49 protein-coding genes (1 of these 49 cut by a window edge) are annotated in these 56887 nt (G+C 74.6%); 25 read left to right on the top strand and 24 right to left on the bottom strand.

Annotation, left to right across the window (positions count from 1 at the left end):
• Positions 1 to 475 carry the 5' end (the start) of a nucleotide disphospho-sugar-binding domain-containing protein gene (locus tag ACZ5FU_RS19540; protein WP_451530235.1) on the bottom strand. Its footprint begins 881 nt before the window's first position, so 475 of the gene's 1356 nt are visible here — the first part of the coding sequence; its start codon is at positions 473 to 475; the stop codon falls past the left edge of the window.
• 243 nt (positions 476 to 718) lie between these two features.
• On the opposite strand from ACZ5FU_RS19540, the gene ACZ5FU_RS19535 reads away from it, so the two are divergent.
• On the top strand, positions 719 to 2776 hold the full coding sequence (locus tag ACZ5FU_RS19535; RefSeq protein WP_451530236.1) for a glycosyltransferase: 2058 nt from the start codon (positions 719 to 721) through the stop codon (positions 2774 to 2776).
• Between the two features lie 257 nt (positions 2777 to 3033).
• Here the strand turns inward: ACZ5FU_RS19535 and ACZ5FU_RS19530 are convergent, their stop codons facing one another.
• Together ACZ5FU_RS19530 and ACZ5FU_RS19525 are read right to left on the bottom strand one after the other, a co-directional pair.
• The gene (locus ACZ5FU_RS19530) at positions 3034 to 3213 is read right to left on the bottom strand and encodes a DUF6480 family protein (protein ID WP_451530237.1); all 180 of its coding nucleotides are present in this window, start codon (positions 3211 to 3213) and stop codon (positions 3034 to 3036) included.
• A gap of 2 nt (positions 3214 to 3215) precedes the next feature.
• Positions 3216 to 3476: a hypothetical protein gene (locus ACZ5FU_RS19525; protein WP_469045786.1), complete on the bottom strand. Its 261-nt coding sequence runs from the start codon at positions 3474 to 3476 to the stop codon at positions 3216 to 3218.
• Positions 3477 to 4036: 560 nt separating this feature from the next.
• Between ACZ5FU_RS19525 and ACZ5FU_RS19520 the strand changes: the two genes are divergently transcribed.
• Positions 4037 to 4582, top strand: coding sequence for a DUF1360 domain-containing protein (locus tag ACZ5FU_RS19520; RefSeq protein ID WP_451530239.1), 546 nt, complete (start codon positions 4037 to 4039; stop codon positions 4580 to 4582).
• Between the two features lie 179 nt (positions 4583 to 4761).
• On the opposite strand, the gene ACZ5FU_RS19515 is transcribed toward ACZ5FU_RS19520, so the two are convergent.
• Positions 4762 to 5643 (bottom strand): LysR family transcriptional regulator, encoded by an 882-nt coding sequence (locus tag ACZ5FU_RS19515; RefSeq protein WP_451530240.1) that lies wholly within the window; start codon positions 5641 to 5643, stop codon positions 4762 to 4764.
• Between the two features lie 84 nt (positions 5644 to 5727).
• Here ACZ5FU_RS19515 and ACZ5FU_RS19510 point away from each other — a divergent pair, with 84 nt between their 5' ends.
• From ACZ5FU_RS19510 to ACZ5FU_RS19470, 9 genes are all read left to right on the top strand, one after another.
• Entirely contained in the window at positions 5728 to 6627 is a 900-nt protein-coding gene (locus tag ACZ5FU_RS19510) for a PhzF family phenazine biosynthesis isomerase (protein ID WP_451530241.1), read from the top strand.
• A gap of 367 nt (positions 6628 to 6994) precedes the next feature.
• On the top strand, positions 6995 to 8188 hold the full coding sequence (locus ACZ5FU_RS19505) for a carboxylate-amine ligase (RefSeq protein WP_451530242.1): 1194 nt from the start codon (positions 6995 to 6997) through the stop codon (positions 8186 to 8188).
• Between the two features lie 330 nt (positions 8189 to 8518).
• A complete protein-coding gene (locus ACZ5FU_RS19500; RefSeq protein WP_469045720.1) occupies positions 8519 to 10303 on the top strand; it encodes an N-acetylglutaminylglutamine amidotransferase in 1785 nt (594 codons plus the stop codon).
• Complete coding sequence (locus ACZ5FU_RS19495; protein ID WP_469045718.1) at positions 10276 to 12855, top strand: alpha/beta fold hydrolase; 2580 nt, start codon at positions 10276 to 10278, stop codon at positions 12853 to 12855. The genes ACZ5FU_RS19500 and ACZ5FU_RS19495 overlap by 28 nt, the downstream gene beginning before the upstream one ends.
• Before the next feature lie 240 nt (positions 12856 to 13095).
• Positions 13096 to 13959: an MBL fold metallo-hydrolase gene (locus tag ACZ5FU_RS19490; protein WP_468646674.1), complete on the top strand. Its 864-nt coding sequence runs from the start codon at positions 13096 to 13098 to the stop codon at positions 13957 to 13959.
• Between the two features lie 287 nt (positions 13960 to 14246).
• A complete protein-coding gene (locus ACZ5FU_RS19485; RefSeq protein WP_468646675.1) occupies positions 14247 to 15344 on the top strand; it encodes a carboxylate-amine ligase in 1098 nt (365 codons plus the stop codon).
• 422 nt (positions 15345 to 15766) lie between these two features.
• The gene (locus ACZ5FU_RS19480; RefSeq protein ID WP_469045716.1) at positions 15767 to 17581 is read left to right on the top strand and encodes a hypothetical protein; all 1815 of its coding nucleotides are present in this window, start codon (positions 15767 to 15769) and stop codon (positions 17579 to 17581) included.
• 106 nt (positions 17582 to 17687) lie between these two features.
• Positions 17688 to 18098, top strand: a complete 411-nt coding sequence (locus ACZ5FU_RS19475; RefSeq protein WP_469045714.1) for a hypothetical protein — start codon at positions 17688 to 17690, stop codon at positions 18096 to 18098.
• Positions 18099 to 18153: 55 nt separating this feature from the next.
• On the top strand, positions 18154 to 18933 hold the full coding sequence (locus ACZ5FU_RS19470; RefSeq protein ID WP_451778702.1) for a hypothetical protein: 780 nt from the start codon (positions 18154 to 18156) through the stop codon (positions 18931 to 18933).
• A gap of 60 nt (positions 18934 to 18993) precedes the next feature.
• Here ACZ5FU_RS19470 and ACZ5FU_RS19465 read toward each other — a convergent pair whose 3' ends face one another.
• Positions 18994 to 19545 carry a GNAT family N-acetyltransferase gene (locus ACZ5FU_RS19465; protein ID WP_469045711.1) on the bottom strand — a complete coding sequence of 184 codons (552 nt, stop codon included), beginning with the start codon at positions 19543 to 19545 and terminating at the stop codon, positions 18994 to 18996.
• 399 nt (positions 19546 to 19944) lie between these two features.
• Here ACZ5FU_RS19465 and ACZ5FU_RS19460 point away from each other — a divergent pair, with 399 nt between their 5' ends.
• Positions 19945 to 20376 (top strand): NfeD family protein, encoded by a 432-nt coding sequence (locus tag ACZ5FU_RS19460; RefSeq protein WP_468837902.1) that lies wholly within the window; start codon positions 19945 to 19947, stop codon positions 20374 to 20376.
• Between the two features lie 3 nt (positions 20377 to 20379).
• The gene (locus ACZ5FU_RS19455; RefSeq protein ID WP_451530252.1) at positions 20380 to 21432 is read left to right on the top strand and encodes an SPFH domain-containing protein; all 1053 of its coding nucleotides are present in this window, start codon (positions 20380 to 20382) and stop codon (positions 21430 to 21432) included.
• A gap of 99 nt (positions 21433 to 21531) precedes the next feature.
• Here the strand turns inward: ACZ5FU_RS19455 and ACZ5FU_RS19450 are convergent, their stop codons facing one another.
• Complete coding sequence (locus tag ACZ5FU_RS19450) at positions 21532 to 22122, bottom strand: TetR/AcrR family transcriptional regulator (RefSeq protein ID WP_451530253.1); 591 nt, start codon at positions 22120 to 22122, stop codon at positions 21532 to 21534.
• A 167-nt stretch (positions 22123 to 22289) separates the two neighbouring features.
• On the opposite strand from ACZ5FU_RS19450, the gene ACZ5FU_RS19445 reads away from it, so the two are divergent.
• Positions 22290 to 23309, top strand: a complete 1020-nt coding sequence (locus tag ACZ5FU_RS19445) for an aldo/keto reductase (protein ID WP_468646677.1) — start codon at positions 22290 to 22292, stop codon at positions 23307 to 23309.
• Between the two features lie 42 nt (positions 23310 to 23351).
• Here ACZ5FU_RS19445 and ACZ5FU_RS19440 read toward each other — a convergent pair whose 3' ends face one another.
• A complete protein-coding gene (locus ACZ5FU_RS19440; protein ID WP_451530255.1) occupies positions 23352 to 23768 on the bottom strand; it encodes an SseB family protein in 417 nt (138 codons plus the stop codon).
• Between the two features lie 531 nt (positions 23769 to 24299).
• Here ACZ5FU_RS19440 and ACZ5FU_RS19435 point away from each other — a divergent pair.
• The 3 genes from ACZ5FU_RS19435 to ACZ5FU_RS19425 all read left to right on the top strand — a co-directional run bounded on the left by ACZ5FU_RS19435 (position 24300) and on the right by ACZ5FU_RS19425 (position 27210).
• Positions 24300 to 24917 (top strand): TOPRIM nucleotidyl transferase/hydrolase domain-containing protein, encoded by a 618-nt coding sequence (locus ACZ5FU_RS19435; RefSeq protein WP_468646678.1) that lies wholly within the window; start codon positions 24300 to 24302, stop codon positions 24915 to 24917.
• 201 nt (positions 24918 to 25118) lie between these two features.
• Entirely contained in the window at positions 25119 to 25841 is a 723-nt protein-coding gene (locus ACZ5FU_RS19430) for a VOC family protein (RefSeq protein ID WP_469045616.1), read from the top strand.
• A gap of 142 nt (positions 25842 to 25983) precedes the next feature.
• Complete coding sequence (locus ACZ5FU_RS19425; protein WP_469045614.1) at positions 25984 to 27210, top strand: MFS transporter; 1227 nt, start codon at positions 25984 to 25986, stop codon at positions 27208 to 27210.
• Between the two features lie 229 nt (positions 27211 to 27439).
• On the opposite strand, the gene ACZ5FU_RS19420 is transcribed toward ACZ5FU_RS19425, so the two are convergent.
• The 4 genes from ACZ5FU_RS19420 to ACZ5FU_RS19405 all read right to left on the bottom strand — a co-directional run bounded on the left by ACZ5FU_RS19420 (position 27440) and on the right by ACZ5FU_RS19405 (position 31129).
• Positions 27440 to 28321 carry an SDR family oxidoreductase gene (locus tag ACZ5FU_RS19420; protein ID WP_468646680.1) on the bottom strand — a complete coding sequence of 294 codons (882 nt, stop codon included), beginning with the start codon at positions 28319 to 28321 and terminating at the stop codon, positions 27440 to 27442.
• 433 nt (positions 28322 to 28754) lie between these two features.
• Positions 28755 to 29516: a ZIP family metal transporter gene (locus tag ACZ5FU_RS19415; RefSeq protein ID WP_451530260.1), complete on the bottom strand. Its 762-nt coding sequence runs from the start codon at positions 29514 to 29516 to the stop codon at positions 28755 to 28757.
• 111 nt (positions 29517 to 29627) lie between these two features.
• Positions 29628 to 30140, bottom strand: coding sequence for a peptide-methionine (S)-S-oxide reductase MsrA (msrA, locus tag ACZ5FU_RS19410; RefSeq protein ID WP_451530261.1), 513 nt, complete (start codon positions 30138 to 30140; stop codon positions 29628 to 29630).
• A gap of 617 nt (positions 30141 to 30757) precedes the next feature.
• Positions 30758 to 31129 carry an STAS domain-containing protein gene (locus ACZ5FU_RS19405; protein ID WP_451778689.1) on the bottom strand — a complete coding sequence of 124 codons (372 nt, stop codon included), beginning with the start codon at positions 31127 to 31129 and terminating at the stop codon, positions 30758 to 30760.
• Positions 31130 to 31296: 167 nt separating this feature from the next.
• Here ACZ5FU_RS19405 and ACZ5FU_RS19400 point away from each other — a divergent pair, with 167 nt between their 5' ends.
• A complete protein-coding gene (locus ACZ5FU_RS19400) occupies positions 31297 to 31782 on the top strand; it encodes an ATP-binding protein (RefSeq protein WP_469045613.1) in 486 nt (161 codons plus the stop codon).
• Between the two features lie 100 nt (positions 31783 to 31882).
• Here ACZ5FU_RS19400 and ACZ5FU_RS19395 read toward each other — a convergent pair whose 3' ends face one another.
• Together ACZ5FU_RS19395 and ACZ5FU_RS19390 are read right to left on the bottom strand one after the other, a co-directional pair.
• Entirely contained in the window at positions 31883 to 32053 is a 171-nt protein-coding gene (locus tag ACZ5FU_RS19395; protein ID WP_020131495.1) for a DUF5670 family protein, read from the bottom strand.
• A gap of 180 nt (positions 32054 to 32233) precedes the next feature.
• Positions 32234 to 33247, bottom strand: a complete 1014-nt coding sequence (locus ACZ5FU_RS19390; RefSeq protein WP_451530264.1) for a LacI family DNA-binding transcriptional regulator — start codon at positions 33245 to 33247, stop codon at positions 32234 to 32236.
• 298 nt (positions 33248 to 33545) lie between these two features.
• Between ACZ5FU_RS19390 and ACZ5FU_RS19385 the strand changes: the two genes are divergently transcribed.
• The 4 genes from ACZ5FU_RS19385 to ACZ5FU_RS19370 all read left to right on the top strand — a co-directional run bounded on the left by ACZ5FU_RS19385 (position 33546) and on the right by ACZ5FU_RS19370 (position 38424).
• The gene (locus ACZ5FU_RS19385) at positions 33546 to 34856 is read left to right on the top strand and encodes an ABC transporter substrate-binding protein (RefSeq protein ID WP_451530265.1); all 1311 of its coding nucleotides are present in this window, start codon (positions 33546 to 33548) and stop codon (positions 34854 to 34856) included.
• A 90-nt stretch (positions 34857 to 34946) separates the two neighbouring features.
• Positions 34947 to 35939 carry a carbohydrate ABC transporter permease gene (locus ACZ5FU_RS19380; RefSeq protein WP_451530266.1) on the top strand — a complete coding sequence of 331 codons (993 nt, stop codon included), beginning with the start codon at positions 34947 to 34949 and terminating at the stop codon, positions 35937 to 35939.
• Positions 35940 to 35951: 12 nt separating this feature from the next.
• Positions 35952 to 36875, top strand: a complete 924-nt coding sequence (locus tag ACZ5FU_RS19375) for a carbohydrate ABC transporter permease (protein WP_451530267.1) — start codon at positions 35952 to 35954, stop codon at positions 36873 to 36875.
• 106 nt (positions 36876 to 36981) lie between these two features.
• Positions 36982 to 38424 carry a GH1 family beta-glucosidase gene (locus ACZ5FU_RS19370; RefSeq protein WP_451530268.1) on the top strand — a complete coding sequence of 481 codons (1443 nt, stop codon included), beginning with the start codon at positions 36982 to 36984 and terminating at the stop codon, positions 38422 to 38424.
• A 332-nt stretch (positions 38425 to 38756) separates the two neighbouring features.
• On the opposite strand, the gene ACZ5FU_RS19365 is transcribed toward ACZ5FU_RS19370, so the two are convergent.
• The 6 genes from ACZ5FU_RS19365 to ACZ5FU_RS19340 form a co-directional block, all read right to left on the bottom strand.
• Positions 38757 to 39203: a hypothetical protein gene (locus tag ACZ5FU_RS19365; RefSeq protein WP_451531287.1), complete on the bottom strand. Its 447-nt coding sequence runs from the start codon at positions 39201 to 39203 to the stop codon at positions 38757 to 38759.
• Between the two features lie 49 nt (positions 39204 to 39252).
• Positions 39253 to 40485, bottom strand: a complete 1233-nt coding sequence (locus tag ACZ5FU_RS19360) for an ABC transporter substrate-binding protein (protein ID WP_451778678.1) — start codon at positions 40483 to 40485, stop codon at positions 39253 to 39255.
• Positions 40482 to 41387, bottom strand: coding sequence for a hypothetical protein (locus ACZ5FU_RS19355; protein ID WP_469045611.1), 906 nt, complete (start codon positions 41385 to 41387; stop codon positions 40482 to 40484). Before ACZ5FU_RS19355 ends, ACZ5FU_RS19360 begins: the two co-directional genes overlap by 4 nt.
• Entirely contained in the window at positions 41384 to 42916 is a 1533-nt protein-coding gene (locus tag ACZ5FU_RS19350; RefSeq protein ID WP_469045609.1) for a VWA domain-containing protein, read from the bottom strand. Before ACZ5FU_RS19350 ends, ACZ5FU_RS19355 begins: the two co-directional genes overlap by 4 nt.
• A 163-nt stretch (positions 42917 to 43079) precedes the next feature.
• A complete protein-coding gene (locus ACZ5FU_RS19345; RefSeq protein WP_469045608.1) occupies positions 43080 to 45362 on the bottom strand; it encodes a tetratricopeptide repeat protein in 2283 nt (760 codons plus the stop codon).
• On the bottom strand, positions 45359 to 47083 hold the full coding sequence (locus ACZ5FU_RS19340; RefSeq protein WP_451778666.1) for a trypsin-like serine peptidase: 1725 nt from the start codon (positions 47081 to 47083) through the stop codon (positions 45359 to 45361). Before ACZ5FU_RS19340 ends, ACZ5FU_RS19345 begins: the two co-directional genes overlap by 4 nt.
• Positions 47084 to 47159: 76 nt before the next feature.
• Between ACZ5FU_RS19340 and ACZ5FU_RS19335 the strand changes: the two genes are divergently transcribed.
• Entirely contained in the window at positions 47160 to 47519 is a 360-nt protein-coding gene (locus tag ACZ5FU_RS19335) for a trypco2 family protein (protein ID WP_451778663.1), read from the top strand.
• 336 nt (positions 47520 to 47855) lie between these two features.
• Here ACZ5FU_RS19335 and ACZ5FU_RS19330 read toward each other — a convergent pair whose 3' ends face one another.
• Together ACZ5FU_RS19330 and pdxR are read right to left on the bottom strand one after the other, a co-directional pair.
• Entirely contained in the window at positions 47856 to 49088 is a 1233-nt protein-coding gene (locus ACZ5FU_RS19330; RefSeq protein ID WP_469045606.1) for an aminotransferase class V-fold PLP-dependent enzyme, read from the bottom strand.
• A 48-nt stretch (positions 49089 to 49136) separates the two neighbouring features.
• Complete coding sequence (gene pdxR / locus ACZ5FU_RS19325; protein ID WP_451531295.1) at positions 49137 to 50648, bottom strand: MocR-like pyridoxine biosynthesis transcription factor PdxR; 1512 nt, start codon at positions 50646 to 50648, stop codon at positions 49137 to 49139.
• A 46-nt stretch (positions 50649 to 50694) separates the two neighbouring features.
• Here pdxR and ACZ5FU_RS19320 point away from each other — a divergent pair, with 46 nt between their 5' ends.
• Both ACZ5FU_RS19320 and ACZ5FU_RS19315 read left to right on the top strand, forming a co-directional pair.
• Positions 50695 to 51636, top strand: a complete 942-nt coding sequence (locus tag ACZ5FU_RS19320) for an aldo/keto reductase (protein WP_451531296.1) — start codon at positions 50695 to 50697, stop codon at positions 51634 to 51636.
• A gap of 495 nt (positions 51637 to 52131) precedes the next feature.
• The gene (locus tag ACZ5FU_RS19315; protein ID WP_451531297.1) at positions 52132 to 52887 is read left to right on the top strand and encodes an esterase/lipase family protein; all 756 of its coding nucleotides are present in this window, start codon (positions 52132 to 52134) and stop codon (positions 52885 to 52887) included.
• Between the two features lie 117 nt (positions 52888 to 53004).
• Here the strand turns inward: ACZ5FU_RS19315 and ACZ5FU_RS19310 are convergent, their stop codons facing one another.
• From ACZ5FU_RS19310 to ACZ5FU_RS19300, 3 genes are all read right to left on the bottom strand, one after another.
• A complete protein-coding gene (locus ACZ5FU_RS19310) occupies positions 53005 to 54393 on the bottom strand; it encodes a glycoside hydrolase family 43 protein (RefSeq protein WP_469045605.1) in 1389 nt (462 codons plus the stop codon).
• Positions 54394 to 54676: 283 nt separating this feature from the next.
• Positions 54677 to 55792 carry a PP2C family protein-serine/threonine phosphatase gene (locus tag ACZ5FU_RS19305; RefSeq protein ID WP_451531299.1) on the bottom strand — a complete coding sequence of 372 codons (1116 nt, stop codon included), beginning with the start codon at positions 55790 to 55792 and terminating at the stop codon, positions 54677 to 54679.
• Positions 55793 to 55999: 207 nt separating this feature from the next.
• Positions 56000 to 56539 carry an MOSC domain-containing protein gene (locus tag ACZ5FU_RS19300; protein WP_451531300.1) on the bottom strand — a complete coding sequence of 180 codons (540 nt, stop codon included), beginning with the start codon at positions 56537 to 56539 and terminating at the stop codon, positions 56000 to 56002.
• Between the last annotated feature and the right edge of the window lie 348 nt (positions 56540 to 56887).

Genomic DNA, 56887 nt, shown 5'->3' with positions numbered 1-56887 from the left:
GGACGTAGGTCGGATGCCCCGGGCAGAACGTCGCGTACCGCACCCCCAGACAGTGCAGTCCGAGCGTCACCGCGTAACCGAGCTGGTCCACCACGTACCAGTCGGGGCGCAACCGCTCGTCGAGGGCGCGCAGCCGTGCGAGCACGGCCTCCGGGTCGGCCAGCAGGTCGGCCCGGCGGTGGCGGGCCTGCGTCATCAGGGCCGGAACCGCGCCGCGCCGGGTGGCCTCGAGGAACTCGTCCAGCCGGGCCGTCTCCGCCGCCTCCTGCTCCGTGGCCTCCGCCACCCCCGTGTTCGCGTTGCGCGTCACGGTCAGCGGCACGAAACGCGCACCGGCGCGGACCGCGAGGTCCTCGAACGCCTCCGAGCACGCGAAGTGGACGTCCGCCCCCCGCGCCCGCAGAGCGGCCGCCAGGACGGACAGGGGACGTGCGTGGGAGAAGAACGGCGGACTGATGATCACTATGCGCGGCATACCCCTCTTTCGTCACGGTGCGCCGCCACGGATGCGGCGGGCCCCCGGCCGGGCCGGACGGGACGGGCAGGGGCAGGGGGCCGGAGCGGGGCGCGGCGGAACACGGCGGTCGGGGCGCTGCGGGACACGGCGGTCGAGGCGCTGCGGCGCACGGCCGCCGAGGCGCGCCAGGAGCGGGTGCATCCGGGTGAAGCCCCCCGGAAGAACTCGCAGCGTCGTCCGTTCCGCACGAAGGAGCCCCCAGTGCCCGCCTCCTCAGCGCCGTCGTGGGACACCCCGGCGGCAACGCCGTCCTCCGGGGAACCGGACCTGCTCGCCGCCGCGCGGGCCGCCTTCTTCCGCGGTGCGCGCGCGGACGGTCCGGGCACCGTCACCGGACGGCACCCCGACGGCGAGCCGGCGATGCTGCTGGAGGCCGAGTACGGGCTCGGTCCGCGCCCCCTCCCGCACGGCCCGGCCCCCGCGCTCAGCCGTGAGGACACGGCCGTCGCCTCCCTGCGACGGGCCTGCCGCCTCGCGGTTCCGCTCACTCCCGAGGCCCTGCTCGCCCACGCCCACGGCGGACCGAGGCTCGGCGCGGTCCTGGCGGAGATGTGGCCCGACACCGTGCGCCGCCACGGTGCGCGGTACGCCGAGGAGACGCTGCGCCACACGCTGCTGCGCGGCACGCCCGTCGCCGCGCGCACCGCGTTCCTGCTGGACTGCGCCGAGACGGCGGACCTGCGCCCCCTGTCCGCGGCCGAAGCCGCGGCACTGGCCGCGCCCGCCGGCCGGGACGCCCGCCACGCCCTGTGGCGCTACCTGCACCGGCTCCCCGACGGCGCCGCCCACCTGCCCGCCGCCGACACCGCGCGGGACGCCTACGAGCGGCTGCTCCTCGCCCCTCCCGCCACCCTCACCGAGGACACCTGGCAGGCCCCCGGCATCGTCGTCGCGCAGACCATGCTCCAGGGCGACCTGGACACGCCGGGAGAGGGCCCGAGCGGCGGCATGTCCGTCCTGCTGGGCGCACTCGGCGCCCGGCTCGCCCTCGACGACGGCATCGCCGGCGTGGTGACGGTGGTGACCGCGGGCCTCGACGGCCTGGCCCGCGACCCCCGTCTCCTGCGGGAGCGGGACCCCGGCCACTGGGTGCTGCGCCTGCCCGTCGACGCGCCCGGCCCGCCCCAGCCGGACGCCTGGCCCGGACACCGCGCCGCGCTCGCCTGGTGGGCCACCCGCCTCCTGAGCGCCCTGCCCCGCACCGCCGACGTCGTGCATGTGCGGTACGCCGACGACGGCAGCCTGGCCCTCGCGCAGGCGGCCGCCCGCACGGGAGCACGCCTGTTCTTCACCGCGACCCCCGATCCCCACCGCAACCTGGTCCGCAGGTACGCCCGGGCCGACCCGCGGGACCCGGAGCGCGCGGAACTGCTGCGCGGCGACCTGCACCGCGTCTTCTGCGCCGACCGCCTGGTGGAGCGGGCCGACACCGTCATCGGCATCCCCGGCCGCCCCGGCACCGGCGACCTGCTCCGTCACTTCCCCGTCCTCGGCGACCGCTACGGCCCCACCGGACCTCCCGCACCGCCGGAGGGGATCGCCCCGTACGTACCGGCGGCCGACGAGGCGTCGCGGCGGCGGCGGATGCTGGACGACCTGTTCGCCGACGGCGGCCGGCCCGACGCGCTCGCGCCGGCCGACCGGGGCCTGCCGCTGCTGCTGTGCGTGGGACGGCTCCACCCGGTCAAACAGCAGGACCTGCTGGTGCGCACCTGGCTCGCGACGGAGCTGTGGCGCACGACGACGCTGGTCCTCGTCGGCGGGGGCACGGACCGCCCCACCCCGGCCGAACGGCGCATGCGCGACACGCTCGGCGCGCTGTCGGCCGGCCGGACGGCGGCGGCACGGCGCCTCGCCGTGCTCCCCGCCATGCCGAACGACGAGGTGAGGCGCCTGGAGCGGGCCCTGGCCGACGGCGCCGACGGCGTGCCGGCCTGGTACGTGTGCCCGAGCGTCAAGGAGGAGTTCGGGATCGCCGTACTGGAGGCGATGGAGGCGGGACTGCCGGCCGCGGGCCCGCTCCGCGGGGGAGTGGCCCACTACCTGCGCGACGGCGTCAACGGCATCCTGCTCGACACCTCGTCCGCCTCCGGCCTGGCCCGCGGCCTGCGCCGGCTGGCGTCCCTGCCCGAGGACCGGCGCGTCCGCCTGGCGCGCGCCGCCCGCGAGACGGTGACGGCCCGCTACTCGGTGGCGGACATGGCGGGGGCCCTGGCCGCCGAGTACCGGGCCGCACCGCGAGGCGCCGCCGACGCGTGAGGGCCGTCGGCGTCCGACGGCCGCCGACGGGCCGGGGCGTGTTCCCGAAGTGGTCGCGCCTCCCGAGGGCGGCGGGCCTCTGGTGACACGCCCCGGTGGGCCGGGACCGGCGGACTGCCCCGCATCGGGTGGGGCGGGCGGTGGGCCGGGCGGGGCGACGGGGGAGTGCGCCGCCGCTCGGGCAGGTGCCGCGGGGGCCGGACGGGACGGCCCGCCCGTCCGTCGGCATGGGCGGGCCGCGGGGTGGCGGGGCCGGCTCACAGGCTGATGACGCGCACCAGGAAGAAGGCGGCGATCAGCAGGCAGCCGGCCGTGATCAGGAACAGCCAGATGCGCGGGTGCTCCCAGATGCCGCCGTCCGGCCGTTCGGGGTGCGCCTCGGCGGTCGATCCCTCCACGGGAGGCGTCTCGCCGGGAGGAAGCAGGGGATCGGTCATGGTCACACCTCGTGGAGGGAACCGGAGAGGGCCCCGTCGGCGTGGGCCGGCTCCCGTTCCTCGTAGTTCGCCAGGGCGAGCCCCAGACCGAAGAACGTGGGGGCCCACTCGCCGACGAAGATGCCCCAGCGGTCGGCGCGCTCCAGGCCCTCGCTCCTGCTGGAGGTGAGCCAGGAGACCAGGGACAGGCCGATCGAGGCGGTGGCCGCCAGATAGGCGTGCTCACTCCTGACGCCGGCCTCGTGCAGCTTCTTGACGATCATGAATTCTCCTCGGGGCGGTGGGAAGGGTCTCATCCTGTCCGGCTGGGACGAAAGCCGCACAGCGGGATGTACCGCACGATCAGTTCCGTCCGGGGGCGGCACGCGGATGCGTCCGTCCGCAGAGCCCCGGGGACGCGGCGGCCGGGCGGGGCGGGACGGCCGCCCGGGCCCCGGTCCGCCCCGTTCTCCCGGCGCCGTCGTACCGCCGACCGCGTGAATCCGGACCGGGTGCATCCGTTCCCGCTCCTCGTGGCGAAGTGGTTTGTGCAGGGGACAAGGGCCCTCGTTCCGCACCCCGAGCCGGAACGAGGGCCCGTCTCCGCCGCCCCTCGACCCCGGGCACCCCCGGAAGCCCCCTCCCGCCTCCGTTTGGCGCGAGCCGTGGCGGGGACCCGGACGCCGGCGGTCGTACGGCGACCGCCCCGCCTCCGCGTCCCCGGGCGCGGCCCCTACCGGACGCACCGGAACCGGAACGGCGGGCACACGCGGACGAGGTGGCACGACCGACCCGCGGGAGCCGCGGGCCCGCGGAAGCAGTGGGACAGGAACGGGCGCGAACCATGGGCACGACAGCCGGCAGCCGCTTCACGGGACGCCTGGAGGAGATCCTCCGGAGCGCGCGGCGCGACTACTCGGCCGGGCACGAACGGCCGCTGGGCGGTTATCTCGCGGCCATGACCGGATTCGGGGCGTACACGGCGGCCTGGGCGACGGCGGTACGGCTGCGCCGCCGCCCCCTGCCCGACCGGCCGGAGCCCTGGGACGTGGTCCTGACCGCGGTGGCCACCTTCCGGCTCAGCCGGCTGCTGAGCAAGGCGTCGGTGACCAGCCCGCTCCGCGCCCCCTTCACGCGGTACGTCGGTCCGCAGGGCCCGGCCGAACTGCACGAGGAAGCGCGCTCCGCCGACGGCAGGGAGACCGTCGGCGAGCTGGTGACCTGCCCGTTCTGCATGAGCGTCTGGGTGGCCTCGACCCTGACGGCGGGCCAGCTCCTCTGGCCGCGTGCCACGCGGACCGCCATGGGGGCGCTCACCGCGCTGGCCGGGGCGGACGCGCTGCAACTGGCCTACGGCGCCCTGACGGACAAGGCCACCGACGGCGGGTGACGGACCCCGGCCGAACCTTTCGGCCGGCTCCGCCCCCCGACCCCGCCTCCGCTTTCGCCTCGGCGGCCCCGGCCCCGGCCGTGGCGGCGACCCCGCTCCCGCCTCCGCCCGCGGCCCGGCCCGCGCTCGCGGTGACCGGGGTCGCGGACGGGCACGGGCACGGCTCGCGGTGGGCCGCGTCAGCCGGGCAGGTGCCGTACCAACTCCCGGACGAACGTCTCGGCCGCCGGTGACGTCCACCGTCTGCGGTGGCGGGCCAGCCGCACCGGGACGTCGGCGAACCGCGGTCCGTCGAGGCGCAGCAGCCGTCCGTCGCGCAGGTGCTCCCGCACGGTCGTCAGGGGCAGCAGCGTCACTCCCAGCCCGGCGGCCACGCAGGAACGCGCCGCGTCCACGCTCCCGAAGCGGGTCAGGCGCGGGCGGGCACCGGGGACCGCGAGCAGCCGGCGCTCCAGTACGTCGCTGTAGGAACAGCCCTGCTCCAGCAGGAAGACGTCCTCGCCGGAGAGGTCCGCCCACGTCGGCGCGTCGGCCCGCGCGGCGAGCGGATGGCCGGGGGCGCAGACGAGGGCGAGGGGCTCGCGGGCGATCGGTTCGCTGGTCACCTCGGGGAAGTCGGCCTCCTCCTCCAGCAGCAGGGCCAGGTCCAGCCGCCCGGACCGCAGCCCTTCGACACACCGGTCGGTGCCGCCCGCGTACAACTGGACGTCCACTTCGGGGTGGCTCGTGCGCAGGGCGGCGACCACACCCGGAAGCCGGGTCGTGCACAGAGACTCGGGGGTGCCGACCACCACCCGTCCCCCCGCGGCCCCGGCGCCGTCCGCCCGCAGCCGCGCCACCGCGTCGAGCACGTCCTCGGCCCGCTCCAGCAGCCGTCGGCCGGTCTCGGTGAGCAGCGCACCCGTGGGCAGACGGTCGAACAGCCGGACGCCGAGTTCCCGCTCCAGGGTGCGGACGTGCACAGTGACCGTCGACTGCGCGAGGTGCAGCTCGGCGGCGGCGGCCGTGAAGCTGCCCGTCCGGGCGAGCGCGGCGAAGGTGTGCAGCAAACGGGTGTCCACACCGCCAGGATATGCGGCATCCCGATGGGGAACATCGGAATCCATCGTTGGACTCGATCGACGCCGGATGGCAGCGTGGACGTCATGACCAGCCGAACCCGGGGAACCAGCCCCGTCGACCACGTCCAGCCGCCCGCGGAGGTCCTGCGGTACGCGGCCTTCACCAGCGACCCGGCGGGAGGCAACCCCGCCGGTGTCGTCCTCGACGCCGACGGGCTCGACGACGCGGCGATGCTCGCCGTCGCCGCCCGCGTCGGCTACTCGGAGACGGCCTTCGTCACCGGCCGGACCGGCCGGGACGAGGCCTCCCGCCGGTTCGGCGTCCGCTACTTCAGCCCGCTCGCCGAGGTGGCCTTCTGCGGGCACGCGACCCTCGCCCTGGCCGTCGCCCTCGCCGAGCGGACCGGACCCGGCGAGATCCTCCTCGACACGGCGGCGGGCGAGATCCCCGTCACCGTGGAAGCGGACGACGGCGCCCTGCGGGCCACCCTCACCAGCGTCGCGACCCGCTCCCGTCCCGCCGGGAACGGCGAACTGGCCGAGACGCTCGAGGCCCTGGGCTGGGCGGCCGGCGACCTGGACCCCGCCCTGCCACCCCACGTGGCGTTCGGCGGCAACGACCACCTGGTGCTGGCGGCCGCCTCCCGCGAGCGCCTGGCGTCCCTCGCCTACGACTTCGACGGCCTCGCCGACGTGATGCGGCGGTACGGCTGGACCACCGTGACGCTGGTGTGGCGCGAGACGCCGGAGCGCTTCCACGTCCGCAACCCGTTCCCGGTCGGTGGCGTAGTGGAGGACCCGGCCACCGGTGCGGCCGCCGCGGCGTTCGGCGGGTACCTCCGCACGCTCGGCCTCGTCACCGCTCCCACCAGGATCGCCCTCCGGCAGGGGGAGGACATGGGCCGCCCCGGCGACCTGCTGGTCGACGTCGACCCCCGGACCACCCGCACCCGCGTCACGGGACAGGCCGTTCGGATGGCATAGGAATCCCCGGGCGGGGCGCCCGGGCGGAGCGCCCGTGTCGGGTCCTGCCGGGCCCGCCGCGCCACGGAAGTGTTCTCGGCAGGCCCTTCTCGGGCCCGCGCCCGAGCTTGTCACCAGGCGTTTCGCCGCCGCCGGGGCGGCCCCCGGGCACGACGGCACGCGAGCACGACGGCACGCGGGGCGACGGTGCGGCGGGGCGGCACCGCACCCGCGGGAGACGGCCCCGCCACCGCCCGTCCGCCGGGCGACCGTCGCACCGGCGCACGGATGAGGACTAAGCGGCCCCCGAGTCGGGAACTCGGCGAGGGCAGTGATCGCCGCGGGTCTCCGACCGGGCGGCCGATCGTCCGGCGGAAGAAGGGGAACCGTGGCCGTTCGCATAGGGGTAGAGGAAGAATTCCACGTCGTGGACGTCGAGAGCGGGCTGCTCGTACCGCGCGCGGACGCGGTCCTGAACCGGCTGCGCCACAGACCCGACGTCACCGCGGAGCTGCAGCGGTCCGCCGTGGAGTGGAACAGCGGGGTGCACTCCTCCCTGGACTCCCTGCACGCCGACATCGTCGAGGCGCGGCTGCGGCTCGACGCGGCGGCCTCCCCCCTGGGGCTGGCCGTCGTGGCGGCCGGGACCGTGCCGCTCGCGCGGGTGGCCTCCGGCGACACGACCGCCGATCCCCGCTACCGGCACATGGCCGACGAGTACCGGCAGGTCTCCGACGAGCACCTCGTCTGCAGCGCCCAGGTCCACGTCGACGTGCCCGACCGCGACACGGCCGTACGCGTCATGTGCGCCGTCTCGCCCTGGCTGCCCCCGCTGCTGGCCCTGTCCGCCAGCTCGCCCTTCTGGCTGGGGGCGGACACCGGATACGCCGGCTGGCGCACGATGCTGTGGCAGCGGTGGCCCACCGCGGGGCCGGCCGGCTGCTTCACCCGGGCCGAGGACTACGACGCCGCCGTCTCGGACCTCGTCCGCTCCGGGGTGATCAGCGATCCGGGGATGGTCTACTACGACGTACGGCCGTCCGACCACCAGCGGACACTGGAGCTGCGCATCTGCGACGCCTGCCCGCGCGCCGAGACGGTCGTCCTCGTGGCGGGCCTCTTCCGCGCCCTGGTGGAGGACGCGCGCGCCCGGCTGGAGCAGCCCGGCGCCCAGGACTGCGACGGGCGCCACGAAGGGCTGCGGGCCGCGAACTGGCGGGCGGCGCGGACGGCCCTGGAGGGCCACCTGGTCCATCCCGCCACCGGCCTCCCCGCGCCCGCGCCCGCCGTCCTGCGCGACATGCTCCGGCGACTGCGCCCGGCCCTGGAGGCGGCGGGCGACTGGGACACCGTACGCGTCCTCATGGAAGAGGCCCTGGCCCGCGGAAGCGCCGCGCACCGGCTGCGCGGGATCGTCGAGGAGGAAGGCCTCCTCGCCGGCGTCGGGACGCTGGTCGAGGAGACCCGCGGCGGGCGCGGGCCGCGGACCACGCCGGCGGCCGCACGCCGGCCCGTCGCCACCACCGGTGCCGCCCGGGCGGCCGGCCCGGCGCCGGCCCGGCGGGCGACCCTGCGCGGCTGATGCCCCCGCGGCCGTGCTGACGGGACGAGCCGTGCCCACGGGACGAGCCGGCCGTGCCGGCGGAGAGAAACGGAGAAAGCGAAGAAAACGGATCAGACCTGCCACAGCAGATGCCGGTCGTCGCTCCGCGACGGGGCGGCGGCCGGGCGGCGGTGCCGCCGCCCGCGGCCGCCGCGAGGCCGGCGCCCACCGATCGAGGAGAGTGCAGCGCACCATGTCCAGCAGCAGTACCGCCCCGCACCGAACCGGCCCGTCCACGTGCTCGCCCGGGGATCCGCCGGCGACCACGTCGCGCCGGGCCGACGGCGCCCCGCGAGGGGGTGGGATCTGATGTGCGGCCTCAGCGGAGAGATCCGCTTCGACGGCGGACGGCCCGACCTGGCGGCGGTCGAGCGCATGACCGACCGGCTCGCCGCCAGAGGACCGGACGGCAGGGGGCTGTGGTCGCAGGGCGCCGTCGCACTGGGCCACCGCCGGCTGAAGATCATCGACCTGTCGGAGCGCGGCGCGCAGCCGATGACCGACCCCGCGGCGCGGCTCACCGGTGTCTTCAACGGCTGCATCTACAACTACCGGGAACTGCGTGAGGAACTGCGCGGTCTCGGCCACCGTTTCTTCTCCGGCTCCGACACCGAGGTGGTGCTCAAGGCGTACCAGCAGTGGGGGACCGCCTGCGTCGACCGCCTGTACGGCATGTTCGCCTTCGTCGTCGTCGAGCAGGACACCGGACGGGTCGTCCTGGTGCGCGACCGGCTGGGCATCAAGCCGCTCTACCTCACCGAGAGCCCGGGACAGCTGCGCTTCGCGTCCTCGCTGCCGGCGCTCCTCGCCGGGGGCGGCGTCGACACCTCGCTCGATCCCGTCGCGCTGCACCAGTACATGAGCTGGCACGCCACGGTGGCCGCACCGCGCACCGTCCTCGAGGGCGTGCGCAAACTGCCCCCGGCCACCGTGCGCGTCGTGGAGCCCGACGGCCGCCACCGCGACATCCGCTACTGGCAGCCGTCGTACACCCGCCGGGACGAGTACGCGCACCTGGGCCCGGACGACTGGCGGGACGCGGTGCTCGACGCGCTGCGCACCGCCGTACGGCGCCGGATGGTCGCCGACGTGCCCGTGGGCGTCCTGCTGTCGGGCGGCCTCGACTCCAGCCTGATCGTGGCGCTGCTGGCCGACGAGGGACAGCGCGACCTCGCGACGTTCAGCGTGGGCTTCGAGTCGGAGGGGGGCGAGGAGGGCGACGAGTTCCCGTACTCCGACCTGGTCGCCCGGCACTTCGGGACGGAGCACCACCAGCTGCTGGTGCCCTCGGACCGCGTGTCGACCGCCCTGGACGCGGCGGTCGAGGCGATGAGCGAGCCCATGACCAGTCACGACGTGGTCGCCTTCCACCTGCTGTCGGAGCAGGTGGCGAAGGAGGTGAAGGTCGTCCAGAGCGGTCAGGGCGCGGACGAGGTCTTCGCCGGCTACCACTGGTACCCGGACCTGGCGGCGGTCCCGCGGCAGCACGAACCCGAGAGGTACGCCGACACCTACTTCGACCGGTCGCACGCCGACCTCTCCGTCGTCCTCCAGCCCCATCTGCTGCCCGGCCACGACGTCTCCCACCGCTTCGTGGCCGAGCACATGGCGGAGCCGGGCGCGGAGACCGCCCTCGACGCGGCGCTGCGGCTCGACACCCATGTGATGCTGGTGGACGACCCGGTCAAGCGGGTCGACAACATGACCATGGCCTGGGGGCTGGAGGCCAGGGTCCCCTTCCTCGACCACGAGCTGGTGGAACTCGCCGCCGCCTGCCCGCCGGAGCTGAAACTCGCCGACGGCGGCAAGGGGGTCCTCAAGGCCGCCGGCCGCCAGGTCCTGCCCGCGCGGGTCGTCGACCGGCCCAAGGGCTACTTCCCGGTCCCGGCCGTCAAGCACATGGCGGGCCCCGTCCTGGAGCGGGTCCGCGAGGCGCTGGCCGCCCCCGAGGCCAGGGCCCGGGGTGTCTTCCGGGACGCGTATCTGAACAGGCTCCTGTCGGCCCCCGACGACCACCGGACCAGGCGCGGGGCGAACGCGCTGTGGCAGGTGGCGCTGCTGGAGATATGGCTGCAGACGCACGGAATCACATGACCGGCACCCCGGGGACGCGCCCCCCGACCCCGATGACGGAGACCCCGCCGCACCCGCACGGGAGTCCGCCCGCCGGCACGGCCCCCTCCGGCACGCCCCCCGCCGGAGGGACGCCGCGGCCGCCCCGCGACGCCGGCCCGGCGTCCCGGACCGGCACCACGACGGCCGCAGGCCACGCCGGCCCGGTGCCGGTCACCGCCGGCCCGGCACCGGCCTTCACGGGTCCGGCACCGGCCGGCCTCGGGCCGGCCGCGGTCACCACCGGCCTGGCACCGGCCTCCACGGGCCCGGTGCCCGTGTCCCTGCCCGACAACGCCGCGCCGAAGGACACCCCGCAGCGGCTGACGTCCCACGGCTGCTGGTACCCCTCGGTCGACCCCAGCGGCAGGCTCGTCGCGTTCATCTGCGACCGCGGCGGCGTGCCGCAGCTGTGGACGGGTCCGGTCGACGGACACGAGGTGCACCTGCTCGACTCCGACCCCCACCCGGTCAAGGAGGTGGCCTGGTCGCCGGACGGCCGCTGGATCGCCTACACCACGGCCCCCGGAGGCGGCGAGCACACCCGCGTGCTGTGCGTGCGCCCCGACGGAACCGGACGGCGCGTCCTCGCCGGCGCCGAGCCCGGCAGCTCGGCGCACCTCGGCTGCTGGCAGCACGACGGCTCCGCACTGGCCGTCACCGTCGCCGAGCCGGTCACCGCGCGGGGCACGGGCGACCTCGAGGAGGGGCCCGCCCACGAGGGACTCGCCGACCCCGGCACGTACACCGCCCCGCGCGCCGCCGGCTGGGCCTCCCGGGACGGCCGGGCCGTCCTGCTGGGCAGCCCGCACCACGGGGACGCCGGCCCCGCCGCCCACTCCGGCGAGCGGGACGAGGGCGGCGGAGCCCGGGGGCCGCTGCGGCGGGCCGTGCCCCTCGGACCGCCGCGGCCCGGCATCGCCCGGACCGGCCCCTCCCGCGTCCCGGACGTCGTCCTCCCCGCTCCGGTGCGCGCGGACGCCGGGCCCGGCGGTGTCGCCACGGGCCGTACGGGCCGTGACGCGGGAGCCCCCGACCCGCACGGCGCGGCCGGCCCGGACGGGACGGCCGGCGGGGGACTGGCCGCCTACCTCGTCGACCCCGAGGGGGTGGCGGCCCCCGCGCTGCTGGCGGTCGAACGCGGCGCCGCGACGCTGCGCGTCTGCGACATCAGCCAGGACGGGCGGCTGGCACTGGTGCGGCGCGGCCCCCGCGGCCGGCGCGAGGCCCTCGTGGTCCGCACCGCCGACCTGCGGACCACGTACGCGCTGCCGGTCGCCGACGGCGATCCGTGGATCGGCCGTTTCTCACCGGACGGCAGGACGCTGTGGCTGCGCAGCGACGCGGCACGCGAGTTCGCCGCCCTGCTCGCCGTCCGCCTCTCTCCCGAGGGGGAGAAGCGGGAACTGGTCGTCGCCGCCGAGCGCGCCGACCGCGGACTGGAGCTGCTGGCCCTCGGCCGGGACGGGCACACCGCGATCCTGGCCTGGAACGCGCGCGGCGCGAGCGAGCTGGAGGTCCTCGCCGTCGCACCGGCCGCGGGCACCGGGGACACCCTGGTGGGCCCGCCGCGGACGGTGCCGCTGCCGCACGAGGTGGTGACGCGCATCGCGCCGGCCGGGAACCGGTCGGGACCGGTGCTGGCACTGTCCGGGTCGCAGCGCCGCCCCGGCGTGTGGTGGCTCGCCGACGGCGCCGGGCTGCGCACCCCGTGGTCGTCCCGGGACGAGGACGCCGTCCCGCCCGGCCGTCCCCCCGTACGCCCCGTACCGGTACGGCTGACGGCCCGCGACGGACTGCCGCTGAGCGGCTGGTACTACCGCGCGCCGGGCCGGGGGACCGGAGAACCGGCGCCCTGCGTGATCCATCTCCACGGCGGACCGGAGGAGCAGGAGAGGCCGGTGTTCAACCCGCTCTACCACGAGCTGCTGGGCCGGGGCCTGGACGTCTTCGCCCCCGACGTGCGCGGCTCCTCGGGCCACGGCCGCTCGTTCGTCGACGCCGACCTCGGCACGGGACGCTTCGCCGCGATCCAGGACGTGGCCGACTGCGCCGCCCACGCCGTGGTGACCCGTCTCGCCGACCCCCGGCGCCTGGCCGTGATGGGCCGCTCGTACGGCGGCTACCTGGTGATGGCCTCGCTGGTCCGGCACCCGGACCTCTTCCGCACCGGCGTCGCGGCCTGCGGGATGTCCGACTTCGCGACCTTCTACGCCGGCACCGAGCCGTGGATCGCGGAATCGGCGGCGCACAAGTACGGCCACCCGGAACGCGACCGCGAGCTGCTCCACGCGCTGTCCCCGATGACCGGCGTCGACGCGCTCCGGGTGCCCGTCCTCACCGTGCACGGCGAACACGACACCAACGTGCCGCCCGGCGAGTCCGAACAGTTCGTGCGCGCGGCCCGCGAACGCGGTGTGACGGCCGAACTGCTGACGCTGCGCAACGAGGGCCACGACTTCCTGCGCGCGGACAGCCGGCGCCTCTACCGCCGGGCCGCCGCCGACTGGATCGAGCGCCACCTCGCGACGTGACCCGCCGGCGGGCGTCCCGGCGGGCCGCCGCCCGTGCACCGGCGGCCCGCCTCCGTACCGGCCCGCCCGTGCACGGGCGGGGACCGCGCCCGCCCCCGCCCCCGGGCCGCTCCGGGCGGCGCCCGCCGGGACACCGGACGCGGGCGGGGTACCCGAGCCCTTCGGAAGCGGCTCACCGTGCCTCCCGGACAGGTGCGGACGGCGGGCGCGTCCTGCCGCACGGGCCGGAGGGAGAGCCTCATGACCCCACGCGCCGACGACTCGCTGCACCTCCACTTCATCGGCAACGCGACGCTGCTGCTGCGGTACGGCGACCTCACCGTCCTGACGGACCCGAACTTCCTGCACCGCGGCCAGTACGCGTATCTCGGTCACGGCCTCGTGACCCGCCGTCTGACCGAACCGGCCCTCGACGTGCGGGCCCTGCCGGATCTGGACGCCGTGATCCTGTCGCACCTGCACGGGGACCACTGGGACCGCGTCGCCCGCCGTTCCCTGAGCCGCGCCCTGCCCGTCGTCACGACTCCGCACGCCTCACGCCGGCTGCAGGGACTTCACGGCTTCCACCGCGCCCTCGGACTGCAGACCTGGCAGGACCACGTGCTGCAGGGGGAAACCTCCCAGGTCAGGGTCACCGCGTTGCCCGGCCGCCACGCCGGCAGCCGGCTGCTGCGCCGCATGCTGCCGCCGGTGATGGGCAGCATGCTGGAGTTCGGACCGGTCCGGGGAACGGTCCGGACCCGCCTGTACCTGTCGGGTGACACCTTGTTGTTCGACGGCCTGGACGACATCGTGCGGCGCTGGACGGACGTGGACGTGGCCGTCCTGCACCTCGGCGGCACCTCCCTCCCGGGCGGCATCCTGCTGACCATGGACGGCGCGCAGGGAGCGGAACTGGCCGACCGCCTCCGTCCCGGCCGGATCCTCCCCGTGCACTACGGCGACTACACGGTGATGCGTTCGCCGCTGGAGGCGTTCCTCCGCGAGGCCGAACGGCGGGGACTGGCCGACCGGATCGTCCACTGCCGCCACGGACAATACGCGACCGTCAGGGCGGACGGCAGCCCGCCCACGGTCACCTGGGGCCCGGTTGCGGCCGGCTGAAGCCCGCCCACGGCCGTTCGAAGCCCGCCCCCGGCGCCCGCACCGCCCCGGAAGGGACCGGCCGCGGGAAGCGCCGGCGAGCCCGCCGCGGGGCGGGGCGGCCCCCTCCGTCCGAGCTCTCGCCGCCACGGGCGCCGGGTTAATGTGGAAGCGGTCGCGGCACGCGGAGACGGCCCGGCCCCATGTCCCGTTCCCCGGCGACCGGCACCGCCGGACAAGTGCGGGCGTGTCGCGAGCTTGGCCACGGCAGCGACCCCAGGGAACCCCCAGGGAACAGAGGGCGGTCGATGACGACGATCGGCGTGGAAGAGGAATACCTGCTGGTTGACCCCATGGTGGGCCTCCCGGTGCCGTACTCGGAGAAGGTGCGTCTGGCGGCGGACCTGGCTGCCGTCGCGGGCGGCAGGGAGGTGCAGTCCGAGCTGCTCCAGGTCCAGGTCGAGGTGGGGACCCCGGTGTGCGGCACGCTGGAGGAGGTCGGCGGACACCTGCTGCGTCTGCGGCACGCGGTCGGCGCGGCGGCCGAGGAGCACGGCTGCCGGATGGTGGCCGCGGCGACACCGCCGCTGCGCGACGGCCGGCCCGTCGGCGTGACCGACGAGGCGCGTTACCGCGCCATGCTGGCGCAGGCGCCGCAGCTGGTGGCGGAGCAGCTGGTCAACGGCATGCACGTGCACGTCGCCGTGCCCGGCCGGGAGGCGGGCGTACAGGTGCTGAACCGGATCCGGGTGTGGCTGCCGGTGCTGACGGCGATGGCGGCGAACTCCCCGCTGTGGGACGGCCACGACACCGGGTTCGCCAGCTGGCGCACCGTGATCTTCAGCCGCTGGCCGGTCGCCGGCGTCACCCCCTCGTTCCGCGACGCGGCGGACTACGACCGCCGGCTGCAGCGCCTGCTGGAGAGCGGGCTGATCTCGGACACCGGGCAGGTGTACTGGCAGGCCCGGCTCTCGGAGCGCTACCCCACGGTCGAGGTCCGCTGTCCGGACGTCCAGCTCCACGCGGACGACGCCGTCATGCTCGCCGGAATCGTCCGGGCCCTGGTGGAGACGGCCCTGGCCGAGGCGACCGCCGACCGGGTGCCGCCCCCGGACCGGGCGCCGGAACTGCTGCGGGCCGCCATGTGGCACGCGGCCCGCCACGGGCTCGACGACACCCTGATCGACCCGGACGGCGACCGGCGCCGCGCCGGTGACGTGCTGTGCGGGCTGCTGGCGCACATCGGCCCCGCCCTCGACGCGGCCGGCGACACCCGGCAGGTCACGGCCCTCGTCCACCGCCTCCTGCAGGGCGGGACCGGCGCCGACCGGCAACGGGTCGCCCTCGCGCGGGGCGGTATGCGCGCGCTCGTCGACCTGCTCGTCGGCGAGAGCACCGCGCCGTGAGCGGTGGGGCGGCCCCCTCGCCCCGCCGACGGCACGGCCGCCCCCGCCGGCCCGGCCCGCCGCCCCGCTCACCCGAGCCGGCCGCGCCCCCGGCTGCCGCTTACCGATGTGAGGGCGCTCCGTCCAGTCGGTTCACGGTCTTTCACTCCATCGAGCAGCCGCGGACGAAACCTGCCCGGCCGCCCCGCGACGACAGTACTTTTGCCGTCGTCACCCCCGACGCGGAAGTGACCGGCGGCCGTGCCCGGCACCCCGTCGGACGCCGTCCGCGGGGGTTCGGCCGCGTGCCGAGGCGGCCGGAGCGACCGGCGGGACCGATGCGGACCGCCGTGTCCCGCCTCGCCCGACGACGTGCCGCGAAAGCCGATCGACGGAACACCAGAGCCAGTTGACGGGCCATCAGAGGGAGTGACGTGTCCGGCGTGAGCCTTCCGGAACACCGCTACAGCCGTACGGAGGCCACCCGCCTGCTGTGCGCCGGTGTCTATCAGGACGCGGGCTTCCGACGACGCGTCGTCGAGGAACTGCTCGACCACCGCGAGCGGCCGGTCGCCGCACCCAACGGGGTCGACGTCCTGCCCGTGCTCTCCCACGCCCTGCGCGTGACCCGGCAGGAGGCCCGCGCCGCCCTGCTGATGCTCGGAGTCTGGGTGGGCTTCCTCCTGTCCGACCTGATCATGTTCTGGGACAGCCTCTCCGACCGTTGGCACGGGGCCGACGTCGACCTCGACGACGCGGTCGCCGCGGCCTTCGAGGGCGACGAACGGCTCACCGGCGGGATGCCGCTGCCCTGGTCCGTGTGCTACGCGGTGGTCTGCCTGGCACTGTGGTTCGCCCGGACCGCCCGGGGCGGCGGCGGTGCCGCCCGTTCCGCGGGGCTGCCCGACCCGGTCGCCAAGGCCGCCGACGGCGCCGGTTCCCTGGTCTCCCTGGGAGCCGGGGCCCTCGCCCTCCTCTACTGGTGCTGGTACGCGGTCGGGGTCCTCGGCGGCGACGTCCAGACGCCGTACCCGCTCCTGTTCCCCCTCGCGATGGCGCTCGTCGTCTGGTGGTACCAGACCTGGCAGCGCAAGGCCCTGTGCCTCCGGCTGGCCCGCTGGACCTTCCCCACCGCCACCCAGCCGGAGCTGCCCGCCGGGCACCTGTACGAGATGGTGCGCGACGACGTCCGGCGGGAGCAGGAGGCCGCGCTCACGCTGTACGGCGACGACAGCCCGTTCGTCGGCCTCGGGGTGCAGGGAACCCCCTGGTCGTTCGCGATGGAACTGCGCAAGCGGGCCCCGGGTGCCGGCGGGACCGACACCGCGGACGCCGCCCCCGACGACACGTCGGTGCCCCGCCAGATCAGCGGCCCCCTGACCGCCGATTCCGCGCTCTCCATGATCGAACCGCAGCTGACGCGGCTGCGCGAGTCCGCCGCCCTGAGCGGCCGGGACCGGCTGCGCGACCTGGAGGTCGAGCGGTTCGTGTATCTCCCGGCGGGCGTGGTGCGCGACGAGGAACTCGAGATCGGCGGCGTCCCCGACCCGGCCGCCCTCCCGCACGGCACCGGCCGGGGCCTGTCCGTCTACGACCCCGTCCAGGTCGCCGCCCACCTCCGCGAAGCCGTCGACGAGGGAGGCGAGGGGCGGCGCGTGTTCCTGCGCGTCCGTGTCGGTGCCTGGCACGAACAGGTCGTCGTCACCGTCCTCGTCCGCGTGCACACCCAGGGCCGCATGCTGATGCTCGAAGTGGTCCCCTTCGTCCTCGGCCCCGTCCGCAAGGACTTCCGCTCCGTGGACACCTTCGTGGACAGGCTCCCCGAGACCTGGGTCCGCGCCGCCCTGCGCGCCCTGCGGCAGGCGCCGGCGATCGGGGTCGGCACCGGCATCGGGGGACTCGCCACCCTGGCCAACGCCCTCACTGCCGGCTGGAAGGACGCCGAGGGGCTCCCGGACGTGCCGCGGGTCTCCCTCCGCGAACTGGCGGGCACCGACCAGCTGTCGGCCTTCCAGCGGATGGACGGCACCCGCTACGTGAAGACGATCCAGGAACGCATCGTCAACGGGGTCCGCGAGGCGCTCAAGGCCCACGGCTACCGCACCGAGGAGTTCGAGCAGCACGTCTACCAGCTCAGCGGCGGCAGCGTCTTCATCAAGGACATGTCCGGCGGCGCGGTGGCCACGGGCAGCCACGGCAGCGCCGCCCACCACGCCGCCCCACCGCCGGCGGCGCCCCGCGCCGACCCCGCGCCTTAGGACACCACCACAGCCCCACCGGGCCGCCTCCCCCTCCCGCAGACGGAAAGAAGGCCGGCCCCGCCCCGAGAAGCGAACCACACGCCCTGAGGAAGGGGACATCCCCATGTCGACCAGCGGACACAGCGGTCCGGAGCAGCAGCCGGGCAGCGGCGGCAGCGTGAGCATCGGCTCCATGACCGGAGGATCGGTCGCCGCCGGCAGCCACGGCACGGCGACGTCGTACAACACCACCGGCGCGGGAGCCGATCCCCGGCACGCCGAACTCCTCGCCGCCATCCGCGAACTGCGCGGCGCACTGCCGCCGGTGGCGGACCGCAGCGCCGAGGACGCGACGCTCGACGGCGAACTCGCCGAGGCCGAGGCCGAGATCGCCGGGGCCGGTACCGCCGGCACCGGCCGGCTCACCCGGCTGCTGGGCGACGTGAGGAACTGGCTCGGATCCCAGGGCGCCGCCGTCGGCGCGGTCGCCTCGGCCGCCGCCGTCGTCCAGGGTGCGGCCCAACTGCTCGGCTGATGCGCCGGACCCACCCGATGACGGACCCGCCACCGTGGCACGGAGGACAGCAGCGATGAGAGTGTTCGACATCGAGCGGCAGGAGTGGGGCGGATCACGACGTGAACGCCTCTTCCACGTCGAGCAGTATCTCGACCTGCCGCGCCAGCGGAGCGTCCTGCAACGCACCGCGGTCGTCCTCGCGGTGTGCGGGGTCGCCTTCGGCACGTGGGCCCTGGCCTGGAAGGACGAGCCGGAACCCTACCGTCCGCCGGCCCAGGAGGCACCCGTGGAACCGGGCGCCACCGACGACGGCGCCGCGGAGGAGGGGACGACGGCCGACCCGGGCGTCACCGCGTCGCCGCCGTCCGGCTACGAGATCCTGGACGACTCCGAGGGCTTCCGCATCGCCCTGCCCGAAGGCTGGACCCGCGAGAGCGACCCGTCCCGGTACGGCATCGAGATCGTCGAGTACCGCGCCCCCGACGGCGTCCGCAGGATCCAGATCTTCCAGCTCATGGAGGACTCCCCGCACGCCTCCGTGGTCGAGGCGCAGACGACGGCGAGCGGACTCGACGGGTACCGGGAGATCCAGGTGCGGTACGTGCCGGACCCGTCCGGGAACGAGGCGGCCGAGCACGAGTACACCGCGGACGAACTGAGCGGCGAACCCGCCACCGGCTCCGCCTACCACGTCATCGACCACCGCTTCGAGGCCGTCGACGGGGAGCGCTACGCCCTCATCGCCTACGGCGCGCAGGACGACGGGACCGAGGACGAACGCGAACTGCTCGACACGGCGCGCGCGTGGTTCTGCCCGCCCTCCGTGCAGTGCCCGGCGCCGCAGTCGTCCTGAGCCGGGGCCAGGGGTGCCACGGTCCGGTCCGAACGCGGTCCGGCCCGCGGCACCCCTGCCTCAGGCGGTGCGGGCGTCGCTCCCCGCGGCCGCTGCCGCTCCCGCGGCCGCGGGAGCGGCGGGCCGCGCGGGCGGGAGGAGGAAGTCGAACTCGGGGCGTTCCCATCCCACGGCGGGCGGGTTCGCGGGCGCGGTCCCGGTGCGCACCGCGCCCACGCTCCGGTAGAAGCCCTCGGCCGGCGGATGCGACACCACCCGGACCCGGTCGAGCCCGGCGGCGCGCGCCTCGGCCCGCATGTGGGCGACGAGCAGCCGTCCGATGCCGCGGCCCTGCGCCTCGTCGGCGACGAACAGCAGGTCGAGTTCCCGCGGGGCGAGGAGCAGCGAGTAGAAACCGAGCACACGGCTCCCGTGCCCGTCGTCGGCGACGGCCACGAAAACCCGGTGGGCCTCGATGTAGCCGGGTCCCACCCGGTGGTCCGCGACCATGGCCGCGTACTGCCCCTCGTAGGCCCGCGAGCCGCGCACGAGCCGCGTGAGCCGCTTGGCGTCCTTCGCGACGGCTCGCCGCACGGAGACCGACGCGCCCCGCGGCGCAACACCTGACGTCATACGGAAAGTATGGGACGACGACGACACCGACCGCACCCGCCATCACGACCGAGGGGCTGAAGAGCTGAGGGGCCGAGGGGCCGAGGGGCCCACGGGGAGAGGGCCGGCCTCGACGGCATCGACCCGGCCGTCCCGCGGGGTACGGTCCGCGCCCTCCTCGGACCCGACGCCGCCGATGCGCGGATCGGCCGAACCCGCCGATCGTCCGCGGCGGGGCCGGTTCTCCGGGGCCGCGGGGTGGGTAGAGGTCTCTGCGTGGGAGAGCGTGAGGCGGCCGCCCGACAGCGGTGAGGCGTGCGAGTACTCCTCGCGCGTGCCTTCCCGGTACCGGACGGGCCGTACCGGTGACCACGGGCGGTGTGCCGCCCTCACGCGCTCGCGTCCTCGGAAGGGGGCCCTGTGGAGCCGTGGCTGATCTGGGTGATCATCGCGGGATTTCTCGTCCTGGCGGAGCTCTTCACGCTCACCGCCGCCCTGGGCATGCTCGGCGGGGCCGCGTCGATCACGGCCGGCGCCGCCGCCCTGGGACTGCCCGGGCCCCTTCAGTTCCTCGTGTTCACCGTCGTCGCCACGCTCGGCCTGGTGTTCCTGCGCCCGGTCGCGCTGCGCCACGTGCTGCGGCCCCAGACGGAGCGGTTCGGCATCGACGCACTGATCGGGAAGTCCGCCTACGTCGTCTCCGAAGTGACCGGAGCCGGTGGCAGGGTCCGGATCGAGGGCGAGGAGTGGACGGCGCGCGCCTACGACGAGACGTTGGTGATCCCCCCTGGGACGGCCGTGGACGTCATGGAGATCAGCGGTTCCACCGCACTCGTCTACCCCCGGGAGTGAACCATGCAAGCTTCGGCGTTCCTCGTCGCCGGCCTGATCGTCGCCCTGCTGGCGGTCCTCGTCGTGGTACGGGCGGTGCGCATCGTGCCCCAGGCGCGCGCCCGCAACGTCGAACGGCTCGGCCGCTACCACCGGACGCTGAAACCCGGCCTCAGCCTTGTGATCCCCTTCATCGACCGCGTGTATCCGGTGATCGACCTGCGGGAACAGGTCGTCTCCTTCAAACCGCAGCCGGTGATCACCGAGGACAACCTGGTCGTCGAGATCGACACCGTGCTGTACTTCCAGGTCACCGACCCGCGCGCGGCCTTCTACGAGATCGCCAACTTCCTTCAGGCGGTGGAGCAGCTCACCGTCACCACCCTGCGCAACGTGGTGGGGTCCATGGATCTGGAGAAGACCCTCACCTCCCGCGACACCATCAACAGCCAGCTCCGCGGTGTGCTGGACGAGGCCACCGGCAAATGGGGTCTCAGGGTCAACCGGGTGGAGATCAAGGCCATCGACCCGCCCCAGACCATCAAGGACGCCATGCAGAAGCAGATGCGGGCCGAGCGGGACAAGCGCGCCGCGATCCTCGGCGCCGAGGGACAGCGCCAGTCGCAGATCCTCACCGCCGAGGGCGACAAGCAGGCCGCCGTCCTGCGCGCGGAGGGCAACCGCACGGCCGCGATCCTCCAGGCCGAAGGACAGTCCCGGGCCATCGACGAGGTGTTCCAGGCCGTGCACCGCAACGACCCCGACCCCAAGCTCCTCGCCTACCAGTACCTCCAGACGCTGCCCCACCTCGCGCAGGGACCGGGCAACAACTTCTGGGTGATCCCCAGCGAGATCACCTCCGCGCTCAGCGACGTGTCACGGGCGTTCAGCGAGGTCCTGCCCCGGTCGCCGGCCACACGCGAGAAGAGTTCGGACGGCGGGGCGGCCCAGGCCCAGGCGGCCAGCGACACCGCGCAGGCCGCGGAGGCGGCCGCCGAGGCCCTCGCCGACGCGGCCAGGGCCGACGGCATCACCGCCCGCGCCCTCCCCGAGGACCGGAGCCCCGGACACGAGTGACCCGGCACCGGCCGTCCGGGGCCGGGCCGGACCGGGCCGCGGTGACCGTCGCCGGGGCCAGCCGGGCGGCCGGGCGGCCGGGGGCGGTGGGCCCCGGGGTCAGTGGGGCGGGCGCAGTCCCGCGACGAGGACCTCGACCAGCCGGCGGGGGTCGTAGCGGGGGTCGCTCTCCGCGCCGATGCAGAGGTTTCCGACGCCCCGCATCAGCGCGTAGGCCTCCAGGTCGGAGCGGATCTCCCCGGCGGCGGCCGCGGCTTCGAGCAGGTCGGCGCAGACGGGCACGAGGCGGTCCAGGAAGTAGGCGTGCAGCGTCTCGAAGCCCGCCTCGTCGGACCGGAGCACGGCGGCGAGGCCGTGCTTGGTGACCAGGAAGTCGACGAAGAGGCCGATCCACCCGCCCAGGGCGGCGTACGGGGTCGGGCTCGTCGCCAGCAGCCGCGGACCCGCCTCGGCGCAGGCTTCGACCTGGTGCCGGTAGACGGCGATGATGAGGTCCGCCCGCGTCGGGAAATGGCGGTAGATCGTGCCCACCCCGACGCCGGCCCGGGTCGCGATGTCACGGACCGGCGCGTCCACGCCCGAGGTGACGAAGACCGCGGCGGCCGCGTCGAGGAGGCTCTCCTTGTTGCGCCGGGCGTCCTTCCGCCTGGGTTCCGCCGTCCGTCTCCCGCGCTCGTCGCCGTCGCCCACGTGCGTCTCCTTCCCCTGATCGCCTTGCAAAGCGGAACGCTGTTCCGTATCGTCTTTTCCGGAACGAGGTTCCGCTTTGCTCATGATGCCAGAGCGGGGACCGGCCACCAAGCCGCGCACGCGCACCTCCCCACCCCGCTTCGTCCGTCAACGGAGGAGACACGGTCATGCAGTACCGCACCCTGGGCCGCACCGGTGTACAGGTCAGCACCCTCGCGCTCGGCGCGATGAACTTCGGCGCGCTCGGACGCACCACCCAGGACGAGGTCACCGCCCTCGTCGACACCGCGCTCGAGGCCGGTGTCAACCTCATCGACACCGCGGACGTGTACAGCGGCGGCGAGTCGGAGGAGATGATCGGCAAGGCCGTCGCCGGCCGCCGTGACGACGTCGTCCTGGCCACCAAGGCCGGCATGCCGATGGGCGACGGGCGCAACCACCGGGGCGGTTCCCGCCGTTGGCTGGTCAGCGCGCTCGACGCCAGCCTGCGCCGCCTCGGCGTCGACCACGTCGATCTCTACCAGATCCACCGGTGGGATCCCGACACCGGTGACGAGGAGACCCTGTCGGCGCTGACCGACCTCCAACGCGCGGGAAAGATCCGCCACTTCGGCTCCTCGACCTTCCCCGCCCACCGCATCGTGCAGGCCCAGTGGGCCGCCCGCGAGCACCACCTCGGCCGTTACGTCACCGAACAGCCCAGCTACTCCGTCCTCCAGCGGGGGGTCGAGACCCACGTGCTGCCCGTGACCGAGGAGTACGGGCTCGGCGTCCTCGTGTGGAGCCCGCTGGCCTCGGGCTGGCTGTCGGGCGCCGTCCGCGCGGGCCGGGAGATCACCACCAGCCGCTCGGCGTTCATGCCGCAGCGCTTCGACACCGCCCTGCCCGCCAACCGGGCCAGGCTCGACGCCGTCGAGCAGCTGGCCGAGATCGCCGACGGGGCGGGCCTGACCATGATCCAGCTCGCCCTCGGCTTCGTGACCGCGCACCCCGCCGTGACCGCCGCGCTCATCGGTCCCCGCACCCCCGAGCACCTGCGCGCGCAGCTCGCCGCCGCCGACACCGTGCTCCCGGCCGACGTGCTCGACGCGATCGACGCCGTCGTCGCCCCCGGCACCGACCTCGCCGCGCACGAGAAGCACGACACCCCGCCGGCGCTGCTCGACCCGTCCCTGCGGCGCCGCTGACCGCCGAGGGGCGTTCCTCCGGAGGGCCGGGGGAGCGGCCGGTCACCTCCGGGGCGGCACGAGCAGGACGTGGACGTCCTGGCCGGCGAAGATCAGGCCGTCGGGGTGGCCGAGGTCGATGGCGAGCGCCAGCTCCTCGTCGGTGGGCCAGTTGGCCGCCAGCAGGCCGAGCTGCACCTGGTGCCCGATGTGCACCTCGGGGAGCGTGTGGAGCATGCGCTCCACGGAGGTGAAGACGGGGACCGTGTGCGGCTGCGGCGGGTCGTCGATCACCGGGAGCGTGAGCCTGCCGTCCCGCGGGGAGTGACGGGCGACGAATTCGTCCGGCTCCGGGACCAGGATGTCGCAGGCGACCAGGGTGTCCAGCACCGTCCGGTCGTCGGGCGTGCGGTTGAGGTCGCGCAGCGCCTCCTGGGCGGCCGCCACGAGCAGTTCCTCGGGGATGCTGTCGTCGCGCATGGCTTCACCCCATCGTGGCCCGGCCGGAGCGCCCGGTGCGGAGTGCGCCGGGCGGCGCATGGCTTCCCCTTCCCGGTACCCGGGGCGGGTCGGGCCATGCGAGGGTTCCCGGCCGCGAAGGCTTCCCCGCCCCTCCCGCCCTCCCCCTGCCCCGCCTCGGCGCGAGCCCTTCCCGTCCCGGCGCGAGTCCCGTCCGGTCCGGTCCCGGCGCGAGCCCTTCCGCCCCGCCTCGTCCGGTCCCGTCGGGGGACTCGCTCGTCCCGTCCGGTTCCGTCGGGGACCCGCTCGTCCCGCCCGATCCCGTCGGGGACCCGCTCGTTCCGTCCGGTCCCGCTCCGTCCCGCCCCGGCGCGTGCGCGGGGCGCGGGGCGTCGACCGTCACGGGCTACGACGGCACGCTGCCGCCCCGGCGCGTGCCCGGGGCACGGGCAGGCGAGCGCACACCGCCCGGTTCCCCCGTCGGGAACGCGAGAACGAGGGGCCCCGCATTAATGCCGTGCCCGGACGCCGGCGGTGGTGCAGACTCGCCCCATGGCCGACATGGGGGCGTTCCGGGACGAGGTGAGCGCCTGGGCCGCCGGTGGTCCCGGCGGACCGGCGAGGGAGCTGGCGGCGCGGCTGGGGGTGCGGACCGCGGTGCTGCTCGAAGGCCCGAGCGACCTCGCCGCCGTCGAGGCGCTGGCCGCGCGGCGCGGCCGGGACCTGGCCGCCGAAGGGGTGTGCGTCGTGTCCATGGGCGGGGCGATGAGCGTCGCCCGCCACGCCGACATCCTCGGTCCGCCCGGCCTCGGCCTGCGCCTGGCCGGCCTCTGCGACGAACGCGAGCAGCCCTTCTACGACCGCGGTCTGGAGCGGGCGGGAGCGTCGCGCCGGGACTTCTTCGTGTGCGTGACGGACCTGGAGGACGAACTCGTCCGCGCGCTGGGTCCGGCGAAGGCCGAGGAGGTCGTCCGGGCCGAGGGCGACCTCCGCGCCTGGCAGACCTTCCTGCACCAGCCCGCACAGCACGGACGGCCCCGGCAGCGGCAGTTGCGGCGCTTCCTCGGCACGAAGAAGGGCCGCAAGATCCGCTACGGCCGCCTCCTGGTCGAGGCCCTCGCCCCCGACCAGGTGCCGGCCCCCCTCGACGACCTCCTCGGGAGCCTGTGACCGGCGGCCCCGTGAGCCGGCGGACGGGGTCGCCGGCCCGGCGGCGACCGGGCGCCGTCACAAATGAGTTGCCCCCGTGACGCCGCCTGGGCAGGGTCGGCGACGTCCGGCCACGACCTGATGGAAGCAGCCCCCGCCGGTGAACCGCCCCGCCCGACCGGGCGGGGGGACGGCGATCCGGCAGATCGGAGACCCCGAGCAATGCCCTCCCGCCTGCACGCGCTCACCTTCGACGCGAACGACCCGACCCGCCTCGCCCGTTTCTGGGGCGACTTCCTGGACTGGGAGAGGACCGGCGACTCCCCTGACGGGGTCCAGCTCCTGCCCGGCGACGACACGGGGTTCCGGATGCGGTTCCTTCCGACGAGCGAGCGGAAGACGAGCCAGAACCCCCTGCACTTCGACCTGACGAGCACCTCCCTCGACGACCAGCGGCGGACCGTGGCGAAGGCGGTCGCCCTCGGCGCCCGCCACATCGACATCGGTCAGCGCCCGGAGGAGGACCACGTGGTGCTCGCCGACCCCGAGAGCAACGAGTTCTGCGTCATCGGGCCGGACAACGCCTTCCTCGCGGACTGCGGATTCATCGGGGCGCTCGCCTGCGACGGTTCGCGGGACGTCGGTCACTTCTGGAGCCGGGCACTGGACTGGCCGCTGGTCTGGGACCAGGACGAGGAGACCGCGATCCGCTCCCCGCACGGCGGCCCCAAGATCACCTGGGGCGGCCCGCCGCTGATGCCGAAGACCGGGAAGAACCGGCTCCGCTTCGACCTCGCGCCGCCCGCCGACGGCGACCGGCGGGCGGAGGTCGACCGGCTCGTCTCCCTCGGCGCGCAGCGCGTCGACACCGGCCGGGGCCGGACCGACCGGGTGGTCATGGCCGACCCGGACGGCAACGAGTTCTGCGTGCTGTCCCCTCGGTGACGGGACGGCCCGGCCGTCCGTGACGTCGCGGCACCAGCGGATGATCGTCTTCCTCCGCCCGCCACCAGCGTGTACGTTCGAACGGAATCAGCGCAGGGTGATCATCGCCCTGCCGCACCCGCGCGAAAAGAACACCTCATCCATGGACCTGGCCACCCGCCGCCGCAGAACGGCGTTGTTCCTCCTCTTCCTCGTACCCGGTCTGTCGATCTCCTCCTGGGTGACACGGACGCCCGACATCAGGGATCTGCTCGGCGCGTCGACCGCGCAGATGGGGATCATCCTGTTCGGGCTCTCCGTCGGCTCCATGATCGGCATCCTCGGTTCCGGAGCGCTGGTGGCCAGGTTCGGCACCCGGCCCGTCATGGGCGCGGGAACGCTGCTGGTCATCCTCAGCATGGCGGTCGTCGGTGGCGGGGCGATGCTCGCCTCCGCCCCCGTCGTCACCGCCGGCCTGTTCCTCTTCGGCGCCGGCATGGGCGGGGGAGAGGTCGCGGTCAACGTCGACGGCGCCGAGGTCGAACGGCTGGCGGGGCGGACGGTACTGCCCACGCTCCACGGCTTCTTCAGCCTGGGCACCGTGGTGGGAGCCGCGTGCGGCATCCTGTGCACCGCGGCCGACGTCCCGGTGCAGTGGCACCTGGCCGCCGTCGTCGCCGTCACGGCCGGCATGCTCGCCCACGCCCTGCGCGCCGTCCCCGGCGGTGTGGGGAAGGCCCGGCACCGGGACCGGCTGCCCGACGGTGCCGCCGCGCCGGCGCGGGCCGAGGTCTGGAAGGACCGGCGGCTGCTCATGATCGGCGGTGTCATCCTGGCCATGGCGCTGGCCGAGGGGGCCGCGAACGACTGGCTGCCCCTCCTCATGGTCGACGGTCACGGCGTCGACCCCGCCCTGGGTTCCGCCGTCTACACGGGGTTCGCCGCCGCCATGACGATCGGCCGCTTCGGCGGCGGCTTCCTCATCGACCGCGTGGGCCGCGGGCCCGTCGTGCGGGCCAGCGCCGTTTCGGCGACCCTCGGCATCGCCGTCGTCGCCTTCGCCGACTCCGCCCTCCTGGCGGGCGCCGCGGTGCTGCTCTGGGGCGTGGGGGCCTCGCTCGGCTTCCCCGTCGCGCTCTCGGCGGCCGGCGACTCCGGTCCGGAGGCGGCGGCCCGAGTCAGCCTCGTCGCCATGATCGGTTACGTCGCGTTCCTCGTCGGCCCGCCCGGCCTCGGTTTCCTCGGCGACCACTACGGCCTCCGCACCGCCATGCTCGTCGTCCTCGTCTTCACCGCCGTGGCCGTCGCCCTCGCCCCCGCCGTCGGCACCCGCCCCGCCACGACCCCGCACACGCCCGGTCCCGATCCCGACCCCGCGGTGCGTCCCTGACGCCGAGGCCACGGCCGACACCACGGCCGACACCACGGCCGACGCCCCGGTCGCCGCTGCCGCCTCCCGCGCCCCCGGCCCCGCCCCGTCCACCCCGGTGACGGCGGTGAAGGAGACCGGCCTCGTCGGCACCCCCGACACCGTCCTGGTGCCCGGCAGCCGGCGGCGGGCCGGGGCCGCGGTCCGGGGCGACGGACCACGGCCCGGCCGTCCCGCCGCTCCTCCGTCGTCAGGCGGGGGGTGCCGGGGACCCGGCCCGGCCGCCCGCTCCCAGGAAGCCGGTGGCCTCGAAGGGGTGCGCGGCGGCCAGCCGGGGCAGTTCCCGGCGGGAGAGCAGCGTGACCACCGGCGGCATGGCCGCCCGGACGAGTTGCGTGGCCCGCAGCCAGGACGGCACGTAGACGGTGGGACGGCGCCGCTCGACCGCGCGGACCAGCCGTTCCGCCACGAAGGGCGCGGGATGCACCTTGCGGGCCGGCGGGGGCATGTGGCCGCGCAGTTCCCGCAGCACCGCGTGCGCGTCGACGTCGCGGATCATGTCGGTGTCGGTCCAGTTGATGTAGGCGACGCCCACACCCACGCGCCGGTGGGCGACCTCGGCGCGCAGGGAATGGCAGAACGACTCGACACCCGCCTTGGACGCGCAGTAGGCGCTCATCATCGGCGCGGCTCCGATGGAGGCGAGCGACGCCACCTGGAGGAAGTAGCCGCAGGTGTCGAACAGCGCCGGCAGATGGACGCGGGCGGTGACGGCACTGCCGACCAGGTTCACCTCCACCACCCGGCGCCAGATCGCGGGGTCCGACTCCGCGAAGGGCCCGCCCTCCGCCAGGCCGGCGTTGGCGACCACCACGGACGGTGCCCCCAGCCGTTCCCTCACCTCGTCGGCGACCTCCGCCATGCGGTCGTCGTCGGTGATGTCCACCTCCCAGCACAGCGACTCGGTCGGCAGCCGTTCCCGGACCCTGGCCAGGGTGTCCTCCTCGCGGCCCAGCAGCGCCACCCGGACGCCGCGGTCGGCCAGCCGTACGGCGATCGCCTCCCCCAGCCCCCGTGCCGCTCCCGTCACCACCGCCGTACGGCCGCGCAGCGGGCTCACGTTCCTCGTCACGCGGCACCCCCTCGGCGGCCCGTGGCCGTCCTCGTGGTCGCCCTGGTCAGTCGCGCCTTGCCCATGTGAGAGTCCATTCCGATCCGGCCGGGAGCGCCGTCGACGGCCCGCTCCCAGCCTGACCGCCCGGCCCGCCGCCCGCACCCGGACGGCCGGCTTCCGCACCCGGCCGGCTCTCGACGCGGGCACACGGCCCAGCGGACGTCCCTCCCGGCCGGAGGGACCCCGGACCGGGGACGGCACCCCGTGGCGGGACCTTGTGGCGGGCCCCCGTGGCGGGGGAGGAGGACGGCGAACGGGTGGCCGCCGGACCGTCCGCGGAACGGCCCGCCCCCGGGGCGTCGCCGACGCTCCTCGGCCGGAGGCCACCTGACGGGGCGGCGGTTCGCCGGCGCACGCGGTTCCGGCCGGACCGGCCGGTCTCCGACGGCGGTCAGGCGTGGGAGAGGGCGAAGGAGACGAGGAAGCCGCTCACGGTGATTAGCCCGATGGCCAGGTGGGCGTCCTCGAACGCCTCGGGAATCATCGTGTCGGCGATCATCGCGAGGATCGCCCCCGCGGCCACCGCGGTCACGGCGGCGATCACCGTCGGGGAGAAGTGGCCGATCACCGTGTAGCCGAGGACGGACGAGACGGTGCTCGCGGCCGCGATCGCGCCCCACACCCCGAAGACGTAGGCCTTGCCGCGCCCGGCCTTCCTCATCCCCGCCGAACTGGACAGCCCCTCGGGGACGTTGCTGATGAAGACCGCGGCGACGGTCACCAGACTGACCGATCCGCCGTCGAGCAGGCCCACCCCGATGACCGCGGACTCCGGGACGCCGTCGAGCAGCGCGCCGAGCGCGAGCGCCAGGCCCGAACCGCTCTGCTGAGCCTCCGTGGGCTGTGCCCGCGTCCGCCGGTGGCCGGAGCGCTTGCGGTGCCGGGCGCCCCGGGCGGCCAGCCACACGTTGCCCGCGGTGTAGGCGGCGGCGCCCGTCAGGGTGCCGACCGCGGCAGGGGCGAGCCCCGCCTCGTCGTACGCCTCCGAGACCAGTTCGAAACTGACGGCCGACAGCAGTACTCCCGCCCCGAAGGCCATGACCGTGGCGATCACCTTCTGCGGCACCCGCAGACCGAACCCCACCGCCGCGCCCAGCAGCAGCGCCGAACCCGCCACCAGCCCCCACAGACCCGCCAGTACCACTTCTGTCATGAGCCTCGGGTACCCGGCGCGGGCGGCACCCTCCGGTGGGGACGCGGTGGTGTGACCGGAAGCACGGAGGCCGCCCCGCCTGACGAGGCGGGGCGGCCGGAGCGGGCGGGGTCAGACCGCGTCGCGCCTGGGCAGACGCCAGTCCGGGCGGGGGAAGTGGCAGGTGTAGCCGTCCGGGTAGCGCTCCAGGTAGTCCTGGTGCTCGGGCTCGGCCTCCCAGAACTCGTCGGCCGGGACGACCTCGGTGACGACCGGGCCCGGCCACAGGCCCGACATGTCGACGTCGGCGATCGTGTCCTCGGCGATGCGCCGCTGTTCTTCGTCCAGGTAGAAGATGGCGGAACGGTAGCTGGCGCCGATGTCGTTGCCCTGCCGGTTCTTCGTGGTCGGGTCGTGGATCTGGAAGAAGTACTCGAGGAGGGTGCGGTAGTCGGTGGCGGCGGGGTCGAAGACGATCTCGATCGACTCGGCGTGGCTGCCGTGGTCACGGTAGGTCGGATGCGGCGTGCCGCCGCCGCTGTAGCCGACCCGTGTGCTCAGGACGCCCGGGAGCTTTCGGATCAGGTCCTGCATGCCCCAGAAGCAGCCGCCGGCCAGCCACGCCTTCTGCTGGTCGTCACTCATCACGGGATCTTCCTTCCCTCGTTCGCGAGCGGGACGCTCGCGTGCGGTCGGACCGGTAACCCGTACGTCGACGAACTTCGGCGGAGCGGGCGGTGACCCCATCGTCTCACCTCAAATCGTCACCAGTCAAGCAAGTGACGGCGTGGGTGGCGCTCCCCGCGTTCCTCACGGTCCCCGGCGGTTCCCTCGCGGCCGTCCGGTCGCTCCCGTGGTCCGGTGGGTCCGGGGGAGCCGTCCGCACGGTGTTCTCCGTCGCGGCCGGCGCCACCCGTGCGGCGGCGTCGGGTCCGTCCTGGACGGCTGCGCCACCCCCGGCCGGCCGGGGGTGGCGCCCGGAACGGGGCCCGTCCGGACCGGACGGCCGGCCCCGCAAGGAGCCCCCTGCGCCGATGCCGCGACCGCGCCGGGACCGTGCGCCCCGTCATCATGGAGGGCGGCGGCCGTCACCCCGGTGATCCCGGGTTCGGCGGGACGACCCCGCACGGGTCCGCGCCGCGCCGGACCCGTGCGCCGCGGACACGGACGCGTGCGGTGGCGCCCGACGGCGACACCCCCGGGGGCCTCCTCCGGCCCTCGGGCGGAAGGCGTACCGGGGTGGGTGGGGCGTGCCGGGCGGGTCAGGGGTTGCTCAGGGCCTGCTCGACGGTGGCGTGACAGGGGATGACCTCGTCGATCCCCACGATGTGCAGGACGTGCAGGACCGACGCCCGCGCGCCGGCGATGCGCAGCCACCCCGCGGTCGCGCGGACGGCCCGGTGGGCGACGACGAGGACGTTGATGCCGCTGGAGTCCATGAAGGTGACGCCGCTGAGGTCCACCACGATCCGTGACGGCGCCGCCGCCCCGTACCGCGGCGACAGGGCTTCGTCGAGCACGTGCTTGACGTCGTGGTCGATCTCGCCGCGCACGGTCACGACGCGTACGCCGTCGACCACGCTCTGCTCGACGACGAGCCCGTCCGGCCGGTCTGCTTTCGGGATGTCGGTCACCGTCTCCTCGACTGCGTCTACGCTTGCTCCGGGTCAGGACCACGCGTGGATGATTCTGCCTCACCGCCCGGGCGGGGGGCACGCGATCGCCCGTTCCGGACGGTGCATCCGGGGCAGACGTAGTCACCTGGTGGGACATTCGCGCTCGGGTGGACGGGGAGTCAGGCATGCTGGTGGGATCCGAGGCCGAGGACGGCGACTGCAGGGCGCCCGGCGACCTTCCGTTGCGCGCCGGCTTCGCCCTGGGCGGGGACGACGGCTGCATCGCCGAGGCCCGCCGCCACGCCACCGCCTTCCTCGACCAGGCCCGTGACGGTCACCGATCGGCCGTGTCCGCCCGCGCGAGGGACCTGACCCAGCTGGTGGTCAGCGAACTGGTCACCAACGCCCGCAAGTACGCTCCCGGCCCCGTCCTGATGGAGCTGCGGATCACCGCCGGCAGCGTGGAGGTGACCGTGTGGGACAGCGACCCCACGGTCCCCGCCGCGCGGACCACGGATCCGGCGAGGATCGGCCAGCACGGGCTGGAGATCGTCAAGGCGGTGACCGAGGACCTGTCGGTCCGTCAGGAGGCGGTCGGCAAAAGGATCACCGCCCGCATCCCCCTGGCCGACGGGACCGCCGGCGGTGCCGTCGGGCGCGGACCGGTGTGACGGCACCGCCGCCGGTCCGGTGCGACGGCACCACCGGTCCGGGCAGGGCTGTGGGCCCCGGGATCGCCCGGGGCCCACAGCCCTGCCGCCGTCCAGCGGGTCACCAGCGGTACCAGCGGCCCTTGCGGCCGCCGGTGCCGGCGCTGCGCATGACGAAGCCGAGCAGCCACACGACCAGCACGATGACGGCGATCCACCACAGTGCCTTCAGCGCGAAGCCCGCGCCGAAGAGGATCAGGGCCAGCAGGAGAACGAGAAGCAGGGGAACCATAGTTATCAACCTCCGCCGCTCCTGGTGCCCGGCGAACGGAAGAACACACAGCCCGAACACCTGGTTTCTTCACCGGACTTGCGGGCACCCCCCGCACTTCCTTCACCGGTGCCCGCCGCGTCCCGGACCGCGAGGTCCTCGGCAGGCTCCCGCCGCGCGTCCGGCACGGCGCGGCGCCCGTCACGACGACTCGCGCACCACCAGCTCGGTCGGCAGCGTCAACTGCTGCCGTTCGGCGCCGTGTCGGGTGATGTCGGTCAGGATCCGGGCCATCGTCCGGCCCACTTCCTCCACCGGCTGACGCACCGTGGTCAGCGGCGGGGCGGTGTGGCGGGCGAGCACGGAGTCCTCGAACCCGACGACGGCGACGTCGGCCGGCACCCGCAGCCCCCGGCGGCGCAGTTCGGCCATGGCCCCGACGGCCATGAGGTCCGACGCGGCGAACACGGCGTCCAGCTCCGGCGCGCGTTCAAGAAGCGAACACATCGCCCGCCGCCCGCCCTCCTCGGTGAAGTCGCCTCCCTCGACCAGGGATTCGTCGGCCTGCTCGCCCGCCTCGCGATGGGCGTCGCGCCAGCCGGCCAGCCTGCTGCGGCCGACGTCCATGTCGAGCGACCCGGTGATGGTGGCGATGCGGCGCCGGCCCCTGTCCAGCAGGTGCCGGACGGCCGCCGCGGCGCCCCCGGCGTTGTCGGACTCGACGTAGCTCAGCCGCTCCCGCTCGTCCCTGCGGCCGGCCAGGACCGTGGGCAGCCCCATCTCCTCCAGGATGCCGGGCAGCCGGTCGTGCGCGTGGACCGAGACCAGCAGGACGCCGTCGACCCGGCGGGTCGCCACCGACGTGGTGAGCTGGTCCCGTTCGAGCTGGTCGCGGACGAGCGTGAGCTGCAACTGGGTCCCGGCCTCGGCGAGCGCCGCGCTCACACCGCGGATCAGGGCGGCGAAGAACGGCTCCGATCCGAGCCGGCTCTCGGACTCCGGGATCACCAGCGCCACCGAGTCGGTGCGGCTGGTCACCAGGCCCCGGGCCACGGAGTTGGGGATGTAGTTCAGTTCCTCGATCGCCGCCAGCACCCGCTCCCGGGCGTCCGCGCTGACGAGGTCCGAGCCGTTGATGACGCGGGACACCGTGGTCCGCCCCACCCCGGCGCGGGCCGCGACGGTTTTGATCGTGGGCTGACGGTTCCCTGTCATGTGCTCCTCCGGACGGCTACCGCGACGGCGGCGCCGCGGACGTGACCAGCGGCAATTGTGGCAGACGCCACGATGGCGGCAGCACCCTCGCCGGGTCGGGAAACGAACGCCGGACGTCCGGTTCGGCAACGAATTGTTTTCAAGTCATTGACATGGCCGCCCGCTGCCACGAGTCTTCCATCCGCCGGTGGGAACGTTCCCACCGTCTGGTGGGCACGTTCCCATCGCTCATTGTCACGCCATGGCCCCACCCATACCGCCACTCCGGTGCGTCAGCGCCGTCGCTAGGAGGACATTCATGAGCACTCACAGGACCCCGCGCACGCGAGCGGCCGCGGTCGTCGCGGCCGCCGGTGCGCTCGCGCTCGTCGTCGGCTGTGGAGGCGGTGACGACTCGGCGACGGGTGGCGGCAAGAAGGACGGCAAGGTCACCATCACCATGGGCATGTACGGGGTGATGGGCTTCAAGGAGACGGGCCTGCTCGAGCAGTACGAGAAGGAGAACCCGAACGTCGACATCAAGGCCGAGGTGGCCGGTGACGAGCAGACGTACTACACCGCGCTGCAGACCCGGCTGGCCGGCGGCAAGGGTCTGAAGGACGTCCAGGGCATCGAGATCGGCCGCGCCAAGGAGATCGTCGACACCCAGGCCGACAAGTTCGCGGACTTCTCCGACGTGACCGGCGCCGACCACTTCCTGCCGTGGAAGCAGTCCCAGATCACCACCGCGGACGGCAAGGTGCTCGGACTCGGCACCGACATCGGCCCCATGGCCGTCTGTTACCGCAAGGACTACTTCGAGAAGGCCGGCCTGCCCACCGACCGGGAGGAGGTCGCCAAGCTCTGGCAGGGGGACTGGAAGAAGTACGTCGAGGTCGGACGCACCTTCAAGAAGGACTTCAAGGGCGGCGAGGTGGCGTACATGGACGCCGCGAGCGGCCTGTTCAACGCCATGGTCTACGGCTACCCCGAGCAGTACTACGACGCCAAGGGCGAGCTGATCTACGACAAGAACCCCGTCGTCAAGGAGGCCTGGAACCTCGCCGCCGACGCGGCGGAGGCCGACCTGACCGCCAAGCTCCGCCAGTTCCAGCCCGGTTGGGACCCCGGCCTGGCCAACGGCACCTTCGCCACGACCGTCTGCCCGGCCTGGATGCTCGGCCACATCGGTGAGAAGGCGGGCGCCGCCAACAAGGGCAAGTGGGACGTCGCCAAGGCGCCCAAGGGCGCCAACTGGGGCGGTTCCTTCCTCGGGGTCGTCGAGCAGAGCCCGGTGAAGGAGGAGGCCAAGAAGCTCGTCGCCTGGCTGACCGCGCCCGAACAGCAGGCGCACATCTTCGAGAAGCAGGGCAGCGTCCCGTCCTCGCAGAAGGCGCTGGAGATGCCCGAGGTGCAGAACGTCACCTCCGAGTACTTCAACAACGCCCCGATCGGCCAGATCTTCGGCGCGGCCGCCCGGGAGATCCCCGACAAGCAGGTCCTCGGCCGCAAGGACGGCACGATCAAGGACATCTTCTCGCAGGGCCTGACCCTCGTCGAGCAGCAGGGCACCTCGCGCGACAAGGCCTGGAGCACCACCGCGGAGCGCATCGAGAAGGCGGTCGGCTGACCCCTCGGTCCCACCGCCCGCCCGGGCCCGCGCACTTCGCCGGCGGGCCCGGGCGGCCGGCTCACCCTCCGCTCTCAGAAAGGAACTCCGGTGGCCACCTCCATCACCAAGGCCCAGGCCGGCGAGGGGCGTCGAGGACCGTCCCGGCCGGACGGCGGCGGCTCGGGCCGGCGGCGCGGCGCGCTGCTGCACCGGCTGGACGTCAAGGGCGCGCCGTACGCGTTCGTCGCCCCGTTCTTCGTCGTGTTCGCCGCGTTCAGCTTCTACCCCCTGATCTACACCTCCTGGATCTCCCTGCACCGGGTGGAACTGGCCACCCTCGACGTCATGGAGTGGGTGGCGTTCGACAACTACGTCGCCCTCTGGAACGACTCCCGGTTCTGGAACGCGACGGCGAACACCATCACCATCGGCGTCATCTCCACCGTGCCGCAGCTGCTGATGGCGCTCGGCCTGGCCCACCTGCTCAACTACAAGATGCGCGGCTCGCTCTTCTTCCGCATCGCCTCGCTCGTCCCCTACGCCACCTCGGTCGGCGCCGCCGCCCTCGTGTTCACCATGCTGTTCGAACGCGACTTCGGCATGATCAACTGGTCGCTCGGTCTGGTCGGGCTGGACCCGGTGAACTGGGAGGCCGACAAGTGGCCCGCCCAGGCCGCGATCTCCACCATCGTCATCTGGCGCTGGACCGGGTACAACGCGCTGCTGTACCTGGCCGCCATGCAGGCCATCCCGGCCGACCGCTACGAGGCCGCCGCCATCGACGGAGCCTCCCGCTGGAAGCAGTTCACCCACGTCACCGTGCCCGGCATCCGCTCCACCATCGTCTTCACCATCGTGCTGTCCACCATCGGCGCGACGCAGCTGTTCGGCGAACCGCTGATCTTCGGGCAGGGGCCCAACGGCGTGACGGGCGGCGCGGACAACCAGTACCAGACGCTGGGGCTGCTGCTGTACGAGGAGGGCTGGAAGAACTACCAGATGGGCCGCTCGGCGACCGTCGCCTGGGCGATGTTCCTGCTGCTCGTCCTCGTCTTCGTCACGCAGCGCCTGATCAAGCGCCTGCGCTCCCGCACGTCCTGACCAGGAGTCCCCATGACCACGGAAAGCCTGCCGGTCCGGGCGGACGCTCCGGCCCGGACCGCCTCGAGGAAGCCCGCCGCCCGCGACGGCCGGCGGTTGTTCGGCCAGCGCGCCGGCCGCCAGCACCACGCGGGCCCGCTCGCCTACGTCCTGCTCGCGATCACGGCCGTCGTGTCGATCTTCCCGCTGTACTGGACCATGGTGGCCGCCTCCACCGACAACACCCGCGTCAGCCAGACGCCGCCGCCGTTCCTCCCCGGCCCGAACCTCTTCAGCAACCTCGCCCGCGCCTGGGACGAGGCGGCGATGGGCAAGGCCATGATCAACAGCCTGATCGTGGCCGGCGTCATCGCCCTGTCCACCGTCATGTTCGCGACGCTGGCCGGCTTCGCCTTCGCCAAACTGCGGTTCAAGGGCCGCAACGTCCTGCTCATGCTGGTGATCGGCACCATGATGGTGCCGCCGCAGCTCGGTGTCGTGCCGCTGTTCATGATGATGTCCGAGCTGGGCTGGTCGCAGGAGCTGCCCGCCGTCATCTTCCCCACCCTGGTGAGCGCGGTCGGCGTCTTCTTCATGCGGCAGTACCTGTCGGAGGCGCTGCCGGACGAGCTGGTCGAGGCCGCCCGCGTGGACGGCGCGCACTCCCTGCGGATCTTCTGGAGCATCGTGCTGCCCGTGGCGCGCCCCGCGATGGCCGTCCTGTTCATGATCACGTTCGTGCACGCCTGGAACGACTTCTTCTGGCCCTTCGTGGTGCTCGACATGACCAACCCGACGGTGCCCGTCGCCCTCACCCAGCTCAGCGCCGGATACGTCCGGGACCAGTCCCTGATCATGGCGGGCGCGCTGCTCGGCACACTGCCGCTGCTGGCGATGTTCGTCGTCTTCGGCCGTCAGATCGTCAGCGGCATCATGGCGGGCGCGGTCAAGGGCTGACCGGCACACCGGCACACCGGCCGGCCACCGGTTCCGCCCCGCACCCGCCCCTCACCGGCACACCCGCCCACCCACTCACCCACTCACCCACCCGGAAAGGACCCACGTGGTCACCGCAGCACACCAGCACCCCGCTCCCGGTCCGGAGACCCCCCGCACCTTCCCCGAGGGATTCCTCTGGGGTTCAGCGACCGCCTCCTACCAGATCGAGGGGGCCGCCGCGGAGGACGGCCGCACGCCGTCCATCTGGGACACCTACGCCCGTACCCCGGGCCGGGTCCGCAACGGCGACACCGGTGACATCGCCACCGACCACTACCACCGCTGGCGCGAGGACGTCGCGCTGATGGCCGACCTCGGCATCGGCGCCTACCGCTTCTCCCTCGCCTGGCCCCGGATCCAGCCCACCGGCCGCGGTCCCGCCGCGCAGAAGGGCCTGGACTTCTACCGGCGGCTCGTCGACGAGCTGCTGGACAAGGGCATCCAGCCCGTCGCCACCCTCTACCACTGGGACCTGCCGCAGGAGCTGGAGGACGCCGGCGGCTGGCCGGAGCGCGCCACCGCCGAGCGGTTCGCCGAGTACGCGGCCCTGGCCGCCGACGCGCTCGGGGACCGGGTGAAGACCTGGACCACCCTCAACGAACCCTGGTGCAGCGCCTTCCTCGGCTACGGCTCCGGCGTGCACGCCCCCGGCCGCACCGACCCGGTCGACGCGCTGCGCGCCGCCCACCACCTCAACCTGGCCCACGGCCTGGCCGTCCAGGCACTGCGCGACCGCATCCCCGCCGACGCCCGGTGCTCGGTCACGCTCAACCTCCACCACCTCCGTCCGCTCACCGGCGACGACGCCGACGCCGACGCCGTCCGCCGCATCGACGCGCTGGCCAACCGGGTCTTCACCGGACCGATGCTGCGGGGCGCCTACCCGGAGGACCTCCTCAAGGACACCGCGCCGCTGACCGACTGGTCCTTCGTCCACGACGGCGACCTGGGGCGGATCCACCAGCCGCTGGACTTCCTCGGCGTCAACTACTACACGCCCACCGTGGTCTCCCGGGCGGACGGCAGCGGCACCCACACCTCGGACGGGCACGGCCGGAGTTCCCACAGCCCGTGGCCGGCCGCCGACGACGTCGCCTTCCACCAGCCCCCGGGCGAGACCACCGCCATGGGCTGGGCCGTCGACCCGAGCGGCCTGCACGAACTGCTGGGCCGACTGGCCTCGGACTTCCCCGGACTGCCGCTGGTCATCACCGAGAACGGTGCCGCGTTCGACGACTACGCCGACCCCTCCGGCGACGTCAACGACCCCGCCCGCATCTCCTACCTGCGCGGCCACCTGGCCGCCGTCCACCAGGCCATCGCGGACGGCGCGGACGTGCGCGGCTACTTCCTCTGGTCGCTGCTCGACAACTTCGAGTGGGGATACGGCTACAGCAAGCGTTTCGGCGCCGTCTACGTCGACTACCCGACCGGCACGCGCATCCCCAAGGCCAGTGCCCGCTGGTACTCCGAGGTCGCCCGCACCGGCGTGCTCCCCGGCGCCTGATCCCCCGCCCGGCGGACGCCGCACCGCGACGCCCGCCGGGCCCCGGCCGCCGAGTCCCGGAGGCGGTCCCGTCCTCCCCGTGGAGCCCGGCTCCTCCCGGCGGGCAGGCCCCGTACGGCGACCGACCCGGGCCTCGGCCGTCCCCGGCCGTCCCCGGCCGCGGGGCCGGGCCGTCCGGTGGCCCCGGCCCGCCGCCGACGGGTTTCGGCGATGTGCCGGGGCCGAGAGGGCCGGGGCCCGTCGCCGGGAGGACCGGCCGGGGCGGCCGCGGCCGCCCCGCGGGCGGTGACGTTCCCCGAGCCGCGACGAGGGGGCGCCCGCGCGCCGGGAGGTCAGCAGGCGTCGTACTTCCAGCCGCCGTCCTCCAGTGCCCACGGCTGCTCCCGCTGGTCGAACTCGGGCAGGCCCTGGACCTTGTAGCTGACGCGGCCGAGCTCGCCGGACACCTCGGCCCGTACGTCGGTCGCCGGGTGGTCCGGCCCGTGGTCGGCCTTCGCCCGCCGCACGACGGCGGCGTACGCGTCCGCGCCGATCTTCTCGCGGCAGCGCGCGGAGAGCATGCCGTACGCGGTGTCGGTGTCGCCCGCGAAGTAGGCCGAGGTGTAGACGGCCGCGGCGGCCTCCAGGTCGTCCCCCTCGTGCTCCCGCGGAACGGCGACGGTCTGCTCGGCGTCGGCCGGACCGGAGTCGCTCGCGGACGCGCCGTCGTCCTTGCCGGACGAGCAGGCCGTGAGCGCGAGGAGCCCCGCGGCGACGATGACCGAGGCGCGAGTGCGCATGATGTCCCCCAGAACGGTGTGGTCGAGGGGAAATCGTGCCACAGCGCCGTCAGGCCGTCGTGGGGCCGGTGCCGCACACCGGCAGTGCCGGGCGCGGTCCGCCGCTCAGCGCCTGCAGGGCCCGCAGCTGCTCGTCCAGCCGGTCGGGCGCGACGAGGAAGCGCAGGACCGCCTGGTGGAAGGCGTCGCGCAGGGCGGGGGGCATGGTGTCGGAGGCGTCCCAGCACAGATGGCGCTCGGAGCCGCGCAGGATCGAACCGACCTTCCGTTTCAGGGGATCCCGCCGGCCGTCCGGAGCCGCGGCCTTCCTGTTGGCCGAGAAGTCCGGCAGCCCGGTGCCGGGGTCGGCCAGGAAGCGGATCAGCTGCCGGGCCTCGTCGGTCGCGTTCAGCAGGGCCGCGAGGTCGCCGGAGACCTCCCACCGGTCAGAACCGCCTTCCGCGCCGGGGATCACCTCGGCGGAGTGGACGAAGTCGCCCGCGACGCGCTTCCAGTGGGCGTCCCGGAACGACCCCTGGTGCTCCAGGCGTTGCCGCGGGCAGTCCCGGCCGAAGTCGTCCTGGAGCACCCGGTCGACACGGCTCCTGTCGCCCGCGCCCACCATGTCGCCCCACGTCCGCCAGGCCCTGCGCACCCGGGGGTCCGTCCACGCGATGCCGCCGGTCGCCCACCGCTCGTAGACCCGGGGGCCGGACTGCTGGAGCAGGACGTCCTCCACCCAGTCGGTGCCCGGCCAGCCGGAGGTCGCGCCGGACCCCATGGCGAGGCACCAGCCGCCGGGGTCGGCGGCGAGCCGGGAGACGCGGTCCGCCGACAGGCCGCCCGCGTGCCAGACCATGCTCTTCAGACCGGTCTTGACCGGCAGCCAGTAGGTGCGTTCCCGGCCGTCCCCGCCCGCCACCTTCGGCATCCACACGCGGTCGTAGGCGCCGGCCTCGAACAGGCCGTCCAGCGGTGCCAGCCGGCCCTCGGCCGCGTAGGCCATCAGCTCGCCCGGACCCGGCAGCACGACCACGTCGGGCTGGGTCCCGGCCGCCAGGTCGGCGGCCAGCACCTGGCTCAGCGCGGAGCTGCCCTGGTAGACGACGTCGATGCGGTACTCCTCCTCGAACCGCCGCATGGCCCGCTCGAACTGGTCCTTCTCGTCACCGCTCCAGTTGGCGAGCACGGTCACCGAGCCCGTCCAACCGCGCGCCCACCGCACCCCGGCGACCACCCCGGCCGCGAGCAGGGCCAGACAGACGCAGACGACGCCGAGCGTACGGGGCCGCGGGCGTCTCATCGCGGGGCCCTGAACCGGTACTCGGCGATGCGCGGCCACAGCCCCACCCATATCAGCGCCATCAGCAACGCCCCTCCCACGAGGATCCATTCGGACAGGGACGCCCACAGACCCGCGTCCGCCATGTGCCGCCCCACGTCCGCACCGGTCTCGGGGATCGCGTCCGCGGACCGGGCCGTGCGCAGCTCCGCGAGGGAGTCGCGCATCGCCGCGTGCGCCCGTACGGTGAACCAGCCCAGGACCGCCACCCCGCTCGCGCACAGCACCGTGGCGGCGAGCAGGGGCGGGTGCACCGCGCTGCGGAAGCGGAGCCGCGCGAAGCGCTGCGCCTCCACCAGCGCCGCGCACAGGGCGAGGCACAGCACCAGGACCGCGCCCCAGCCCAGCCACAGCGGCCAGGGGAAGGAAGCCTGCCGCCGGGCGACCCGCACCTGTTCGGCGCGCAGCTCGTCGAGGCGGTCGACGATGTCGTCGCGGCCCTGTCCGGCGTAGTGCAGGTAGGCCCGGCGCAGCGACGCGTCCGGCTCCTTGCCGGCGCGTTCCACCCAGGCCGAGTAGACGGTGATCAGCCCGGTGACGGTCTGCAGGGTGTGCCGGTCCGCCGGGCCGGTGACGTTCTCCGCGGCCGCGACGGCGATGCTCTGATGGGCGACCGACAGCTGCGTGTGGAACTCGCCCGTCGTGTCACCCGCCACCCCGCCCCCCTCGACGGCCGCGTGCGCGCGCTGCAGCGCGGTCCTCGCGGTGTCCACGGCCAGGATCCCCGGCGTGCTCGACGACGCCAGCGGCACCGTGTCGTCGTGCACGCCCCGGTAGGCGGCGAACAGGGCGACGGTGGTGACGGCCCCGAGGACCAGCAGCAGCCGGAGCCTGCGGACCAGGTCCCGTCCGGTGGTGCTCACGGCCGCCCCCGGAGTCCGTGCCCGCACCGGGGGCAGAAGCGCGCCGCGGCCGGCACCTCCCCCTCGCAGGCCGGGCACCGCAGCGTCGTCGGCCCCGGACCGCCGGCGAGCACCGGGTCGGCGGTGTCCGACGCGGGGCCGTACGTGCTGTGACTGCTGGCGGTGATCAGGTGCTCGAAGTCGACGGCCGCCACGCCGGGACGCAGCCGGACCCGCCCCGCCGCGGGGTCGTCGATCTCCACGAGCCGCTCCAGCCGGCCGAGCGACTGGTCGGCGCCGATGGCGTGGGCGAGCCGCACGGCCCTGCCCAGATGATGCTGTGCCGCGTCGCGCTCACCGGCGCGGTGGGCGTCGGTGGCGGCCGCGACGGCCTCGCCGAGCCGCTGGTGCTGCTCGAAGTGCTCGACGTGGACGTCGCTGTGCCCGGACAGCGCCGCGTCGTCGGTCCAGTGCACCAGGCACGGCCGGGGCGGCGTGAGCTCCACCCCGCCGCCGGGTACGTCGAGGGAGACCACCGCGAGCTGGAGGTCCTCCCCGCGGGGCCGCCCGGTGGGGTCGGCGGACAGGCACAGCTGGTAGCGGCGGGTCTCGTCGCCCCACGCCCGGGTGACGAACCGTCGCGTCCCGTCGTCGTCCGTGCCGACGGGGGCGAGTTCCACCTCGGTGGGGAAGACCTGCTTGAGGTAGCGCACCCCCGCCCCGGCCATGGGGGTCACCGAGATCACCAGTTCGGGAACGCTCTTGGCGAGCAGCCGGTGCATCAGCTGTTCGTACTCGCGCGCGAGCGTCGCCTCCTCCCGCACGGAGGAGGTCCGGCCGTGCAGACGGCTGGTGATGCGCAGCAGTTCCCGGCCGTCCCAGCCGTCGCCGATGCCCCAGGCGTCGCACACGAAGCGTCCCGCGCAGGCCTCCAGGACGTCCGCCAGCGGCATCAGGTCGTCGTGCTGGTTCTTGCCGTCGGTCAGCAGCAGGACGTGCCCGATGGGCGCGTCGGTCTCCGTCAGCAGCCGGCGCGCCAGGTCGAGCCAGCTGCCGATGCAGGTGCCGCCGCCCGCGACCAGGCGGTGCACGGCCCGTTCCGCCTCCGCACGGTGCCGGGCGTCCGCCCGGGCCATGCCCGGTGCCGCCGGATACACCATGCTCGCCGACTGGGTGCCCCGGACCACGGCGAAGGGGGTGCCGTCGGGGAGCAGCCGCAGCGCCGCCACGGCGGCCTGGTGGGCCGCGCGCAGCTTCTCCTGCGGATAGGCCATCGAACTGGAGCAGTCCACGACCAGCACCTGTGCCAGCACGGGACCCGCGGCGCCGCCGCCGGTGCCGTCCGCCCGCACGGTCACGATGGCGTGCATCTGCGGTTCGCCCGCCCGGCCGGACAGGTACTTCCACTGGCTGATGTCGAGGCCGGCCGAGGCGCTCCCCGCCACCCCCGCGCCGCCCGTCCCCGCGCCGTGCGTGCCGGCGTCGGTCGCGGCCGTGTCGTCCGTCCCCGCGCCGGCCGGTTCCCCGTTCGCGGATGCCCCTGTGTTCACGGTGTCGGTGCTCCTCGCCCTCGTCGGCGGCCCGTCGGCCCGGTCCGGCCCGCCGGCGTGCCGCCCGCGGGCCCGGTGCGCGTCGTGCAAGTGCCTCCCCCGCGGGGCGTGTCCCCGGTCCGCCGGGCGGACGACGCCGCCCTCGCGGCACGCCACCGCCCCGTCACGGCGTCCGCCGCCATCCGCGCAGCAGCTCCCGCAGGCCGACGGCCCGCGGCAGGACCGCGTACGCCCGGTCGAGCAGGTCGCCGCGCTCGGCGGCGTCCCCCGCCTGGTCCGCGAGCCTCTTCAGCGAGCGGGAGAACAGCGCGCTCAGGGCCCGCGGCGTGTCCTGCGGACCGAACCGGTCACCGGCCGGGAAGCGGGGACCCCAGCCGTCGGGCGGCCGGCAGGCGACGGCGTTGCCGCGGACCTCGGCGACCAGCCGGTCCCACGTCCCGCTGCCGGACAGGTGTTCCTGGAGCCGGGCCAGCCGCCGGTCCGCCTCGCCCAACTCGGCGACGGTGGGCCCCGAGGCCGCCAGCCGGCCGGTGAGCACCCGGACTGCGGCGACGCGCGCGGCGTCGTAGTGGCGTGAGGTGGTCGGGACCTCGTCGAGGACCGCGACGGCCCGGGTCCGGTCCCCGCGGCGCAGATGGAGCCGGGCGAGCCCGAACGCCGCGCTGCCCTGCGTGCGGTCCCGCCGCCACACGGCCTCGTAGTAGGCCTCGGTCTGGTGTTCCGCCGCCGAGAGGTGCTCCGCGCAGAAACCGAGGGCCAGTTTCGGTGCCGACTCGCCGGGCAGCGAGGCGTAGACGGCCGCGAACTCGCCCTCCGCTCGCTGGACCTGACCGAGCGTCAGCAACAGCAGCCCCCGGTGCCAGTAGATCCGCCAGTCGTAGGCGCCGCTCTGCCGGTCGGCCCGGTCGAGCCACCGTCCCGCCCGGCCCGGGTCCCCGGCGTCGAGATAGGCGCGGCACAGCCACAGGGAGGTCTCCACCGTGTCGAGCGCCGGGTCCCGTCCGGCCCGTTCCGCGATGCGCTCCGGGCTGCCGGACACGAGACCGCCGAGCAGCACCGCGGCCGCGTCGTGCGGGTCGGGGATCGGCACGGGCAGGGCCCGCGCGGTGTCCGCGGGATCCGGCGGGCCGACCGGCAGCTCCGGCACCCCGGGGCCGGAGCGCCCGGTCCAGTGGGCCGGCGCGGGGACCGTGCCGAGCACCGCGCCGAAGACCGCCGCCGTCGGCTCGAACCGGGTGGAGCGTTCCGGGTACGGCTCGTGCCCGCTGAGCGCCTGGTGCTCGCGCAGCACCTCCCACAACTGGCGGGACATCTCGGCGGCGGAGCCGAACCGGGCCGCCCACTCGGCGTGGGTGGCGCGCCTGATCAGCGCGTCGAACGAACGGGCGGCCAGCCCGGCGGCCGGCTCGGCGCGGGCGGCGAGGGTCTCCAGCGTCCTGCCGACGGTGTACAGGTCGGTGTCGACGTGGAAGCCGCGCTCGTCGCGTTCCGGCTTCGGCGGCGCGTACCCCGAGGTGTAGACGAGGCTGGAGGTGCGGTCGTCGGTGCGCCGGATGGCGCCGAGGTCGATGACCTTGATGTCGCGCCCGTAGTGGATGACGTTGTCGGGCTTCATGTCGCAGTACAGCAGCCCCTGGGCGTGCAGGTACTCCAGGGCGCCGAGGATCTTGCAGCCGTAGGTGATGACGTGGCCGATGCCGAAGGAGCCGCCGAACAGGCGTGCCAGTTCCTCCTCGGAGGCGCGCCGGATCCAGTCGAGCGAGCGGCCGCCGACGTACTCCATCACGATGTAGCCGGTGGGCTCCGTCCCGCCGGGCTCCTGGTGCTGCACGTACGTCACGATGCGCACGATGTCCCGGTGGTGGAGCGTGGTGAGCGAGCGGCGCTCCTCGACGGCCGACCGCCGGGCGACGGCGTCGCCGGTGTTGATCAGCCCCTTGAGGACGACGTGCAGGTCCGGCACCCTGGTGTCCTCCGCCAGGTGGACCCAGCCGATGCCGCCCACGTCGAGGTAGCCGAGCACCCGGTAGTGGCCGCCGACCCGGTCGCCGGGCCTCAGCCTCGGTTCGAAGGAGTACTCCCGTCCGCACTGGGGGCAGTAGCCGCGGGTGAGGGCGGGACCGCCGGCGTAGGCGACACCGATGGTGCCGGCGCAGTTGTCGACGCCGCAGCGCCGGCCCCCGGTGGGCGGCCTGGCGGTGACGGGCGCGGCCTCGGACGGCTCGGGGGAGGGGACGTACGGCAGGAGCAGCAGGCCGTCGTTGTCGAGCGCGTCGGCGGCCGGACCGGCCGGCCGGCGCGCGGGCGCCTCGGGGGCGGCGGGCCGTGCCGGGGTCGCTCGGGCGGTGCCGGGCGACCGGCGGTGGCAGGTGTCGCAGAAGCCGGTCACCATGATGACGCCGCCCGCGCAGTCGGGTCTCGGGCACGGCGCCGGTGGGGATGTCATGACGCGGAGGCACCTCCTCGTCCCGGTCCCGGGCCCGGTCCGCGGGAGGCTTTGCCGTCGACGCGGCGGGTGTAGGCCGCCACGGCGGCCTCGGCGGCCCGCACGTCGCACGGCCTGGTCTGCAGCAGCTCGTGCGCGTGGAGCCGGAGGGCGTCCAGGGCCAGGTCCTCCTCCTCGCCCCGCACGGAGTCCAGGTGCAGGACGTGGTAGCCGCGCAGCCTGCCGTCCAGTTCCGCCCGCCGCTCGCGGAGCCGGTCGAGGACGCCGATGGCCGTGGTCATCCGCGCGGCCACCCGGTCGGCGAGCCGCTCGTACCGGGCCAGGTCCCGGTGCGGCCCGGCGTCACCGTCCTGGGCGCGCCTGAGCGCCGCCAGCGCGGCATGCGCTCCCACCAGGTCCGCGTCGGCGGGCCCGACGTCCTCGCTCCGTACGGCCGCCAGGCGCCGGCGCAGGGTCCGTGCCAGGGGGCCGGTGATCTGTTCCAGCCGTTCGACCAGGCGCGCACGGCGTTCCCGTTCGGGTTCGACGACCAGTTCGCGCCGGGCCCGGTGGTAGGTCGCGTCGGCGGTGCGGAAGACCAGCAGCAGACGGCTGCCCTTGGCGCGCAGCGTCTCCAGGAGGTCCAGGAGGGCCGGCGGGTCGACGGCCTCGTCGACCCCGACGACGACCAGGGTGAGGGTGACGTCCGCGGCGCGGATGCGTTCGGCCGGCGGCTCGGCGGGATGCTGCCAGAGCCCCATGCGCTCCGCGATCCGCTCCCCGATCCGGGCCGCGGTGAGCCCCGCCGCGTCCACCGCCAGGTCGTGGCCGCCGGCCGACGGGACGGTGCCGGGCGGGTCGAGGGAGGCCCGGCTCACGGAGGCCGCGGTGCGCAGCTCCCGGTCGGCCAGGGTGATGGCGCGGCGCAGGGTGGCGGCCCGTGCCGCGTCGCCGGCCGGTACGAGACTGATCTTCACCTGCTGTCCGTCGTTCTGGAGCCAGTCGGCGAGGCGCTGGGCGAACGGTTCGTCGAGCAGGGCCTCCGCCGCGTCCTCGCGCGTGGACCTGAGCCGGTCGTCGACGGCCGTCCTTCCCCGGGTCCAGCGGGCGGTCCGGGGGAGGTGCCGGACGATGGTCTCGGCCGGGCTCATGAAGGAGAACCGGTTCCCGTGGCGGTCGCCGATCCCGCTGAGGAGCATCCCGATGACCTTTCCGGTCGCGGTGTCCATCACGCCCGAGCCGCTGCACCCCGGACTGGCGAACTCGCCGGGGCTGGTCGGACTGAGCTGGACCTGCCCGTCGCGGCCGCAACCGCCGACGATGGTGGCCCGGAACCAGATGCCGCCGTTGTGGTCGTGGGGGAAGCCGTACATCTGCACCGCGCGGTCGGGTGCGGAGAGCCGGTACAGCAGGGTCGTCCCGTCGGCGGGCCCAGGGCGCTCCAGCCGCAGCAGCGCCACGTCACCGCTGGGATCCCCGTCGGCGTCCAGGGTGTTCGGCACGTAGGCGTCCCCGTCGACCCACGCCGTCACCGAGGGCACGGCGCGGCCGGGCGCCGCTCCGACGAACTCCGCGGTGTACCGCGCGCTCCTGTCCTCGACCACGTGCGCGCAGGTGAGGACCCGGTCCGGGCTCAGCAGGATGCCCGCGCCCGCGATCCTCCCGTCCGCCCCCCGGACGCGTACCGCCCAGCCGGGCGTCTCCAGTGACGTACCGTCATCGACACCCCCGTCGCCCCCCATACCACGACTATACGAGTGCTCGGTCCTGTCGCATACTGGGGCGACACGAGTTCAACGAGCTTGCGGGGGTGGCAAGTTGACGGACGAGCCGGGATTCGTGGGACTGACCGAGGTGATCCGCCAGATCCGGGGCGAACTGGAGCGGGCCCGCGACGAGGCGCAGGGGCGGGACCTGGGGTTCACCGTGGAGAAGGTGAGCCTGACGTTCACCGTGCAGGTCCACCACTCCGGAACGGGCCGCGGCGGAGTGCGCATCGGTGTCGTGACGGCCGAACTCGGCGGCTCGGTCGACCGCCAGACGACCCATCAGGTACAGGTCGAGCTGAAGCCCGAGACCGGCACGGGGGGACGGGTCTCGGTCAGCCGCGACGGCGGCCGGGACGGCGCCCGGGACGATCGGGCGGCCCCGGAGCGGAACGCCGGGGGCGCCCGCTGACCACCCCGGCGGGGACACGTCGCCGACGGCCCGCCCGAGGCCGGGGCGGTCGACGGCCGGCTCGTGGTCGCCGACGGCCGCGTGCCGCAGGCCGGCGAGCGGCCGCGTGAGCCGGCCGATCCGCTCGTCGGGGCGGCGGGCCCGGCCGCCCCGCGGGTGCGCGGATCCGCCTCGGACGGCGGCGTCACGAGGAACCGGCCGATCCCGGTCACCGAGAAGCCCGTGCCGCGCGCACACGACCGGCGCCGGGCGCTCCGGCACGTCCGGACGACAGGGTGCGGCCCCGGCCGACCGGAACCCGCCGGCCCCGCGCGCCGCCCGTCCGGCGGCGGGGGGTCAGCACCGGTCGCGGGCCTCCTGCGCCCACTTCACGACGACGGGCACGCAGGCGTCGGCGAAGTACTCGTAGTCGTCCGGCGTGTTGTAGACGTGGGCGGACAGGCGCAGGTAACCGGTCCCCCCGAAACTGGTGAAGGCGGCCTCGACGCCCAGCTCCACGGCCGCCCGGTCGCGCAGGGCGTCGGCCTCGATCCGGCTGGTTCCCAGGCCCTCGGGCAGCCGGACCAGGCGCATCCCCGGGACGGGCATCCCGACGTCGACCGGTCCCGCCGGGCCCCCCGACGCCCCGAACGCGTCCGCCACCACCCGGGCGCCGTACTCCGCCAGCTCGTCCATGTACCCGCGGGCGGCGTCCCAGCCCCAGGTGCGCTCGATGAGGTCCAGTGCCGCCGGAGCCGCGAGGCAGCCGGTCGCGTCGAGCGTGCCCTGCTGGTCGAAACGGTCCGGGAAGGGCTCGTCCGCGCTCCAGGAGTCGATCAGCGGGCGCAGTTCCCCGCGCAGCGGACCGCGGGCCACGAGCGCGGCGGTCCCCCGCGGCGCGCACCCCCACTTGTGCAGGTTGCCGACCCAGGCGTCGCAGACCAGGCCCTCCAGGGGCGCGGCGAGGAGACCGGGGGCGTGCGCGCCGTCCACGAGCAGCGGGATGCCGCGCCGGGCCGCCTCCTCGCCGACGGGGCCGACCGGCAGCAGCCGTGCCGTGGCCGAGGTGATCTGGTCCACGACGATGAGCGCGACCCGCTCGTCCACCTCGGACAGCACCGCCGCGCACGCCCGCCCCGCGTCGGCGTCGAGCGGGACGCGGGCGGTGCGCACCCGTCCGCCCCAGCGCCGGGCGAGCCGGGCGGCGCCCATGGTGACGGCGCCGTAGCCGTGGTCGGTGACCACGACGTCGCCGCCCGGCCGCGCGGTGAGGGCCGCGTACACGACGCTCGCGCCGGCGCTCGCGTTGGGCACGACCGCCAGGTCCCGCGCGGGGACCCGGAGATGGCCGGCGAGCGCCGTCCGGGCGGCGGCGATCCGGCCGGGCAGCCGCGGGAACCAGACGACCGGGGCCCGTTCCATCTCGTCCCGCAGCGCGCTCTGCCGCTCCTGCGCCACGCGCGGGACCGCCCCGAACGAGCCGTGGTTGAGGTGCCGCATCCCGGGATCGAGGGTCCAGGCCGAGGCGGCGTCCCGGCCGTCGGCCAGCAGCAGGGGACGGGGCGGGGCGGGTGTGCGGGTCTCGGTCACGTCGATCCTGACGTCGGCGGCGGGACGGCCGTACGGCCGGGACGCGCGTCACGATACCGACGCCGCGCCGTCGTCCGGCGGTGGGGGAGACGGCGGCGGCGGGCCCCGCCGGGACGCCGGGGGCGCGGGCGGGGCGGGACGGGACCGCGGTGCCGCGCGCAGGGTCTCGCCCAGGAGGTCGACGGCCGGCGGGATCTCCGTGTCGGTGATGTTGCCGTACCCGAGGACGAGCGCCGGCCGCACCGGGGGGTCCGCGTGGTGGTAGTCGCCGAGGTCCGCCAGGCGCAGTCCGGCCGCGGCCGCCGCCCGGACCGCGGCGCGGGTGTCGGTGCCGTCCGGCAGGTGCAGCAGGACGTGCAGCCCCGCGGCGGTGCCGGCGACGCGGCCCTGCGGCACCCGGGCGGCGAGCGTGCGGACCAGGAGGTCGCGACGGGCCCGGAAACGGCGCCGCGCCGCGCGCAGGTGGGCGTCGTACCAGCCGCGGTCGACGAAGGTGGCGAGCGCGAGCTGGTCCAGCACCGGTGGCGCGGCGGCGACGGGGTTCGCCGAACGGAGCCGCGGGACCGCCGCGGCGGGTGCGAGCAGCCAGCCCAGGCCGAGGGCCGGCGACAGCGTCTTGCTGACCGAGCCCAGCAGGAAGACCCGTCCGGGGTCCATGCCCTGCACCACGGCGACCGGGGAGCGGTCGTAGCGGAACTCGGCGTCGTAGTCGTCCTCGACGACGAATCCGTCCGCCTCGCGGGCCCAGCGCACCAGACGGGCCCGGCGCGCCGGGGACAGCACCGTGCCGGTGGGGAACTGGTGCGCCGCGCCGACGACGACGGCCCGGGCCGGGGAGCGGGCGAGGTCGTCGACGCGCAGGCCGTCGCCGTCCATCGGCACGGGGTGCACGCGCAGGCCGGCGCTCGTCGCGGCGTCCCGCAGCCGCCCCCACCCCGGCTCCTCCACCGCCAGGTCCACGATCCCCCCGGCGCGCAGCGCCCGGCAGACGCGGAACAGGGCGTCGGTGGCGCCCGCGCACACGGACACGGACGCGGCGCGGGTGTCGGCGCCCCGCGAGCGCCGCAGGTACTGCGCGAGGGTGGTGCGCAGCACCGGGTGCCCGGCCGGGTCGGGCAGGCCGAGGTCGTAGTGGACGGCCGAGCCGGTGACCGCCCGGACCGCCTCCGCCCAGCGGCGCCGGGGAAAGGCCCGCAGGTCGGGCAGGCCGGGCGCGAGGTCGTACCGGACCGGCGGCGACGCCGGCGCGTGCGGCACCAGGGGCACCGGCGGCACGGCGTCCGGTGTCCACGAGACGCGCGTGGCCGAACCCACCCGGGCGCGGAGGTAGCCCTCCGCGACGAGCATCCCGTACGCCTCCGTCACCACCCAGCGGGAGCAGCCGAGTTCCTCGGCGAGCGCCCGGCTCGGTGGCACGGCCGCCCCCTCGGCCAGCCGGCCGTCCCGGATCGCGGTGCGCAGGGCGTGCGCCAGGCGGTCGTGCAGGCGGCGCGGCCCGCCCTTCGCGGGACCGGGCTCGAGCAGCGTCGCCCACGCGGAATTGGTCCGGGGAACAGGCACGACATTGGAGCGTACCGCCGGTCCGAAGCGGCCTAGCGTGAGGGGCATGACGGAGAAACTGGCCCTCGGGGCCATGCTGTTCGGCACGGTCCACGACGAGCGGCGGTCGTTCGCGCTCCTGGACCGTTTCGTGGACGCCGGTGGCGTCTGGATCGACACCGCGAACTGCTACGCGTTCTGGGACCACCCGAGCGGCTTCGGCGGACAGAGCGAGACGCTGATCGGACGCTGGCTGGCGAGCCGCCCCGGTGTCCGCGACCGCGTCAGGATCAGCACCAAGGTGGGCTGCGAGCCGACCGTGGCCGGAGGTTTCCCGGAGGCGGCCGAGGGCCTGTCGGCCGGGGCCGTGAGGAAGGGGATCGAGGGCAGTCTCCGCAGGCTGGGCACGGACCACGTCGACCTGTACTGGGCGCACATGCCCGATCCGGCCACCCCGCTGGAGGAGACGGTCGCCGCCTTCGACGAGCTGGTGGCGGCCGGCACGGTCGGCCGGCTCGGCTGCTCCAACCACCCCGTGTGGCAGGTCGAGCGGGCGCGGCAGCTGGCGCGGGCGCACGGCGGCACCGGCTTCACCGCGGTGCAGCTGCACCACACCTACCTGCGACCGCGCCCCGGGACCCGGCCCGGCGTGGTGCACCGGTTCGGCGCGGCCACCGACGAGGTGCTCCACCACCTCGAGCACCATCCGGACATGTCGTTGTGGGCGTACACGCCGCTGCTGGGCGGCCGTTACACCCGCGCGGACAGGCCGCTGCCGGCGGAGTACGACCACCCGGGCACCGTCCGCCGGCTCGCGGTGCTCGACGAGGTCGCCGCCGAGACCGGCACGGACCGCAACCGGGTGGTGCTGGCGTGGCTGGCCGGCGGGAACCCGGCCGCCACACCGGTCGTCGGCGTCAGCACCACCGGGCAACTGGACGAGGCGTTCGCGGGGGTGTCGTGCGAGCTGACCGTCGAGCAGCGCGCACGCCTGGACTCCGCCGTGTGAGCCGTCCGCGCACGCGCGCCGCACCGGTCCCCGCGGCGGCCCCGGCGGTGCACGTGCCACCGGGGCCGCCGCGATCCGGTCCGCCGAGACTCTTCTGACGACCCGTCAGAAATCAAGCGGACGATCCGTCGGATTCTGCCGGGACGGTTCCGTCGGGGGCGAACCGGCAAGCCGTCAGGTCCTGCCGGGACGGTCCGTCAGAGGCCGCCGGGACGGACCGCGGAGTGCCGGCTCGACGACAGGGATGTCCGGGGCGGTGCGGTGCCGTGCCGTGCGGACGGGCCGGTCGCCGTGGGGCGAAGCCCGCGGCGAGGTGACGACGGTGATGCCGGTGACGCCGGAACCGCCGTCGTCACGCGGGGCCGCACCGTCGGCCGACGACCTCGACGGCGCCCACCGGGTCACTGGTGATTCGGCCGATGGCGCCCGCGTCGTGCCCCGTGACTCTGGTCGGGTCAGGCACCCGCAACCCCACATCCCTGTCAGGAGACCCTCATGCGTCGTCGTTCCCCACGCCGGCTCCTCGGCGTTCTCGCCGCCGCCACGGCCGCACTCACCCTGTTCTCCTCGGCGTCGACGGCCGGCGCGGCCGATTCCGCGACCACGGCGGCCCGCACCGCCTCCGCGGCGCGGTCGTCGGACGCGGCCGCCGGAGCGCTGTCGACCGGCACGCCCGTCGTCTTCGTGCACGGATACACCGGCGACGCCTCCAACTGGGTCACCGCCATGAGCGTCTTCCGGCTCAACGGCTGGGCCTCCTCCGACCTCTTCGCCTACGAGTACAACTCCTACGGCAACAACATCACCAACGCCCAGGGCCTCGCCGCCTTCGTGAACAACGTGAAGGCGCGGACCGGAGCGGGCAAGGTCGCGATCGTCAACCACTCGATGGGCGGCCTGGTCAGCCAGTACTACCTGAAGGTGCTGGGCGGCAACACCAGCGTCAGTCACCTCGCCTCGATCGCCGGCGCCAACCACGGCACCACGTTCGCCGGCGCCTGCCTGATCTACACGACCTGCCAGCAGATGTACCCGGGCTCCTCGTTCATCTCCCAGATCACCTCGGGCGACGAGACACCGGGCGCCACCAGGTACGCCACGTGGTACTCGGCGTGCGACGGCGTCATCCTGCCGTACACCAGCACCCGGCTGGACGGCGCGACCAACAACAACGTCCTCTGCCAGAACCACATCGGGTTCCTCGCGGACACGGGCGTGCTCGGCCAGATCGCCCGCTTCGTGGCGTCCTGACGCGTCGCGCGACCGCGCCCCGGCCGTCGACGGCCGCTCGCTCGTGAAGCGGACCGTGCTCGACACGCCCGTCCCCGGCACCGGCCGGGGACGGGCGTGCGCGGGTGTCCCCGCGGCTCAGTGACCGACCCGGAAGGTCGCGTCCTGCCGGTCCGTGGCCGTGGCGGGCACGTCGACGCGCAGCACGTAGTTCGCGTGGCGGAGGTACCGGGTCGGATAGTTGTACGACCGGAACGACGACCAACTCGCGTCCGCCAGGCCCGCCGTGCGGTGGAACGTGGCGTCCGCCGCGAACGCCGACGTGCCGTCGGGGACGTCCAGCCGGAGCTGGTAGTCGTAGTGGCGCAGGTAGCGGGTCGGGTGGCTGACCGACTGGAAGGAGACCCCCGCGCTGTCGGCGAGGCCGGGGACGAGCCTCCACTGGGAGTCGGTGGGCGGGTCGACGGGGTACTCGTCGATGCGGCCCACGTAGTTGGCGTGGCGGACGTAACGGGCCGGGTGGTTGTAGGACTTGAGGCGGTTCCAGGTGGGGGCGCCCCACCTGGCGACGAGGTTGTCGTACTGAGCCGTCGTGATCGGCGCGATCCCGCAGTGCTTGGAGTTGAGCGGCTGGGTGTAGGTCCTCTGGTCGAGCGCCGTCCAGGTGCCCGACGCGAGGTCGGTGGACCGCCAGGCGTAGAACACCCCGTTGGGGGTGTAGGTGTCGCCCCACAGGAACCAGGTGTTCGACGTCAGGGACTTCACGAGGGTCGGGGCCTCGGTGCCGCCGTGGGCGACGCCGCTGGTGAACTCCGTGAAACTGCCCGGGGCGAGGGAGGCGGAGCGTGCTCCGACGAGCGTCTGGTTCTTCTTGAAATACAGGTAGTTGACCCCGTTCACACCGACGGCCATGTCACCGTCGATCACGTCGTAGCCGGGGTCGAAGAAGACCTGCGGGGCGGAGGCGGTGAGGAAGTCGGTCGTGTAGTTGACCATGATGACGTTGTGGCCGCTGGAGTTCACCGCGGAGTAGATGACCGCGTACTGGCCCCGGCCCGCGTCCCAGAAGGCCTCGGGCGCCCAGGAGTGGGTGTTCATGTCGTGCAGCTTCAGCCGGTGGTAGCCGGTGAAGGTGCGCAGGTCGGTGGAGTGCCAGACGTGGATGTACTGGCTGACGTAGTTCCAGTCCGTGCCCTTCAGGTCGGTGGCGAGGACCACGAAGGTGCCGTCCTGCTTGCGCAGGACGAACGGGTCGCGCAGGCCGAGCGCGCCCTGGGTGGGGACGGCCACCGGGTTGTTCTGGTTGAGCGGGGTCCAGTTCAGGCCGTCCGTGCTGACGGCGAGATGCAGGCCGTAGTCGGTGCCCTCGCCCAGGGTGGTCGACTCGGTGAAGTAGGTCATGACGTACGCCGAGTCGGCCGCGTGGGCGGAGTCGGCGCCGAGGGTCAGCGCGCCGGTCACGGCGAGGGGCGTCGCGGCGGCCATGCCGAGGACATGACGCCGGGAGGGGCGGGGAGGGGAGTTCATGCGTTCTCCAAGGGGTGTGCGGGGCCCTCAGGACGATGCAGGGGGGGAGGGGGGAGGACGGCGGGCGGAGCGGAGCAGAGATCCGGTCGACATGTCGAACGTGGTTCGGGAAGCCGGTCAGAAGGTAGGGCGTGGCTCCCCGCGCGTCAATCACTTCGGCCGTCATCGGGGGTTCCCCTGCGCTCGCGCCCCACCCGGGAGGCCCCTGCGCGGCGGCGCCGCCGGCGGCCGGATCCCGCGCGGGGCGACGGCCCGGCCGGGCGCTTTGGGCCCGGAGCGCGCGTCAGCGGGCGCGGACCGGGGCGGGCGGCCGGCGGCGTACGGCGAGGGCCGCGACGTCGTCGTCGAGTCTGCCGCCGCCGTAACGGAGCAGGTCCGCGTGGAGCGTGTCCAGCAGCTCGCGGGGCGGGGCCGCGCCGTGCCGGCGGACCCAGTCCGGCAGCGGGAAGAACTCGCCGGTGCGGTCACGGGTCTCCGAGACGCCGTCGGTGTAGAGCAGCATCCGGTCGCCGGGGGAGAAGGCCGCGGTGTCGACGTGGTAGTGGTCGCCGAGGAGCTCCGAGAGATTGAGGGGAGTGGAGGGGCTGGTGGGCTCCAGGACGTCGATCCGCCCGTCGCGTACGAACACCGGTGGCGGATGGCCGCAGTTGAGGATACTGACGTGCTCGCCACCGTCCGGGATCTCGGCGATCAGGGCGGTGGCGAAGTGCTCCGGCGCGTCGGCGGCGGGGATCGCGGCGCTGTAGCGGGTCATGGTGATCTGCATGCGGCGGACGAGACCCCTCAGGTCGGGCTGGTCGTGCGCGTTCTCCCTGAAGCAGTTGATCGCCGCCGCGGCCGCCCCCACCGCCGACAGGCCCTTGCCGCGTACGTCGCCGATGAGCAGCCGGACCCCGTACGGAGTGTCGGCGACCTCGTAGAAGTCGCCCCCGATCCGGGCCTGTTCCTGGGCCGCCCGGTACAGCGACTCGATCTCGACGTCGTGGAGGCGGTGCGGCAGCGGACGCAGCAGCACCTTCTGCGCCGCGTCGGCGACGAGCCGGACCTGGAAGAGCGTCTCCTCCCGCCGGAGCCGCAGATGGCTCGCGTAGGCGGCGGCCAGGGTGACGGCGGCGATCGCGGCGACCGTGTACGGCGTCCCCAGATCGGAGTGGACGAAGCTGATGCCGATCATGATCAGGAGGCACGACATCCCCAGCAGGACCGTCGGGAGCACCGGCCACACCGCGGCCGCGAGGGCGGGTGCCGCGGGCAGGAGGCGGCTGAAGGCGATCTCCCGTGGGGTGGAGAACGCCAGGGCGGTGATCAGGACCGTGACGAGGACCGGGGACAGCAGTACGGCCCGCCGCTGTCCGCCTGAGGGACGGTGGCGGCGCCGGGGTCGTACCGATCTGATCATGAATTCGATCTTATCGGGTGAAACGGACGGCGATCGGTCCGCCACTCGTCCGCCGCTCCCGCCCACCCGGCCGGACGCGGTGGCCGCGGCCGGGGCCCGGCCACCGTGTCCGCCGGCCACCGTGTCCGGCCGTCGCGTCCGGCCGCCGTGTCCGGCCGATGTCGTGCGACGGGGTGCGTCACCGTCCGCCGTCGTGGGGGCGCCCGGTCAGACCCGCTCCAGGGGCCGGTGCGGCCCGGTGGGGAGTTCCGCCGTGATCACGTCGCCCGGCCGCACCACGCCGCCCTCCTTCACGACGCTCATGACGCCGGCCCTGCGCACGAGGGTCCCGGTTTCGTCGCGTCCGACGACCTGCTTGAGCAGCCCCTCCTGGAAGCGGTCTATCTGCAGGCAGGGGTTGCGCAGTCCGGTCACCTCCAGCACCGCCCCGCCGATGCGCAGCAGCGTGCCGGTCGGCAGGCCGAGCAGATCGATGCCGCGGGTGGTGATGTTCTCGCCGAGGTCACCGGGTGCCACGGTGAAACCCGCCGCACCGACCTCGGCGAAGAGCTCCTCGTGGAGGAGGTGGACCTGGCGCAGGTTCGGCCGGGTGGGGTCCTGCGCGATCCGCGACCGGTGCTTGACGGTCACCCCGGCGTGCACGTCGCCCTCCACGCCGAGCCCGGCGAGCAGGGTGATGCTGTCCCGGTTCGGCTTGGTGAACGAGTACACGCCGTTGCTGCTGACGGCCGTGACTGTTGCGTTCATCCTCTGAAGCCCCCTCCTCGACGACCATGACCGGTCACGACCCTAACCGCCGGGCGCGCGGAACCGCCTGGCACCCGGGGCGCGGGGCCCGGTCCGGCGCGGCCGGGCACGTGAGCCGGCTCACGAAAATTCGGAGGAATGGTGAGGGAGGCCGGGGGTAGACGGGCGTTCGCGGGGCAGACGCACCTGCGACGCGGCTGATGGACAGGGACTGGGAGGGGCACATGATGACGACGACCGTGCAGGTGGAGCAGGTGGAGGGGGCGGTGGACGTTCCGGAGATCGCCGATCCCTCCAAGGTGGCGCCGCGGGACGCGCGGGAGTTGTCGAAGGTGTTCTTCGGGCGGC

The sequence above is a fragment of the Streptomyces sp. NPDC031554 genome (assembly GCF_055580685.1).
Note: the sequence above shows the minus strand (reverse complement) of the source record. Positions and strands in the feature narration are given on the sequence as shown.

Excerpts from the sequence above, each read along its gene's own strand:
- ACZ5FU_RS19530 (WP_451530237.1), bottom strand. The coding sequence starts at position 3,213 with ATGACCGATCCCCTGCTTCCTCCCGGCGAGACGCCTCCCGTGGAGGGA.
- ACZ5FU_RS19525 (WP_469045786.1), bottom strand. The coding sequence starts at position 3,476 with ATGATCGTCAAGAAGCTGCACGAGGCCGGCGTCAGGAGTGAGCACGCC.
- ACZ5FU_RS19520 (WP_451530239.1), top strand. The coding sequence starts at position 4,037 with ATGGGCACGACAGCCGGCAGCCGCTTCACGGGACGCCTGGAGGAGATC.
- ACZ5FU_RS19510 (WP_451530241.1), top strand. The coding sequence starts at position 5,728 with ATGACCAGCCGAACCCGGGGAACCAGCCCCGTCGACCACGTCCAGCCG.
- ACZ5FU_RS19500 (WP_469045720.1), top strand. The coding sequence starts at position 8,519 with ATGTGCGGCCTCAGCGGAGAGATCCGCTTCGACGGCGGACGGCCCGAC.
- ACZ5FU_RS19495 (WP_469045718.1), top strand. The coding sequence starts at position 10,276 with ATGGCTGCAGACGCACGGAATCACATGACCGGCACCCCGGGGACGCGC.
- ACZ5FU_RS19490 (WP_468646674.1), top strand. The coding sequence starts at position 13,096 with ATGACCCCACGCGCCGACGACTCGCTGCACCTCCACTTCATCGGCAAC.
- ACZ5FU_RS19485 (WP_468646675.1), top strand. The coding sequence starts at position 14,247 with ATGACGACGATCGGCGTGGAAGAGGAATACCTGCTGGTTGACCCCATG.
- ACZ5FU_RS19475 (WP_469045714.1), top strand. The coding sequence starts at position 17,688 with ATGTCGACCAGCGGACACAGCGGTCCGGAGCAGCAGCCGGGCAGCGGC.
- ACZ5FU_RS19470 (WP_451778702.1), top strand. The coding sequence starts at position 18,154 with ATGAGAGTGTTCGACATCGAGCGGCAGGAGTGGGGCGGATCACGACGT.
- ACZ5FU_RS19465 (WP_469045711.1), bottom strand. The coding sequence starts at position 19,545 with ATGACGTCAGGTGTTGCGCCGCGGGGCGCGTCGGTCTCCGTGCGGCGA.
- ACZ5FU_RS19455 (WP_451530252.1), top strand. The coding sequence starts at position 20,380 with ATGCAAGCTTCGGCGTTCCTCGTCGCCGGCCTGATCGTCGCCCTGCTG.
- ACZ5FU_RS19445 (WP_468646677.1), top strand. The coding sequence starts at position 22,290 with ATGCAGTACCGCACCCTGGGCCGCACCGGTGTACAGGTCAGCACCCTC.
- ACZ5FU_RS19440 (WP_451530255.1), bottom strand. The coding sequence starts at position 23,768 with ATGCGCGACGACAGCATCCCCGAGGAACTGCTCGTGGCGGCCGCCCAG.
- ACZ5FU_RS19435 (WP_468646678.1), top strand. The coding sequence starts at position 24,300 with ATGGCCGACATGGGGGCGTTCCGGGACGAGGTGAGCGCCTGGGCCGCC.
- ACZ5FU_RS19430 (WP_469045616.1), top strand. The coding sequence starts at position 25,119 with ATGCCCTCCCGCCTGCACGCGCTCACCTTCGACGCGAACGACCCGACC.
- ACZ5FU_RS19425 (WP_469045614.1), top strand. The coding sequence starts at position 25,984 with ATGGACCTGGCCACCCGCCGCCGCAGAACGGCGTTGTTCCTCCTCTTC.
- ACZ5FU_RS19415 (WP_451530260.1), bottom strand. The coding sequence starts at position 29,516 with ATGACAGAAGTGGTACTGGCGGGTCTGTGGGGGCTGGTGGCGGGTTCG.
- msrA (WP_451530261.1), bottom strand. The coding sequence starts at position 30,140 with ATGAGTGACGACCAGCAGAAGGCGTGGCTGGCCGGCGGCTGCTTCTGG.
- ACZ5FU_RS19400 (WP_469045613.1), top strand. The coding sequence starts at position 31,297 with ATGCTGGTGGGATCCGAGGCCGAGGACGGCGACTGCAGGGCGCCCGGC.
- ACZ5FU_RS19395 (WP_020131495.1), bottom strand. The coding sequence starts at position 32,053 with ATGGTTCCCCTGCTTCTCGTTCTCCTGCTGGCCCTGATCCTCTTCGGC.
- ACZ5FU_RS19390 (WP_451530264.1), bottom strand. The coding sequence starts at position 33,247 with ATGACAGGGAACCGTCAGCCCACGATCAAAACCGTCGCGGCCCGCGCC.
- ACZ5FU_RS19385 (WP_451530265.1), top strand. The coding sequence starts at position 33,546 with ATGAGCACTCACAGGACCCCGCGCACGCGAGCGGCCGCGGTCGTCGCG.
- ACZ5FU_RS19375 (WP_451530267.1), top strand. The coding sequence starts at position 35,952 with ATGACCACGGAAAGCCTGCCGGTCCGGGCGGACGCTCCGGCCCGGACC.
- ACZ5FU_RS19365 (WP_451531287.1), bottom strand. The coding sequence starts at position 39,203 with ATGCGCACTCGCGCCTCGGTCATCGTCGCCGCGGGGCTCCTCGCGCTC.
- ACZ5FU_RS19360 (WP_451778678.1), bottom strand. The coding sequence starts at position 40,485 with ATGAGACGCCCGCGGCCCCGTACGCTCGGCGTCGTCTGCGTCTGTCTG.
- ACZ5FU_RS19345 (WP_469045608.1), bottom strand. The coding sequence starts at position 45,362 with ATGACATCCCCACCGGCGCCGTGCCCGAGACCCGACTGCGCGGGCGGC.
- ACZ5FU_RS19340 (WP_451778666.1), bottom strand. The coding sequence starts at position 47,083 with ATGGGGGGCGACGGGGGTGTCGATGACGGTACGTCACTGGAGACGCCC.
- ACZ5FU_RS19320 (WP_451531296.1), top strand. The coding sequence starts at position 50,695 with ATGACGGAGAAACTGGCCCTCGGGGCCATGCTGTTCGGCACGGTCCAC.
- ACZ5FU_RS19315 (WP_451531297.1), top strand. The coding sequence starts at position 52,132 with ATGCGTCGTCGTTCCCCACGCCGGCTCCTCGGCGTTCTCGCCGCCGCC.
- ACZ5FU_RS19310 (WP_469045605.1), bottom strand. The coding sequence starts at position 54,393 with ATGAACTCCCCTCCCCGCCCCTCCCGGCGTCATGTCCTCGGCATGGCC.
- ACZ5FU_RS19305 (WP_451531299.1), bottom strand. The coding sequence starts at position 55,792 with ATGATCAGATCGGTACGACCCCGGCGCCGCCACCGTCCCTCAGGCGGA.
- ACZ5FU_RS19300 (WP_451531300.1), bottom strand. The coding sequence starts at position 56,539 with ATGAACGCAACAGTCACGGCCGTCAGCAGCAACGGCGTGTACTCGTTC.